The 57,671-nt window shown below is 62.1% G+C and carries 38 protein-coding genes and 1 pseudogene (1 of these 39 running past the window's edge); 20 read left to right on the forward strand and 19 right to left on the reverse strand.

Features of this window, described 5'->3' with window-relative positions:
* Positions 1–477 (reverse strand): contractile injection system protein, VgrG/Pvc8 family (locus BWR59_RS30650; protein ID WP_269140377.1); only part of this gene is annotated, 477 nt, incomplete at its 3' end.
* A 399-nt stretch (positions 478–876) separates the two neighbouring features.
* On the opposite strand from BWR59_RS30650, the gene BWR59_RS30655 reads away from it, so the two are divergent.
* Complete coding sequence (locus BWR59_RS30655; protein WP_081569418.1) at positions 877–2,700, forward strand: ABC transporter ATP-binding protein; 1,824 nt, start codon at positions 877–879, stop codon at positions 2,698–2,700.
* 48 nt (positions 2,701–2,748) lie between these two features.
* Here the strand turns inward: BWR59_RS30655 and BWR59_RS30660 are convergent, their stop codons facing one another.
* The 5 genes from BWR59_RS30660 to BWR59_RS30680 form a co-directional block, all read right to left on the reverse strand.
* The gene (locus tag BWR59_RS30660) at positions 2,749–3,849 is read right to left on the reverse strand and encodes a sigma-54 dependent transcriptional regulator (protein ID WP_081569419.1); all 1,101 of its coding nucleotides are present in this window, start codon (positions 3,847–3,849) and stop codon (positions 2,749–2,751) included.
* A gap of 8 nt (positions 3,850–3,857) precedes the next feature.
* A complete protein-coding gene (locus BWR59_RS30665) occupies positions 3,858–5,045 on the reverse strand; it encodes an acyl-CoA dehydrogenase family protein (RefSeq protein WP_081569420.1) in 1,188 nt (395 codons plus the stop codon).
* Between the two features lie 185 nt (positions 5,046–5,230).
* On the reverse strand, positions 5,231–5,632 hold the full coding sequence (locus BWR59_RS30670) for a biopolymer transporter ExbD (protein WP_081569421.1): 402 nt from the start codon (positions 5,630–5,632) through the stop codon (positions 5,231–5,233).
* A 1-nt stretch (position 5,633) separates the two neighbouring features.
* On the reverse strand, positions 5,634–6,362 hold the full coding sequence (locus BWR59_RS30675; RefSeq protein WP_081569422.1) for a MotA/TolQ/ExbB proton channel family protein: 729 nt from the start codon (positions 6,360–6,362) through the stop codon (positions 5,634–5,636).
* A gap of 86 nt (positions 6,363–6,448) precedes the next feature.
* Entirely contained in the window at positions 6,449–7,255 is an 807-nt protein-coding gene (locus BWR59_RS30680) for an energy transducer TonB (RefSeq protein WP_081569423.1), read from the reverse strand.
* Positions 7,256–7,719: 464 nt separating this feature from the next.
* Between BWR59_RS30680 and BWR59_RS30685 the strand changes: the two genes are divergently transcribed.
* On the forward strand, positions 7,720–9,855 hold the full coding sequence (locus tag BWR59_RS30685) for a TonB-dependent receptor (protein WP_081569424.1): 2,136 nt from the start codon (positions 7,720–7,722) through the stop codon (positions 9,853–9,855).
* Positions 9,856–10,170: 315 nt separating this feature from the next.
* Positions 10,171–10,767, forward strand: a complete 597-nt coding sequence (locus BWR59_RS30690) for a trypsin-like peptidase domain-containing protein (RefSeq protein WP_168184558.1) — start codon at positions 10,171–10,173, stop codon at positions 10,765–10,767.
* On the opposite strand, the gene BWR59_RS30695 is transcribed toward BWR59_RS30690, so the two are convergent.
* The 7 genes from BWR59_RS30695 to BWR59_RS30725 form a co-directional block, all read right to left on the reverse strand.
* Positions 10,768–11,976, reverse strand: coding sequence for an HlyD family efflux transporter periplasmic adaptor subunit (locus tag BWR59_RS30695; protein ID WP_081569426.1), 1,209 nt, complete (start codon positions 11,974–11,976; stop codon positions 10,768–10,770).
* Entirely contained in the window at positions 11,973–14,135 is a 2,163-nt protein-coding gene (locus BWR59_RS30700; protein WP_081569427.1) for a type I secretion system permease/ATPase, read from the reverse strand. Before BWR59_RS30700 ends, BWR59_RS30695 begins: the two co-directional genes overlap by 4 nt.
* Positions 14,132–15,553: a TolC family outer membrane protein gene (locus BWR59_RS30705; protein WP_081569455.1), complete on the reverse strand. Its 1,422-nt coding sequence runs from the start codon at positions 15,551–15,553 to the stop codon at positions 14,132–14,134. Before BWR59_RS30705 ends, BWR59_RS30700 begins: the two co-directional genes overlap by 4 nt.
* A 62-nt stretch (positions 15,554–15,615) precedes the next feature.
* Positions 15,616–28,647, reverse strand: coding sequence for a BapA/Bap/LapF family large adhesin (locus BWR59_RS30710; RefSeq protein WP_081569428.1), 13,032 nt, complete (start codon positions 28,645–28,647; stop codon positions 15,616–15,618).
* A 422-nt stretch (positions 28,648–29,069) separates the two neighbouring features.
* Positions 29,070–30,044: a GlxA family transcriptional regulator gene (locus tag BWR59_RS30715; protein ID WP_081569429.1), complete on the reverse strand. Its 975-nt coding sequence runs from the start codon at positions 30,042–30,044 to the stop codon at positions 29,070–29,072.
* Positions 30,045–30,193: 149 nt separating this feature from the next.
* Complete coding sequence (locus tag BWR59_RS30720) at positions 30,194–31,171, reverse strand: HAMP domain-containing sensor histidine kinase (protein ID WP_081569430.1); 978 nt, start codon at positions 31,169–31,171, stop codon at positions 30,194–30,196.
* A 164-nt stretch (positions 31,172–31,335) separates the two neighbouring features.
* Positions 31,336–32,709: an LLM class flavin-dependent oxidoreductase gene (locus tag BWR59_RS30725; RefSeq protein ID WP_081569431.1), complete on the reverse strand. Its 1,374-nt coding sequence runs from the start codon at positions 32,707–32,709 to the stop codon at positions 31,336–31,338.
* A gap of 544 nt (positions 32,710–33,253) precedes the next feature.
* Between BWR59_RS30725 and BWR59_RS30735 the strand changes: the two genes are divergently transcribed.
* From BWR59_RS30735 to BWR59_RS30750, 4 genes are all read left to right on the forward strand, one after another.
* Positions 33,254–34,288 carry an ABC transporter substrate-binding protein gene (locus BWR59_RS30735; RefSeq protein ID WP_081569433.1) on the forward strand — a complete coding sequence of 345 codons (1,035 nt, stop codon included), beginning with the start codon at positions 33,254–33,256 and terminating at the stop codon, positions 34,286–34,288.
* Between the two features lie 289 nt (positions 34,289–34,577).
* On the forward strand, positions 34,578–35,423 hold the full coding sequence (locus tag BWR59_RS30740; RefSeq protein ID WP_081569434.1) for an ABC transporter ATP-binding protein: 846 nt from the start codon (positions 34,578–34,580) through the stop codon (positions 35,421–35,423).
* A gap of 2 nt (positions 35,424–35,425) precedes the next feature.
* Positions 35,426–36,205 (forward strand): ABC transporter permease, encoded by a 780-nt coding sequence (locus tag BWR59_RS30745; RefSeq protein ID WP_143490993.1) that lies wholly within the window; start codon positions 35,426–35,428, stop codon positions 36,203–36,205.
* Positions 36,195–37,061 carry a transporter substrate-binding domain-containing protein gene (locus tag BWR59_RS30750; protein WP_081569436.1) on the forward strand — a complete coding sequence of 289 codons (867 nt, stop codon included), beginning with the start codon at positions 36,195–36,197 and terminating at the stop codon, positions 37,059–37,061. The genes BWR59_RS30745 and BWR59_RS30750 overlap by 11 nt, the downstream gene beginning before the upstream one ends.
* A 3-nt stretch (positions 37,062–37,064) precedes the next feature.
* On the opposite strand, the gene msrA is transcribed toward BWR59_RS30750, so the two are convergent.
* The gene (gene msrA, locus BWR59_RS30755; RefSeq protein ID WP_081569437.1) at positions 37,065–37,571 is read right to left on the reverse strand and encodes a peptide-methionine (S)-S-oxide reductase MsrA; all 507 of its coding nucleotides are present in this window, start codon (positions 37,569–37,571) and stop codon (positions 37,065–37,067) included.
* 136 nt (positions 37,572–37,707) lie between these two features.
* On the opposite strand from msrA, the gene BWR59_RS30760 reads away from it, so the two are divergent.
* From BWR59_RS30760 to uvsE, 7 genes and pseudogenes are all read left to right on the forward strand, one after another.
* On the forward strand, positions 37,708–38,595 hold the full coding sequence (locus BWR59_RS30760; RefSeq protein ID WP_168184559.1) for a LysR family transcriptional regulator: 888 nt from the start codon (positions 37,708–37,710) through the stop codon (positions 38,593–38,595).
* A gap of 279 nt (positions 38,596–38,874) precedes the next feature.
* Complete coding sequence (locus tag BWR59_RS30765) at positions 38,875–39,114, forward strand: hypothetical protein (protein ID WP_081569439.1); 240 nt, start codon at positions 38,875–38,877, stop codon at positions 39,112–39,114.
* Positions 39,115–39,180: 66 nt separating this feature from the next.
* Entirely contained in the window at positions 39,181–40,155 is a 975-nt protein-coding gene (locus BWR59_RS30770; RefSeq protein WP_081569440.1) for a hydroxyacid dehydrogenase, read from the forward strand.
* Positions 40,156–40,168: 13 nt separating this feature from the next.
* Positions 40,169–40,861: an RraA family protein gene (locus BWR59_RS30775; protein ID WP_081569441.1), complete on the forward strand. Its 693-nt coding sequence runs from the start codon at positions 40,169–40,171 to the stop codon at positions 40,859–40,861.
* A gap of 77 nt (positions 40,862–40,938) precedes the next feature.
* Positions 40,939–42,225, forward strand: a pseudogene (locus BWR59_RS30780) (citrate:proton symporter).
* 9 nt (positions 42,226–42,234) lie between these two features.
* Positions 42,235–42,936 (forward strand): TerC family protein, encoded by a 702-nt coding sequence (locus BWR59_RS30785; RefSeq protein ID WP_081569442.1) that lies wholly within the window; start codon positions 42,235–42,237, stop codon positions 42,934–42,936.
* 86 nt (positions 42,937–43,022) lie between these two features.
* Positions 43,023–44,048 carry a UV DNA damage repair endonuclease UvsE gene (uvsE, locus tag BWR59_RS30790; RefSeq protein WP_081569456.1) on the forward strand — a complete coding sequence of 342 codons (1,026 nt, stop codon included), beginning with the start codon at positions 43,023–43,025 and terminating at the stop codon, positions 44,046–44,048.
* 56 nt (positions 44,049–44,104) lie between these two features.
* Here the strand turns inward: uvsE and BWR59_RS30795 are convergent, their stop codons facing one another.
* From BWR59_RS30795 to BWR59_RS30810, 4 genes are all read right to left on the reverse strand, one after another.
* Positions 44,105–45,550 (reverse strand): hypothetical protein, encoded by a 1,446-nt coding sequence (locus BWR59_RS30795; protein ID WP_081569443.1) that lies wholly within the window; start codon positions 45,548–45,550, stop codon positions 44,105–44,107.
* 43 nt (positions 45,551–45,593) lie between these two features.
* On the reverse strand, positions 45,594–46,031 hold the full coding sequence (locus BWR59_RS30800; protein ID WP_230982124.1) for a curlin: 438 nt from the start codon (positions 46,029–46,031) through the stop codon (positions 45,594–45,596).
* A gap of 133 nt (positions 46,032–46,164) precedes the next feature.
* The gene (locus tag BWR59_RS30805) at positions 46,165–48,402 is read right to left on the reverse strand and encodes an Ig-like domain-containing protein (protein ID WP_081569445.1); all 2,238 of its coding nucleotides are present in this window, start codon (positions 48,400–48,402) and stop codon (positions 46,165–46,167) included.
* A gap of 36 nt (positions 48,403–48,438) precedes the next feature.
* Entirely contained in the window at positions 48,439–49,797 is a 1,359-nt protein-coding gene (locus tag BWR59_RS30810; protein ID WP_081569446.1) for a hypothetical protein, read from the reverse strand.
* Between the two features lie 580 nt (positions 49,798–50,377).
* Here BWR59_RS30810 and BWR59_RS30815 point away from each other — a divergent pair.
* The 3 genes from BWR59_RS30815 to BWR59_RS30825 all read left to right on the forward strand — a co-directional run bounded on the left by BWR59_RS30815 (position 50,378) and on the right by BWR59_RS30825 (position 53,770).
* Entirely contained in the window at positions 50,378–51,745 is a 1,368-nt protein-coding gene (locus tag BWR59_RS30815) for an ATP-binding protein (protein ID WP_343287016.1), read from the forward strand.
* Positions 51,720–53,192 carry a sigma-54 dependent transcriptional regulator gene (locus BWR59_RS30820; RefSeq protein WP_081569448.1) on the forward strand — a complete coding sequence of 491 codons (1,473 nt, stop codon included), beginning with the start codon at positions 51,720–51,722 and terminating at the stop codon, positions 53,190–53,192. The genes BWR59_RS30815 and BWR59_RS30820 overlap by 26 nt, the downstream gene beginning before the upstream one ends.
* 104 nt (positions 53,193–53,296) lie before the next feature.
* Positions 53,297–53,770 (forward strand): Dps family protein, encoded by a 474-nt coding sequence (locus BWR59_RS30825; RefSeq protein ID WP_081569449.1) that lies wholly within the window; start codon positions 53,297–53,299, stop codon positions 53,768–53,770.
* 84 nt (positions 53,771–53,854) lie between these two features.
* Here BWR59_RS30825 and BWR59_RS30830 read toward each other — a convergent pair whose 3' ends face one another.
* Positions 53,855–54,256 carry a hypothetical protein gene (locus BWR59_RS30830; protein WP_168184560.1) on the reverse strand — a complete coding sequence of 134 codons (402 nt, stop codon included), beginning with the start codon at positions 54,254–54,256 and terminating at the stop codon, positions 53,855–53,857.
* 248 nt (positions 54,257–54,504) lie between these two features.
* Between BWR59_RS30830 and BWR59_RS30835 the strand changes: the two genes are divergently transcribed.
* From BWR59_RS30835 to BWR59_RS30845, 3 genes are all read left to right on the forward strand, one after another.
* Positions 54,505–55,515: a zinc-binding alcohol dehydrogenase family protein gene (locus BWR59_RS30835; protein WP_081569450.1), complete on the forward strand. Its 1,011-nt coding sequence runs from the start codon at positions 54,505–54,507 to the stop codon at positions 55,513–55,515.
* 113 nt (positions 55,516–55,628) lie between these two features.
* On the forward strand, positions 55,629–56,759 hold the full coding sequence (locus BWR59_RS30840) for a D-mannonate oxidoreductase (RefSeq protein ID WP_081569451.1): 1,131 nt from the start codon (positions 55,629–55,631) through the stop codon (positions 56,757–56,759).
* A gap of 374 nt (positions 56,760–57,133) precedes the next feature.
* On the forward strand, positions 57,134–57,671 hold the 5' portion of the coding sequence (locus BWR59_RS30845) for a FadR/GntR family transcriptional regulator (RefSeq protein WP_081569452.1). It continues 170 nt past the right edge of the window; the window shows 538 of its 708 coding nt (coding positions 1–538); it begins with the start codon at positions 57,134–57,136; its stop codon lies off the right edge, out of view.

Here is a 57,671-nt window from a genome sequence, read left to right on the forward strand (position 1 = left end):
GCGCTTGAACAGGAAATCCTGGCCTTCGAAATCGTGGCGGCTGCGCAAAATGCTCTCGACGATCTGCGGCACCGACTGGTGCTGATAGAGGCGGTATTGCCGACCGCGCTCGAGCAACGCAAGCCGCGGCTGAAACACCACTTCATAACGCGCTTCGTCGCTGGAGCCGGACAGGCGCTTGAACGAGGTGATCACCCCGTGCAGCGTGCGCAGCGGTTTGACCTCGGGGGTCGGCAGGCTGCGGAACACCTTGGGCAACAAATGAGGCGCCGTGTGCAGGCTGAAATCGGCGGGTTTGCCGAGGATGTGATCGGCGGCGATGTCTTGCTCGCTGGAGGTGAATTCGAGGGTGTAGCGAAACGGCTGGCTGAGGGTTTCTTCGCCGGTGAAGGTCAGGACGTCGAGCTGAGCCTTGAGGTCGTGGACGATGAGTGTGTGGCGGCTGTGGTCGAAGAAAATCGGTGGTGTGTCGAACATGGCTGGCATCCGTGGCAAGGGTGTGAACCAGCGCGTCCATGCGCGGGCAGGGGGCAGAGCGTTTTCGTGGAACGAAGATGCGGGTTTTCAGAGGCCGATTCCATAGCGCAAAGGCGAAAGGGAACGCTCGTGCGGCACTTAGAGATTCTTCCTACGAGAGAGCTGATTGAGCGCTCTGCCTATCAACGACCGGGCGATCGAGATTCGGCACGCTGTTGAATTCACGACAGGCAATCCACACACACTGTCGCGGAACACACTTTTCCCCTGCCTTGAGTCGTTCAAAGCCCCGAAGACACGGGGCCGTGCAACTGGCACGAATTCTGATCAATAAGGTACGAAATCAACTTTGCCTGAAAGCTGCGCGGCCACAGGCGTCATTCAGGAATGTGATCTGCCATGAGTTCGTCCTTTTCATCCTTCGCGCCCCGCGATCGCCGGTTACGCAGCTGGAATGTCCAGCACCTGCCGTCGACGCCGGCGGCGTTCGTGCGGTTTTTCATCGGTAACTTCAAGGGCTGGTATGTCGCCATCCTGCTGCTGCAGATTGCCGCAGTGATCTGCACCATCCTCATTCCGTGGGGGCTGGGGCAGATCACTCGCACGGTCAGCAATGGTCTGGATGCCGAACATGCGTTCGGGGTCTTGCAAACGCCGTTGACGCTGTTCGCGACGTTGCTGGTGTGTGAGGTGCTGTTCACCCGGGCGGCGGCGGGTTGTCACATCCATGTTCTGCCATTGCAGAGGCGCACGGTCACTCACGTGGTGTATGCCTATCTGCAGCAGCATTCCCATCGTTTCATCAGCAATGAGTTCGCCGGGGCGCTGGCGCATCGGGTCTCCGAAGTGGCGTTGGGGGTGAACCAAACCCTGAGTATTCTGCTGTTCGACCTGATCCCGCTGCTGGTGACGCTGTCACTGGCCACTGTGCTGCTGTGGACCGCGTCGCCGTTGATGGCGGTGTTCATGGCCGGTTGGTCGGCGGTGTTCATCGCGGTCTGTTATCTGCTGGCGCGGCGTAGCCATCCGCTGGCCCAGCAGTATTCAGCGGCGCGCAGCACCAGCTCGGGGAAGGTGGTGGATGCGGTGTCTAACCTGGCCAACATCCGCCTGTTCGCCCGCCACGCATTCGAGCATTCCTACCTGGGCACATTCCTCGACAAGGAAGTCGCCGCTGCCTATCGCTCGCTGGGTTACATGGAAAAGATCCGCTGGTTTCAGACCGGTTGCGGGGTGGTGCTCAAGCTCGGTCTTTTGCTGCTGGCGTTGCAGTTGTGGCGCACCCAACAGATCGACATCGCCGCCTTTGTGATGTCCACCAGTCTGTCGCTGTTGATCATCAGCGACGTCGGCAACCTGTCGCGGCGTTTTCTGGAGTTCTTCGAGGCCACCGGCAACATCTCCAACGGCGTGCGCACCCTGATTCGGCCTCACGAGGTGATCGACCGGCCGGGCGCCAAGGCGTTGCAGATCAAGCGCGGAGACATTGAATTTCGCGATGTCGGCTTCAGTTATGGCGCCGATCAGGGGATTTTCCAACAGCTGAACATCGTGATTCCGGCCGGGCAGAAAGTCGGCTTGGTCGGATCCTCGGGGTCGGGTAAATCGACTTTGCTCAGCCTGCTGTTGCGGCTCTATGACGTGCACAAAGGCGAGGTGCTGATCGACGGCGTGGATGTGCGCAATGTCACTCAGCACTCGTTGCACCAGCAGATCGGCCTGATCCCCCAAGAGCCGGGGCTATTCCATCGCAGCATTCGCGAGAACATTCATTACGGCCGGCTCGATGCCTCGATGGATGAAGTGGCCGAGGCGATCCACCGCGCGGGCGCCAGTGAGTTCATCGACAGCATGGAGCACGGTTACGAGTCGCTGGTGGGTGAGCGCGGGGTCAAGCTTTCCGGTGGTCAGCGGCAACGTATCGCCATTGCCCGGGTGTTGCTCAAGAACGCGCCGATTCTGGTGATGGACGAAGCCACGTCGAGCCTGGATTCGATCACCGAGCGCTTCATTCAAGACAAACTCGACGAGATCATGGAAGACAAGACAGTGTTGGTCGTTGCGCACCGGTTGTCGACCGTGGCGCACCTTGACCGGATTCTGGTGTTCGACAAGGGGCGGGTGGTGGAAGACGGCAGTCACGATCATTTGCTGCGCCTGGGCGGGCAATACGCTCGTCTGTGGAATCGCCAGTTCAGTGATGAGCTGGGTGAAGCGGTCTGATTGAGGTTTCACGATACGCGGTGGGCGGGGCTCACCGCGTAGCGGGCTTCAGATCGAAAGGTGCAGAACGCGCTCGTCGGAGGAGGGGTTGCCGGGACGGCGCTTGTTGACCTTCAGTTCACCCAGGTTGATCAGCAGCGTTCGGGTGACGTTGCGGCTCAAACCCAGCAATTCTGCGGTGTGCACCTGATTGTGGTGGCAGAAACGGTAGGCGGCGCCGAGCAGAGTGCGTTCGACCTGCTCGTGGAGGTTGTCCACCTGCTCCTCGAACAAACGCTGCAGGGCGTGTTCCAGCAGCGCTTGAGCCGACTGATCGGGCTGCGTGGGATCGTCCTGACGCTCGATGCGCAGGTTCGACATGCGCAGGTCGTCGCTTTGAATCACGCCATCGCGGCAGATCAGCAGGGTGTGATGAATGACGTTCTCCAGCTCGCGAATGTTCCCCGGCCAGCTGTAATTCACCAATTTGCGTTCGGCGTCGACACTGAGCGCGATCTGCCCATAGCCCAGGCGTTTGCTGTAGCTGGCGATGAAGTAGTGCACCAGCGGGATGATGTCGCCGGGGCGCTCGCGCAGCGGGCTGAGTTCCAGATTGACCACGTTGAGCCGGTAGAACAGGTCCTCACGAAAGTGCCCGGCGTTGATGGCTCGCTCCAGTTGCACGTTGGTGGCGGCGAGCACCCGCACGTTGATCGGAATGCTTTTGCGTGACCCGAGCCGGACCACTTCACGCTCTTGCAGCACGCGCAGCAGTTTCACCTGGATGGTCATGGGCAAGTCGCCGATTTCGTCGAGAAACAGCGTGCCGCCGTTGGCTTCCTCGAACCAGCCGGCCTTGGCGCTCAGGGCGCCGGTAAAGGCGCCTTTCTCATGGCCGAACAGCTCGGCTTCCACCAGCGATTCTGAGAAGGCGCCGCAGTTGACGGCCACGAAGGGCTGGGTCTTGCGGGCGCTGAGGTTGTGGATATGGCGGGCGACCAGCTCCTTGCCGGTGCCGGTTTCGCCGATGATCAGCACGCTGGCCTCACTTGGGGCGACCTGTTGCAGGTGCTGGAGCAAGGCTCTGGATTTCGGGTCTTCGAAGACTTGCGCGGTGGCGCGGATCGAAGTCGCCAGGGCGGGCGAGGGTGGTAACGTCAGCAGTTGCATGATGATCCCTATGAGTAAAAAGTCGGGATGGGCGGGGTATGGTTCAAGGCCCAGTCACCCAGTTCATGAAGTTTGTAATCGAGCGGGTCATGCAGGCTCTGGGTGCGCAGATTTCGCCAGTGCCTGTCGAGCGCCACGGAGGCGTGGGTGGCCCGCGCGCCGGTGACCTCGAAGACCTTGCTACAGAGCTCCAGGCCGTTGCGGCTGGCCGCGACTTTAGCGGTGGCGATGGCGATGGCGACTTCGCCGCGCTCTTCGCTGGTCAGCGCCGAGCCTTTGGCCCAGGCGGCGTCCAGCACCCTGCCGGCGCGCTCGACCAGCAAGCGCGTGCTTTCCAGGGCGACCCAGAAGTCGCCGTAATGGCTGAGCACGTAGGGATCCTGCGCATTGTGTTCGGCGCTGGAGCGGAACCAGGGGCGAGTCTCTTCACGGGTGTATTTGCGCGCTTCCTCAAAGGCGCCTTCGGCGATGCCGAGGAAGATATTGGCAAAGTGCAATTGCGCGATGAGCGGGCGCAGGCAGGCAAAGGGCGTGCTCAGCGGGCCGGGTTCCAGCAGCAGATCGGACTCCTCGACCCGCACGCGCTTGAAGGTGACGCTGCCGCTGTCGGTCTGGCGCTGGCCCATGTTGTACCAGTCGTTGTGCAAGGTGATGCCGCTGCGGCCACTGGGGATCGCGGCGATCAGCAGCTTGCCGCCGGCGGCTTCGTCCACCGCCGAGGCGATGAGCATTTCCGAGTCGTTGGCGCCCGAGCAGAAGCTCTTCTGCCCGGAAAACTCGCGCCAGCCGTCATGCCCCTTGACCACGGTGCGGGTGTCCAGCGGATTGAGAGTGTTGCCCCAGAACCAGTTATTGCTGGCGGTCAGCTGAAACCAGGTCTGCCATTGCGAGGGTTTGGCGAACAGGCGGAGGGTGGCGAGCATCAGGTGATGGAACCCGAAGACGTGGGCGATGGAACTGTCGACTCTGGCGAATTCGCGCACCACTTCGAACGTCTGCGACCAGTTGGCGTTGAGCCCGCCGAACTGACCGGGAATGCTCAGCGACAGCAGACCGCTGCTGCGCAGCCTGTCCCGTTCAGTCTTGGGCGTGCCGCCACGGGCATCGCGGTCGACAGCGGTGCGAGCGAATTCGGTCGCCAGTTCACGAGCGATTTCAAGCGGCGCCTTCCGGGCGCTGAGAAACGTGACAGTCACGGATGATCACCTCTTCCTTGTGTCTGATGGGTGGCAACGACATGGGCATGACGCTCGACCGCGGATGCAATGGCCTACCTGATCCTGTAGCAGTCCGGCCGGGCGGCCTTCTGTTTGTCGGCGGTGGGGATTTTCAAGCCGCCACCGCCGGCAAGCCGGGCTGCTACAGATCGCTGTGTGGCGATCTATTTCGCGGTGATCACCGACAGTTTGGTGATCCCGGCTTTTTCGATGGAGGCCATCGCCCGGGCGACTTCGCCGTAGTTAACGCCGTTGTCTGCTTGCAATTGCACGCGCACATCGGCGTTTTTATCTTTCGCGGCCTTCAGGTTGGTCTCCAGCAAATCGGGCTGGATTTCATCCTTGTTGATGAACAGCTTGCCCTTGTCGTCGATGCTCACCACCAGCGGGTCTTTCTGTTCCACCGCAGCGACGGCTTCGGTCTTGGGCAGGTTGATCGGGATCGAGTTGGTCAACAGTGGCGCGGTGACGATGAACACCACCAGCAACACCAGCATCACGTCCACCAATGGCGTGACGTTGATTTCGCTCAGCACTTCATCGCTGTCTTGGGTGGAAAAGGCCATATCAGGACGCCTCCTTCACTTTTTGTCCGGCTGTTGTGGCGCCTGATTTGTTGAGCACCGGGTGCAGCAACACGCGGAACGCGTTCTTCTGCGCCAGGCTGTAGAAGTCGTGGGCGAAGTCATCGAGATCGGCGGCGGTCAGTTTCAGGCGGCGCAGGTAATAGTTGTAAACCAGCACCGCAGGCACCGCGACCGCGATCCCGACGCCGGTGGCGACCAGTGCCGCGCCGATCGGGCCTGCCACGGTTTCAAGGCTCGCCGAGCCTGCCGCGCTGATGCCCTTGAGCGCCGACATGATCCCCCAGACCGTACCGAACAGGCCGATGAAGGGCGAGGTGCTGCCGATACTGGCGAGGATCGCAAGGCCGGTTTCCAGCGAGCGACGCTCACGCACAATCTGCTGACGCAATGCGCGTTCCAGGCGGTCCTGATGATTGATGGCCTGGCTCAGATCGGCGGCTTGAGTGCCTTCTGGGGCTTGCTGAATCGCGGCATAACCGGCCAGCGCAACACGGGCTGCTGCACCGGGTCTGGTCTGGGCCAGTTCGGCGGCAGAGTCCAGGCTCGATGCGGCCCAGAATTGCTTGTGGAATTTCTTGTCCTGACCTTTCAGGCGTGCGAACTGCACCCCCTTGAGCAGGGCCAGGCCCCAGGTCGCGACGGAGAAGACGATCAGCAGCCAGATGACCGCGTGTTCAATGGATTCGAAAGGCGAAGCGATAAGGTTCATGTGAGGCTCTCCAGCAAGGCAAAAAGTCGGTGTAGCGATGCGCCTTTGGTGAGGTAGCCCGCGATGTAGCGAATCAAGAGATCGGGTTATTGCAGTTTGAAATCGATCGGCACGCTGACCCAGCCGTCGACTGGGTTGTTGCCCTGTTTGGCCGGGGCAAAACTCCAGCGTTTCACGGCTGCCAGGGCGGCATCGTCCAATTGGTCGCGGCCGCTGCTTTTCTGAATCTGGATTTCACCGGGCTTGCCGGTCGCCAGAACGTGCACGCGCAGCAACACGGTCCCTTCCCAGTTACGACGCATGGCCAGTGCCGGGTATTGCGGCGCAGGGTTGTGCAGATAACCGGCATTGGCCGAGGCCGGGGTCACCGGAGACGGTGCCGGAGGTGCTGGCGGGGCAGGCGCTGCAACCGGTTGTGGCGGTGCCGGTGGCGGCGGTTGCTCGACCGGTTTGGCGACGGGTTTAGGCACAGACTTGACCACCGGTTTGGGTTTGGGGACCGGCTTGGGGGGTGGCGGTTTGACCGCCAGTTCATCCTCGACAGGGGGCGGCGGCTCGACCACCGGCTGCGCAATCGGCTCGGGCGGTGGCGGTTCCACCACAGGCGGTGCCGGTTGCGAGAACTCGATGGTCATCGGCGGGATTTCCGGCGGCACCACGGGCAGCGCAGGCGTAGGCGAACTGTTGACCCAGTAGATCACCGCGCCGTGCAGCACCAAGGCGAAGACGCCCAATAACACCGCTTCGCGACGGCTGAGAATCCGCCGGGGTGTGGTCTGCAGCCTCGACAGCGCCAAGGGCCCTCGGTAGACCCGGCCCAGGTCGAGCAACTCGCCGCCCGGCGCCTGACGCCAGAGCACATCCAGTGCGCTCGCTGTTTGGGCATTGGCCATTGATTAACTCCTGGCTGTTGAAGGTGACGAAAACAAGTGGTGTGTCATGTCTCTCGATAAAACCCTGTGCATCCGTTCAATACTTGCGAGACGCATGAGGGAGGGAGCAAGAGCCGTACCAAGTTTCGATGGCCTGTGTTTCCAGTACTTTTAAATACGCCGACTGGACAATGAATTGCCGCAGGCAAACTTTTTGTCCGACGCCTGTTGCCGGGCGAACAGTTGCAGTTATGAACAGTTGCCTTCTGGCTATATGCGCCCATCGCGAGCGTCTGCAACGCGGGAGACAGGCCATTTACCTGCTCATGTGTTGGGTATCGGACAACGGCGAAACAAACTGTCGGGGAGACACGCTTATAGGTCCGTTAATTGCCCGTAAACAGGCGGATTTGACGTGGCACGAACCCTGCTAAGTTAGTCCGGAGCGCGACTATACGAATAGATGCTCCAACTAACTTATTACCATGGGAGTAGGGATTTTGAGGTTGCATACGTTTGATCTACGCGCTCGTCGTTTTGATTCGCTGACCACCGCTTCAAGTCTGGGTGTGTTGTTTATGCTGGTACATGGGGCGTCTTTTGCGGACGAGCCACCGGCGGTGCAGGACCCAAGACTGGCGACGGTGACCGTGACTGGCGCGCAAGCCAGCGAAGCGCAAAAAACCGAGAGGCAACTGGCCAAGGTGCCGGGCAAGACTGCAGTGATCGACAACCACGAGATCGAAAAGGGCCGCGCATCCAATGCCGAAGACGTCCTGGCCTTGCAGCCCGGCGTCTTCGCTCAGGCCACCAGCGGCTCGGGGGCCAACAAGATTTCGATCCGGGGGTCGGGGCTCAATACCTTTTATCAAGGCTATGTACTGGGCATTAAATTCCTGTTCGACGGCCTGCCACTGACCGGCCCCGGCGGTACCCAGGAAGACATGCTCGACATGGCCGGCGTTGACCACACCGAAGTGCTGTATGGCGCCAACGCCTTCAACTATTCGGCGTTGTCCCTGGGTGGGGCGATCAATTTCGTCAGCAAGACCGGCCGTACCGATCCGGGGAACTATGCGCGCTTCGAGACCGGCAGTTTCGGTTACCGCAAACAGGTATTGAGCACCGGCGGCGTGGTCGATGACAGCGATTACTACGTCAGCGTGCAGCACAACGAACGCGACGGTTATCAGGACAACACGCCGAACGAAGGGCAGGGCATCGTTGCCAACTTCGGCCATGTGTTCAACCCGAAACTGGAGACGCGCTTCTTCCTGCGTTATCGCGAAGAGACCCTGACCCAGGGCAACACCCTGACCAGGTACCAGCTCAAGCACGACCCCAAAAGCAACGACGTGCCGACCGGGCGCAAGAAGGATGGCTCGACGCTGCTGGGCAACAAAACCACCTACACCTTCGACGACAACGCAAAGCTCGAGGTGGGTCTGGGGTACAACGATTACCCGCTGTACAACGGCTGGCGATATTCGGCGACCCCTCAGGACTGGCGCTCCAAGGACATCAACCTGACCCTGCGTTACCTGCGCATCGGCGACACCTTTCTGGGCCTGAACAGCGACAGCACCGTGACGTTCAGCACGACGCGGGCCTATCTCGCCGACGTGAAATCCCACAGCAAGGCGACCAAGGCCAAATTGCAGGAAACCAACTACACGGGCTCCAGAGACACGGTATTTTCGCTGGGTAACGAGCTGCAGCTGACCGATGACTTGTGGCTGTCCTCGGGGCTGTCGTTCATCGACATCAAGCGCAAGGCGGAAATCGAATACACCACGGGCGTCAACACCTCGGAGTTTCCCAATGGCGTGGAATACGAAGAGCACGACATCGCACCGCGCATCGGCCTGCGTTATCAGCTGACGCCGGAGTTCGAGTTGTTCGGCAACGTCAGCCGCTCCATCGACCCGCCTGTCACCTGGCAGCTGGGCAGCACCGGTACGCCCTACCTTCGCGACGTTCGCCCGCAAAAGGCCAATACCGTAGAGTTCGGCATTCGCGGCGAACACGGCATCTTCGATGGCAGCCTGACGCTTTACCGGTCGTGGGTGCAGAAGGAGCTGCTGTCGGTGGTGGTGCGTCAGGCAACCGCGACCCAGGACCAACTGGTGGCGACGTCCAATGGCAGCGGCACGATTCACCAAGGGGTCGAAGCGGGTCTCAACGCCTTGCTCTGGGAAGGACAGGGCGGCGACACCGTGACCCTGCGTCAGGCCTACACCTACAACGACTTCCACTACCGTCACGACGACACCTTCGGCGACAACGAGCTGCCGGGTCTGCCGCGTTCGGTGTATCAGGCGGAGCTGGAATATCGCCAGGCCAGTGGGTTTTACGCGCAACTGAACGCCCGTTCCGCGTCCAGCTACTACGTGGATTTTGCCAACAGCTGGAGCGCGCCGTCTTACACGATCTGGGGCGCCAAATTCGGCTATGAGGCACCGAGCAAGAAGTGGGAAGTGTTCGTCGACGCGCGCAACCTGACCGACGAACGCTATGCCACGGCGTCCAATACGGCGTATGACGCCAAGGGACAGGATTCCGCGAATTTCTATCCCGGTGATGCCATCAACGTCACCACCGGCGTAGCGTTCCGTTTTTGATCCCGGACCGCATATCCAGTGGGCAATACACAGAGCACCGCCACTCACTGAGTGGCGGATATGTAGCGAAAAAAGGTGATAAAGCTGTCAAATGAGCTGAATTAGTCGATAAGAGCGTGAAGTATCAAGGATAAGTAGCTGCTTGGATCCAATACACTCACTGCATCGTAATCGGACGAGAGGTAGTCTTAGACTATTGATTAGGTGATGGCTCAATGACATATTTGCGCCGTCTTCAACTCACTCTCTGTGTGCAGAATGCGTCCCCTAAAGTCACTTGTTGCGGCCTCAGTGCTGCTCAGCGGGTGCAATGGAATGCCAGTCGCTTTTACCCAGGATCCAGTTTATGACCAAGCGTTCGTCGTCCATTCCGGCGGGCCGCTACCCTTCATGCTGATGGGTACGGCGGTGCAGTGGAACGAAGACTACGCCGTCACCGTCAAGCATATTCCCTATCTGCCGGGCTCTGTTTATCAAGGGCAGGGCGATGTCCAGTTTTTCCGGCACAAGGCCAATGGCGTACCGCTCTGGCGCGGTTACACCCCTGGCGAAGCCGTGACTGCGGTGGGCTACAACTCGCTGTACATGTCGGTGAAAGGCAGTGGCCACACCCTGCCCGCGATGGTGCGTCTGGATACCAAAGAGGGCAACGTCCTCTATGGCACCCATGATGGCCCGGTTGCCAAGGGGATGTCTGGCGGGCCGGTGTTCGCCGCGGACGGCAAGGTGGTCGGCATCACCGTGGCATTCCTGGGTTCTGGCGAACTGGCCGCACTTCATCGTCCGGACCTGGCCAACCAGAAGCGGGTGAGCATCTTCCTGCCATACGCCGAGATCAATCGCGAATGGGGTCGGTATCTGGCTCAGGCCCATCCGGCAGCACCCCCAGCGACGCATCTGGCCAGCCGCTGATCAACGTTCCCGCAATGCCTCGCGAGCCCGGTTCAGTGGTTTGATCAGGTAATCCAGCACCGTCTTCTGGCCGGTGCGGATATCCACCGTCGCGATCATGCCGGGCACGATGGCGAAGGCTTTCCCGGCCTTGTTGCGCAGCACGTCAGCGTTGGTGCGGATGTACACCCGGTAGTAGAAAATCTCCGGTTTTACTTCGTCCTGGATGGTATCGGGGGAGATGGTCACGACCTTGCCGTCCAGACTGCCGTAGATGGAGTAGTCGTAGGCGGTGATCTTGACCTTGGCTTCCTGATCCGGATGAATGAAGGCGATATCCCGGGGCGAAATCCGCGCTTCGATCAGCAGCTGTTCGTCCAGCGGCACGATCTGCATCAGTTTCCCGTTCGGCGGTACCACACCGCCAATGGTCGTGACCTCGATGTCCTTGACGATGCCGCGTACCGGCGAATGCAGGGTCAGGCGGGACAGCGAGTCATTGCGTCCACGAATCACCGCCACCAGCATCTGCGCTTCGGCGTTGGCCTTGGCGAGGTCTTCGCGTGCTCGCACCATGTAGTCGGAGCGGGCTTCGGTGGCCTTGAGTTCCAGCTCCGAGCGCTGCCGATTCAGGCGCAGCACTTCAACCCGGCTCGACGCGCCGATCTTTGCCAGATTTTCGGTGATCTCCAATTCGCTGCGCACCAGTTTCAGCGAACTCTGGATGCCGTCCAGCGTGGATTGCAGGCCCTTGCGCCGGGTGTTGTACAGCTCGGTTTCGGCACGCGTCAGCTCCGGGTAGTTGTTCAGGGAGGGGTCGAACACCAGAGGCTTTTCGCTGACCTCCGCCTGCAGCCGATTGACGCTGGCCAGCGCTGCCCGGTACTTGGCTTCGCTCTCGCCGACGTTGGATTCGGTCTTCACTGCGTCAAGCTGGGCCAGCACCTGGCCGCGCTCAACCAGCGAGCCTTCGGTGACGTTCATTTCCTTGATGATGCCGCCTTCCATGGACTGGATCACTTGCTCGCGGGAACTGGGCACCACCTTGCCGGTGCCGGTCGACACTTCGACCACTTCGAACCACGCAGCCCAGGCCAGAAAGCAGGCGATCATCAGCGCGCACCCCCAGATCACCCGGATTCCGCCCGTCACGCTGCGTTCGTCGCGGCCGTCCAGGTAGGTGATCTGGTCGGGCAGTCGCGGTGTGTGTTCGGCCGTCAATGCTTTCATGACTGTGCTCCTTTCGGCTGCCGCAACCGCGCCAACGCGGCGTCGCGATGGTCATCGATCAGGATCCTGCCGTTGTCCATCACGATGATCCGTTCGACCAGTTGCAGGACGCTGACCCGGTGCGTCGCCACCACCAGCGTGCGACCGGTGCACCAGGTGGCGAGTTTTTCCAGCAGCAGGCGTTCGGTGATGTCGTCCAGCGACGCCGTGGGCTCGTCGAGCAACAGCACTTGTGGCTGGCGGATCAGTAACCGCGACAGCAGCAGGCTCTGGCGCTGCCCCCCCGACAGACCCAGGCCACCTTCGAGGATCAGGTGATCCATGCCTTTGGGCATCTGCCGCACGAAATCCAGCGCGCCAGTGACGGCCAGCGCCGCGATGATTTCCTGATCGCTGGCCTGTCCGGCGCCCAGGGTGATGTTGTCGCGCAAGGTGCCGTGAAACAGCCGCGCCTGCTGCGACATCAGGCCGACGTCCCGGCGCAAGTCGGCGGGGTCGATGTGCGCGAGGGCGATGCCGTCCAGCGTGGTTTCACCGGTGCTCAAATCCATGGAACCGGCCAATGCCTGCAGCAGGGTCGACTTGCCGGCGCCGTTACGCCCGAGAATGGCGATGCGTTCGCCGGGACGTATCTTCAGGTCGATATTGCTCAAGGCCGGCGATGACTCCTCGCTGTAACGAAAGCCCGACTGGCGCAGCCGGTATTCGCCGCGAATGGCAGGCAGGTGCACACGCTGGCTGCCTTCGGGATGGTCGACCGGCATCTGCATCAATCGGTTCAGCCCCTGCAACGCCACCTTGGCCTGCTGCCAGCGGGTGAGTACATGGGTCAGTTGCGCCATCGGCCCCATCATTCGCGACGACAGGATCGACGCCGCCACCAGGCTACCGGTGGTGAGGTCACCGGCGATCACCATCGGCGCGCCGAATACGATGACCACTGCGAAAACCCCGCCCTGAACGTTCTGGGTCCAGGTCACCAGGCTGTTGGTCAGCGTGCGCAGGCGCAGGCTGCTGTCCGCCGACGCAGCGTTGTAGTGGTTCCACTGTTGTTGAAAACGCTGCTCGGCCTGCAATGCCTTGATGTCGTCCATGCCTTGCACGCTTTCGACCAGCATGGCGTTGCGCAGCGCGGCTTCGCGCATCGACTCGTTCGCCAGTTTCGCCAGCCGCTGTTGCGCCAGTATGCCGGGCAACACCATGGCGACCAACGCCAGCAACGGTATGAGCACCAGTTGCCCGCCGATGAGGTAGAACACCAGCAGAAACAGAAAGAAGAACGGCAGGTCGGCCAGTGCCGTGGCGGTGCTGGAGGTAATCAGGTCGCGGATCTGTTCCAGCTCGCGCAATTGCGAAATGAACGAGCCAGTGGATTTCGGGCGCGCCGAATTGCGCAGGCGCAAGGCATGGCCGAAGACCAGATCGGACACCCGCAGATCGGCACGTTTGCCGAGAATGTCGGTGATGCGCAGGCGCATGATGCGCATGACGAAATCGAACAGCAGCGCCAGCATCACACCGCCGAACAGCACGTAAAGGGTCGGCAGCGATTCGGCGGGAATCACCCGGTCGTAGACCTGCATCGAGAACAGCACGCCAGCCATGCCCAGCAGGTTGGCCACCAACGAGGCGACCATCACCTGGCTGTAGGGGCGCAAGTCGCTGAGCACGATACGTCTGAACCAGTGCTCGTCGTAGGGCTTGATGTAATCGTTGGTGCGCACGTCGCTGAGCGGCTGGGTAGGGCGCAGAATCGCCGTGCGAACGGCTTGAGCGGCGAGGATTTCGGGCTCGATGCGGCTCTGCAGTCCTTGATCGCCACTGTAGGCGATGCCGAGTTCGCCCTGCTCGCTGACGCTCTCGATGACCCCGACCTGTCCATCCTGCAATTGCACCACCAGCGGCGTGCGCCAGCGGCTCAGGCTCTTGCGGTCGTAGTCGGCGAACTTGACGCTGAGCCCGGCCTGGCGCGCCATGTGGCGGACCACTTCTTCGACGCGGCCCTCGCTGTGTACAGAGGCCAGGCGCACGCTTTCCGGAGACACGTCGAGGCGATAATGCCGCGCAACTTTCAGCACCGCTTCCAGCCACGGCGAATAGTCCTGCCGCGCCGCGTCGGCATTCGCAGGTTGATGAGCGATGACGATGGGATCGGTCATGGCAGGATCTCCACATGCTGGATGGTGCTGTGATCGATACCGAATGCCCGACGCAACGCGCCACTGTTGTACAGACAGTCGATTTGCAGGCGGTGCAGGTCGGCCTGAGTGTTGGCCAGGTCAAACCGTGACTGGTGAATTTCCTGCTCGGCGTTGAGCAGGTCCAGCAGCGGACGCGTGCCCAGTTCCAGGTATTGCTTGCCATACAGCTCGCGGGCTTCGGTGATGGTGGTTTCGCGAAATTCCAGTGAGTTGAGCCGACGCGTCAGCCCTGATGTTTGCGCCTGGGATTCGCTCAAACCCTGACGTGCCTGCAAGCGCGCGGCGTCTTCGGCGGAATCAGCGGCGGTCAGGGCATAACTGGCGGCGCGACTGCGGGCACTGATGGCGCCGCCCTGATAAATAGGCACCTCAAGGTTGAGGAAAATCCCCACCTGAGTGCGGTCGATGGCCGGGTTCTGACTGTCGTAATTGTTGTCCAGGTACTGGTTGAACGAGGGCTCCAGGGACAGCGTCGGATAGGCCTCGGCCTTGGCCTGAGCCAGTTCGGCTTGAGCCTGGGTTCGCTGCGCTGCCGCTTGCAGGACGGCGGGCAGGGCATCGGTGATCACCGGGGTATTGCAGGACTGGTTCAGTGAATCGGGAAATGCATCGCTGACCTGTGGCGAGCTCTGGCGCCCCAGAAGATTGCCCAGCGTCGCTTGCCAGCGCGCGTATTGCGCCTTGTATTCCTGCAACGTCGCCATGCCGCCTTCGGCTCGGGACTGAGCCTGAACCACATCGGACCGGGTACTGGCGCCCATGTCGCTGCGCTGTTTTGCCAGATCGACGATGCCGCCGATGCCCTGGATCTGCTGCCGGGCGATTTCAATCAGACGCTGGTAACGCTGAACCTCGACGTAGGCGAATGCGGTATCGCGACTGACCTGATCGATCGCCAACAGAATGCTTGCCTGGCTGCGCGCGGCCTTGGCTCTGGCCGCCTCGACGGAGTTGGACACCTTGCCGAAGTCGTACAGCATCTGCTTCAGGGAAATGCTCACTGACTGGCTGCTCGCATCGCTGCCATTGCCGCTGTTGTAACCCCCCTTGATGCCCCCCGCGATCTGCGGGTAGTAACCGGCTTCGGCGACATTGATGCCCTCGGCCTGCTGATACAGGGTGCCGATGGCTTCACTGATGCTTGGGTGCCAGTCCACTGCCAGCCTCACGGCCTGCTCGAGTCCCAGCGTCTGCGCCTCTTCTTTGCCGGGTACGGCTGCGGCAGCGGTTTTGCCGCTGCGAGGCTTCTGCTTCGCGTCCCCCGGCTGCTGCTGCAGCCGGGAAGGGCTGATGCTGCGCAGCCCCGGGTCGATGTATTCGTCTGCCCAGACGGGCAGGTTGATCATGTGCTGCAAGCCGATGGTCAGCAGGACCATCGGCCATGGGTGACGGCGCACTGACTTCACAGAGTTTCCTTACTGACCGAGGTCAGACTTCCCTAAACAACCTGAATGCCGTTTTGTACCCACAAATGGTGACTCGGATCCTCCTGAGGTGTGTATTGGGTATAGTCGATTCCGCCCGCCTGGTGGGTGCCATCTGCGGCCCAGGTGTCGGTCATGTGTACGCTGTCCTTGCTGTCGCCCTTGATCAGCAGCGTGTTGTTGTCGGACGAGGTGATTGCTACCAGATCCGCCAGGCTTACGGTCAGCGAGACCGCGCTGGTGTGGTTCAGGTCCAGCACCTCGATGTTGTGAATCCGGCTTTGCAAGTCCCCCAGATTGATCGTCGCATCGCCACCGGCCCAGACCAGGGTATCGGTGCCGGTACCGCCATCCACCGAGGCGAAATGCTGGTCGCTGATGATCAGGGTGTCGTTGCCCGCACCCCCTTGCAGAGTCACGGCACCGCCATGGGATCCGTCCAGGGTGTCGTTGCCATCGGTGCCCTGAATCAGCTCCGTGCTGGCAACCGCCGCGGTGGACGCGACGCTATGATCTTCGACGCTGGCGAGGGCAGCGAAGGAGGTGGTCGCGACCGCGCCCGCCTGGTCCAGATCCACCGTCAAGGTGGCGGTGTCGGTGGTGCCGTTGGGATGGGTCAACTGATAGGTGAACACATCCTGATGGCCGATGACTGCGTTGGTCTGCCCCGGATTCAGGGTGTAGGCGTAGCTGCCATCGGCATGCACCAGTAACGAGCCGTAGGTGCCCGCGATGGTCGTGCCGTTATAGCCCGGCGTGACGAAGGTCCCGGCTTGCTGCACGCTGAGCACGGTATAGGCCGAACCCAGCACATCGGCACCGGCGCCGGCTGTGTCGGTCAGCAGATTGCCCGCGACCGGCGTGTAGCTGCCGACCACGAACTGGTTGGTGAAGGTCGCGGCGTTGATCAGGCTGGTATTGACCGTGCTCAACAGGCCCAGTCCGCCGACAGCGACTTTCACCTGATAGGTGCCGGAAGTCTGGTCGTCGAACTGAATGCCGTAGTTGCCACCCCCCAGATTCAGCAACGAGCCGCCGCCGTAGCTTTTCACCAGCACGTACTGGCCGCTGGTGTTGAGCTTGTACAGGCTGACCGTCATCGAGCCCAGCAGGCTCAACAGGTTGCTGGCGTTGACCACCACGGTCATATCGCTGACGGTGTTGGCCGCGACACTGGTGGTGTAGGTGCCGCTGCCGCCACCGAGCAAGACACCAAAGCTGCCCAGCGTGGAAGTGCTGGTGACTTCGGGATTGACCAGGGTGATGCCGGTATGGGCGATGTCGTTGATGGCGTCGACCAGCAACGCCGGATTGGCGAGGTTGCTGTCGCTCCAGATTTCCGTGGCTTGCGGGCTGTCGATGCGCACATACAGCGTCGCGGTGTCGCTCAGCCCGTTGGCGTGGACCAGCTGATAGCTGAAGACGTCCACCTTGCCGACGCTGCTGACACTGCCATTGGCCTTGTAGCTGTAGTTACCGCTGGCGTCGATCGTCAGCGTGCCGTACAGGCCTTGCACGGTGGTGCCTGCGCCCGCCGCCACATAGCTGCCGTTTTTCTGGATCTGCAACAGCGCGCCCTGATCAGGGCCGGTCTGATCGGCCTGGCCATCGGTACCGACATCACTGATGACGTTGCCGGTGATCGCCGCACCTGCCGTCCCGGTGAACTGCGTCAGGCTGGTGATATCCAGCTGCAACTGGGTGGTCACCGTGGTCAGCAGACCGATGCCGGAGCTGGCAACGGTCAGGCGATAATCGCCACCGAGCAAGTCACCGATATTGACGCGCACCCCTTGACCGGCAATCGCCAGCAGATCGAGCAGGCCGCCGCTGCCGTTGACGTCGAGGGTGACCCAGGCGCCGCTGGCGCTCTTGACTTGCAGCGTATAGTTCACGCCGTCGAGCAGCGAAACCAGGCTGCTGGTGGTCAGGGTCAGCGTCGGATCGATACTGGTGCCGCTGGCGACAGTGAAGGTGAAGGTCTTGGAGAAGCCCGCCAGCAGCGTGGTGAACGAGTCGGAGAAGTTCTGCGTGACCTTCACTGGCGCAATGATTACCGTCGCCGTGGCCAGGTTATCGCTGGCAATGACCGGCGCGTTGGCGTCGATATCCGGCGCGGTAACGACGGTTGCCACCGACACATTGCCGTGGGTATCGGTGAGGCTGACCGACAGTTTTTCGCCGTTGATCTGCGCCGCGTTGAGCCCGACGCTGAACACCCCGGTTCCACCGACCAGCGCCGTGCCCAGCACCGTGCCGCTCGCCGATTTGATGGTCACCGTGGAGCCGGCTTCACCGGTACCGCTGACCGTCAGGCCGTCGCCGCTGACCAGCAGCGTTGTCGGCGCGACGGGCGCGGTCAGGTCCGGCGCGGTGGCCGTGGCCGATACCGAGACGTTCCCGGCAGGGTCCGCCTGAGTCACGCTCAACACCTGGTTGTCGATCTGCGCGGCGGCCAGCGCCACCGAGAAGCTGCCATTGGCCGCGACAGTGCCTGTGCCCAGCACCACGCCGCCAGCACTGCGCACGGTCACCGTCGAGCCCGCCACGCCTGTGCCGGTCAATACCGTGCCGCTGCCGTTCACGACAACGCCTGTCGGAGCGCCGGGCGCCGTGGTGTCCGGCGCAGTCAGGTTGCCACTGGCTGAGACGTTGCCGGCTGCATCGACCAGCTTCACGGTCAACGGCTGGCCGTCGAGTTGCGCGGCAGAAGTCAGGTTGAAACTGAACGTGCCGCCACCGCCCACCGTACCGGTTCCCAGCAATGCGCCCCCTGCGCTGTAGACATTGACCGTCGCGCCTGCTTCGCCACTGCCACTCACGGTCAGGCCGTTGGCAGCCAGTGCGAGAGCGGTCGGCGCTACAGGTGCCTGGATATCGGCGGCCACCAGGTTGGAGACAGGCGACAGATTGCCCGTAGGGTCTGCCTGTTGCACGTTGAGCGACTGTCCGTTGAGTTGCGCGCTGGACAATTGCACGGTGAAGCTGCCACCGGCGCCCACCAGTGCTGTCCCCAGCACCTGGCCGGCGGCATTGGTCACACTGACCGTCGCGCCAGGCTCGCCGACGCCGCTCAGTTGCAGGCCGCCGGCGTTGAGCGCCAGATTGCTCAGCCCGGCCGGCGGGGTAGTGTCCGCTGCCGTCAAACCGGTGGATGCCGAGACGTTGCCTGCGGCGTCCGCCTGACTCACGGTCAGCGGCTGGCCGTTGAGTTGCGCGGCATTCAACGTGACCGAGAAGGTGCCATCGCCCGCTACGGTTCCGGTGCCGAGCACCAAACCTGCAGCGCTGCGCACGGTGACCGTCGCCCCAGCCTCGCCGACCCCGTTCAACAGCAGGCCGGTGCCATTGAGCCCCAGCGCGGACGGCGCGTTTGGCGCGGTGATATCAGGCGCCGTGACGTTCAGCGGCGTCGACGGGTTCCCGGCAGCGTCCGTCTGGATCGCGTTGAGCAGTTGCCCATTGGCTTGCGCAGTGTTGAGTTGCGCGCTGAAGGTGCCGTTGGCGCCGACCACTGCGGTCCCCAGTGCAGTACCGGTCGCGGAACTGATGGTGACGGTCGCCCCGACTTCGCCACGGCCGGTGACCGTGGTCCCCGAGGCATTGATCGCCAGATCGCTGAGCGGTGCCGGCGGGGTGGTGTCTCCCGCCGTGATTTCGCTCGGTACAGAATTACCACCGAGCGCTGTATTGGCCGTGACGTCCAGAATCTGGCCGTTGGTTTGTGCCTGGATCAGCGTCACCGTGAAGTTGCCGTTAATGTCGGTGACTGCGGTGCCAAGCGGCGTGCCGTTGGGGCTGAACACCGTGACGGTAGAGCCGATCACAGCGGTACCGGTCAGCGTCACGCCGTCCGCTGTGAGCACGAGATTGTCAGGAGCACTGGGCGGCGGTGTCAGCGGCACTGTCAGGCCGGAAGGATCGGAGTCATTGCCGGCGGCATCTGTCTGAATCACGGACAGCACCTGATTGGCGGCGACGCCGGTCAGGGTGATGACGAAGCTGCCGTTGGCACCTACGGTTCCGCTGCCGACCTCTGTGGTGCCGACAGTGACTACCACGCTCGCGCCCACTTCGCCGCGCCCGGCGAGCTGGGTGTAATCGGGACTGATCGCCAGATTGGTGACCGGATCGGGGTCGGTGATGTCAGGCGCTGTGAACGGCAGCGTTGCCGAGGGGTTGCCTGCGATGTCGGTGGCGGTCACTAACAGGGTTTCACCGTTGGCCTGTTGTGCAGTGAGAATGACGGTATAGAAGCCGTCATCCCCTGTCGTGGCTGACCCCAGGGGAGCACCGCTGGCCGAGGTGACGGTGACGGTGCTGCCAGCTTCGGCAGTCCCTGTCAGAACAGTTCCGTCATCGAGGCCGGCGACGGTTGGCAGGGCCGGGGCGGTGATGTCCGGCGCGCTGACAGTGACCGGGGTCGAGTCGTTGGTTCCGGCATCTACTTGGACCACCGACAGCAGCTGCCCATTGAGCTGAGGCGTCGTCAGGGTGACGCTGAACGTGCCGTCCGCCGCGACAGTCGCGCTGCCCAATGGGGCGCCCTGGAAGGAGACATTGACCGTGGCGCCTGCTTCGCCGGTACCGGTCAGAATCAGACCGTTCAAGCTGACCGCCAGGTTGTCGACCGGCGCCGGATCGGTCACGTCAGGCACTTGGAAGGTAGCATTGCCGGAGACGTTGGTCGCGCCGTCGGTCTGGGTCAGCGTGAGGACCTGACCGTTGAGTTGTGCCGATCCCAGGGTAACGCTGAACGTGCCGTCAGGGTCAACAGTTGTGGTGCCCAGATCCGCACCGCTGGCGCTGGTGACGTGCACCGTGGCGCCGGCTTCCCCGGTACCGGACAAGGTCAGGCCATCGGGGCTGAGCGTTGTCGCCACAGGCAGGGCAGGCGCAGTGATATCCGGCGCGTCAACCGTCGCCGGTGTGGAAGGGTTGCCTGCCGTATCCCGTTGAATGACCGACAGTGCCTCGCCATTGAGTTGTGGCACCGAGAGCGTGACGGTAAACGCCCCGCCTGCACCGACCGTTGCCGTGCCCAGCACGTTACCCAAGGCATCGGTGACGGCAATGGTGGCGCCTGCTTCCCCGGTCCCACTGACGATTCTGCCCGCATCGTCGATCGCCAGATTGGCGACTGGGTTGGGCGCAGTGATGTCGGGAGCGAACAGGTTGCCCGCCGCAGACGCATTGCCTGGGGTGTCGGTCAGCACGACGAACACTTGCTGGCCGTTGCTTTGGCCCTGAGTGAGGGTGATCAGGAAAGTGCCGTCAGCGCCTACTGAGCCGGTGCCGATCGATGTGCCATCGGCCAGAGTAATGCTTACCGTAGCGTTGACTTCACCGCGACCGCTCAGCACATCACCGGCTGCGTTGAACTGCAGTTGCGTTGGAACCGCCGGCGGCGTCAGGTCCGGTGCGGTGACGGGCACCGACGTGCTGACGTTGCCCGGTGGGTCGGCCTGCTGCACGCTGAGGATCTGGTTGTTGATCTGCGGCGTGCTCAATGTGACGCTGAACGAGCCATCGGTCAGCACCACACTGGTGCCAAGGACATTGCCGGCAGGGTCTTTGACCGTCACGGTGGCACCGGGCTCGCCGGTCCCTGTCACGACCGCACCTGCGGGATTGATATCTACATTCGACAGTGGATCGGGCGCCGTGAAGTCCGGTGTCACCAGCGTGGCGTTCGGCGATACGTTGCCTGCGGTATCGGTCTGAACCAGCGTCAGCACTTCAGCGTTGGTCAGGGCAGGGGTGAGGACCAGGGTAAAGGTTCCGGTACTGCCCACCACCACAGTGCCCAGTGGGTTGCCGTCGCTGTCGCTCACGGTGACAGTCGCACCGGCTTCCCCATGCCCGGTGAGTGTTGCGCCATCACTGGAAATCGCCAGCTGGGTCAATACGGTTGGCGCGGTGGTGTCGATGGCCGTCAGGTTGGTGGTCGCCGAGGTGTTCCCGGCGGCGTCGGTCAATGTCACTGCCAGTTGTTGGCCGTTGGCTTGCGGCGTGGTCAGGGTGACCTGGAAACTGCCGTCGATGAGGACTGTGCCGCTCCCGATCAGTGCTCCACCGGCGTTGTAGACCTTGACGGTCGCGCCGGCTTCGCCAGTGCCCGAGAGCACCGCGCCATCGGTACTGAACGCCAACGCGGCCGGTGCATTGGGAGCCACCAGGTCTCTGGCGAGCAGACTGAGGCTGGTGGATTCATTGCCCGCTGCGTCGGTCTGGCTCACGCTGAGCGACTGCCCGGCGATCTGCGGTGTGCCAAGCGTGAGATTGAACGTGCCATTGGCCGCAACCAACGCACTGCCCAGAATCAGCCCGCCTGCACCCAACACCGTCACTGTCGCGCCCGCTTCGCCGTGGCCGGTGAGAGAGGCGCCATCGGTGGCCAGCACCAGATTGCTGAGCGGAGCAGGGGCGGTGACGTCTGCGGCGGTGTAGCCGGTGGGCAGGGAATTGATGCCGTCGCTGGAGGTAGCGGTCGCGCTGAGTTGTTCGCCATTCAATTGCGCAGCATTGAGGGTGGCGCTGAAGGTGCCGTCGCTTCCCACCAACGCCGTTCCCAGCAAGGTGCCGGAAGGGCTGCGGACACTGACCGTGCTACCCGCCGTGGCGGTCCCGGTGAGGGTCAGCCCGTCGGCACTCAGCGCCAGGTTGACCGGCGCAGGTTCGGCCAGATTACCCGGCGCCGTGACCGCGGCTTGCGGCGAGGCGTTTCCGGCAGCGTCGGTCTGAACCACGTTGAGCACAGTGCCTGCTGTCGCTCCCGGCGTCAGCGTGAGGCTGAAATTACCGTTGGCGTTGACTGTTGCGCTACCCAGCTGAGTACCACTGGCGTCGCGCACGACCACTGTCGCACCGGCTTCGCCGTGTCCGGCGAGTGACAGGCCGTCCGCCGTGACCGCCAGATTGCTCACCGCCAGCGGTGCAGTGGCGTCCGCGGCGTTGTAGCCCGCTGACGTCGAAACGTTGCCCGCAGCGTCAGTGGCGGTCACGGTCAACGGCTGGCCGTTGAGTTGCGGCGTATTGAGCGTGACCTGGAAGGTGCCGTTGGCGGCTGCGGTCGTGGTACCGAGGACCCCGCCCGCTGCATCGCGCACGATCACCGTACTGCCGGCTTCGGCGTTGCCGGTCAGTTGCAGACCGGCGCCATTGAGGGCAAGGGCAGCCGGGCTGTCAGGTGGCGTGAGGTCTACCGATACCACGTTTACGGCGGTGGAAACGTTGCCCGGTGGGTCTTCCTGAGTCACGGTCAACACTTGAGCGTTGATCTGTGGCGAGTTGAGCGAGAGGTTGAATGAACCGTTTGCGCCGACCAGCCCGGTGCCCAACAACGTGCCATCCACGCTGCGTACGGAAACCGTCGCTCCCGGCTCGCCGTGGCCGGTGACGGTCAGGCCGTCCGCATTGACCGCGACCTGAGTGAGCGCAGCCGGTGGGGTGATGTCGGGCGCGACAAGGGTGGCGGATGGCGACGCGTTTCCGCTCGGATCGGTCTGGCTGATGTCCAGTGTCTGGCCGTTGTTCGGTGCCGGAGCGAGGGTGACGCTGAACGTGCCGTTGGCGGCGACGACCCCGGTCCCCAGCAGAGTGCCGCTGGTGTCGGTGACCCGTACCGTCGCCCCCACTTCGCCGGTGCCGGTCAATGTATCGCCATTGCCGCTGATGTGCAGGTCCTGCACGGTAGCCGGTGGCGTGGTATCGACCGTGTTCAGGCTGGCCTGTGGTGAGGTGTGACCCGCGGCGTCGGTGAGCGTGACCTGCAAGGCGGCGCCACTGGTCTGGGCGCCGGGCAGGGTGACCTGGAACTGACCGCTCTGGTCGACGGTTCCGGTGGCCAGCACGTTGCCCGCTGCGTCGCGAACGGTCACGGTAGCGCCCGCTTCACCTTGACCGCTGACTACGGTTCCGACGTTGTTGATCGTCAGGCCGGTGGCAGCACTCGGCGCTTGCAGATCCGGAGCCACCACACTACCGGGCTGCGAGACATTGCCTACCGCATCGCTTTGCGTGGCGGTCAGGGGTTGTGAGTTGATCTGCGCGGGGTTGAGGACAACGTTGAAATTGCCGGTGCTGGCGACGACGCCCGTGCCCAGTACGGTTCCGGCGCTGTCGGTAATGGTGACCGTAGCGCCCACTTCGCCTTTGCCCGAGACAGTGCTGCCGTTGGCGTTGATGGTGAGATTGGAGGGTGCGTCGGGTGCGGTCGAGTCAGCCGCGACGACCGTACCGGACACCGAGTTGTGGCCGCTGGCATCGCTGGCAGTCACATGCAGTATTTGCGCGTTCAACTGGGCGAAGCGCATGAAAATGGTGAACCGGCCGAGGCTGTTCACGGTGCCGGAACCCAGGCTTGAGCCATCAGCGCCTACAACGTTGACGGTGCTGCCAGGGGTGCCAGCACCGGTCAGGGTGAAACCGTCACTGCTGACCGCCAGGTCCGTTGGTGTCGCCACTTGGGTGCCGTCGGGCCCCGGCAACGCGACGGGCGTCGAGGTATTGCCGCTGCTGTCGGTACTGATGACCGTGTTGGAACTGCCACTGGCGGCCGGTGGATTGAGGCCGATGACGAATACGCCGTCATTGCCGACCACGCCGGTCCCCAATACTGCGCCGCCAGGGGCGGTGACAGTGATCGTGCTACCCGCTTCGCCCGTACCGGAAATAGTGGTGCCGTCCGGACTGATCGCCAGATTGCCGACTGGAACCGGATCGGTGGTGTCGGGCGCACGGGTATCGACGGGCAGCGAATCGTTATTGCCGTCCGAAGCAATCACCTGCACCAGTTGACCGTTGTTGAGCGTGCCAGGGAGGGTAAAGGTGAAGCCGCCGTTCGGGCCGGCAGTGACAGTCCCCAACACGGTGCCGTTGGCATCCACCACATGCACGGTAGCGCCCGCTTCGGTGGTACCGGTCAACACACCGTTGACGTCCACCGACACATTGGTGGGTGCTGGCGGTGCCGTCACATCCAGCGCGGTTACACTCGTCGGGGCGGACGCAGTCTGACTGCCATCGATCTGCGTGACATTGACTGTCTCGCCATTCTGCTGAGCGCTGTTGAGCAACACGGTGAAGCTGCCGTTGGGCGCCACCACCGCCGTTCCCAGCAGGGTACCGTCAACACTGCGCACTTCGATGGTTTCACCAACGATGCCACTGCCGGATACGTGAAGACCATCGGCGCTGATACCCACGTTGGTCGGCGCATCGGCCGGTGTGGTGTCCAGTGCAGTCAACGAAGCGGCGGTCGACGGGTTGCCGTGAGTGTCGGTCTGGGTGACCTGCACGGTCTGGCCATTGTTCTGCAGCGTCGACAAGTTCACCTGGAAAACGCCCGTCGTGGCGTCTGCCGTGGCGGTGCCCAACAGATTGCCGTTCTGATCACGAACGGTGACCGTGGCTCCCGGTTCCGCCTGGCCGCTCAATAGGCCGCCAGTACTGTCGAGGGTGAGGTTGCTCGGGGCATCAGGGGCCTGGATATCCGGGGCCTCGACCGGCACCGGCGCTGATGGAGTAACGGAGCCGTCGGCCTGGCTGACGCTCAGGTTCTGGCCATTGATCTGCGGGCTGGAAAGCGTGACCTCAAAGCGCCCGTTGTCACCGACGACCGCGGTCCCCAACGGGTTGCCGGAGGCGTCGGTGACCGTGACTGTTGCACCCACCTGACCGTTGCCGGTGACCACCGCGCCGTTGGCGGAGATGGCGACATTGGTGACAGCGTCAGGCACGCTGAGATCCGGCGCAGTGACGGGCACAGGTGTGGAGGGGTTGCCCGCGCCGTCGGTCTGGGTCACTTGCAGGGCCTGGCCGTCGGTTTGCGGGGTGGAAAGATTGAGCGAGAAGCTGCCGCCAACCCCGACGCTTCCTGTGCCAATCAGGTTGCCGAGCGCATCGCGCACGGTCACCGAGGCGCCGGGTTCGCCGGTACCGGTCAGCACCGCACCCGAGGCATCGAGCGCGACGTTGGTCAAGGGAGCCGGCGCCTGGGTATCAGGCGTCGTGAAGGCGACAGGCGTCGCAGGGTTGCCCGCGCTGTCGCTGGCGTTGATCGACAGGGTTTGTCCGTTGTTTTGCGCACTGCTGAGCGTGACGCTGAACGAGCCATCGGCTGCCACGTTGGCCGTGCCGAGTATGTTGCCATTGGCGTCGGTGACGGTGATCCGCGATCCGGCTTCGCCATGACCGCTGAGCAGGATGCCGTCGCTGCTGATAGCAATCCCGCTAGGTTGCAAAGGACCGTCCAGATCACCTGCTACCACTGGCGTTGCGGGAGAGGGGTTTGCAGCCGCATCGGTCAGCACGACTTGCAAGGCCTGGCCGTTGGTCTGCCCGGCGTTGAGCACCACGGAGAACGCTCCGGTCGCGGAGACCGTGCCGGTGCCGAGCACATTGCCTTGAGCGTCGGTCACCGTGACCGTCGCCCCCGGTTCCCCGCGGCCGGTGACCGACAGCCCGTCGTTGGCCACCGCAAGATCGGTTGCCGCAAGTGGCCCCGTTATATCCGGCGCCGTCACAGGGACTGCCACCGAGCTTTCGCCGTTGGCGTCCACGGCGACCACGTCAATGACTTCACCGTTGGCTTGCGGCGGGTTGAGTACCACGGTGAAGTTGCCGTCGCTTCCGACGACAGCGCTCCCCAGCAGGGTGCCGCTGGCGTCCCGGACTTCGATAAGCGTACCGGCGCTCGCCGTGCCGGTCAGTTGAGTACCGTTGCCATCGACCACGATGTTGGCAGGGGTAGCCGGGCCATCGGTGTCGGGAACGGTGACGTCAAGCGCAGGAGAGGGGTTGCCCGCAGCGTCGGTCTGTGTGATCTGCAACTGCTCGCCTGGTGTTGGCGCGGTGGTCAGAGTGATCAGGAACGTGCCGTTGGCGTTAACGACACCGCTGCCGATCGCCATGCCGCCAGCGCCGTACACGGTGACAGTGGCGCCGATTTCACCTTTTCCGGACAACAGAGCGCCATCGGCACTGACGACCACATCGCTCACCTGACCTGGTGCCGTGGTGTCTGCGGCGGTCAGTGGCGCGGTCGATGTGTTGCCGGCAGCGTCGGTGGCGCTGACGTCCAGATGTTCGCCGTTGGTCTGTGGGCTGGTCAGGGTCACGCTGAAGCTGCCATCCAGCCCGGCGCGTGCGGAGCCAATCACTGCTCCGGTTGCATCGCGAATCAACACCCGCGCGCCTGCTTCGGTCACCCCGGTCAGGGTCAACCCGTCCGCCGACAGTAAAAGATCGGCAGGCTGTGCCGGTGCAGTTGTATCGGGTGCTTGCAGCGGCACATTCGATGAAGTGTTGCCCGCGCTGTCGGTCAAGGTCACCTGCAGCACCTGCCCGTTACTCTGCGCGGGGCTGATCGAAACGCTGAAAGCGCCGTCTGCACCCACGGTCCCGCTTCCCAGCAGAGTGCCGTTGGCGTCGATGATATTGACGGTGCTGCCCACCTCGCCATGGCCGCTGACCAGGGTTCCACTGCCGCTGATTGCGACATCCGCAGGCGCTGCGGGAGGCGTGATATCACCGTTGCCGGGCGGATTCACATCCACGTCCGGCGCCACCGCTTGGGCCGGAACAGAAACATTCCCCGCGGCATCGATTGCATTGACGGTCAACGACTGGCCATCGATCTGCGCCGGGCTGAGCGTCAGGCTGAACGTACCGTCTGCAGCAACCACTGCGCTGCCCAGCAGCGAGCCGTCGGCGCCGTGAACCTGAATGGTCGCGCCGGCCTCGCCAGTGCCGGTCAGCACTGTGCCTTCAGCGTTGACCGCCAGGCTGCCGGGCGCGTTGGGAGCGGTGGTATCGGCTGCCGTCAGCGAGCCGGGAGTCGAAACGTTGCCTGCGCCGTCGGTCAGCGTCACGCCGAGTGTCTGGCCGTTGGTCTGTGGCGCATTGAGGGCGACTTGAAAAGTCCCGTCGCTGCCAACCACGGCAGTGCCGAGCACGTTGCCTGCGGCATCACGAATGGTCACGTTGCTGCCAGCCTCGCCCGTGCCGCTCAGGGACTGGCCGTCAGCGGACAAAGCAAGGTTGTCAGGGGTGCCCGGGGCCGTAGTGTCACCGGCGGTCAACGAGCCGGGAGTCGAGACGTTGCCCGTCGGGTCGCTCAGGGTAACGCCGAGTGTCTGGCCGTTGGTCTGCGGTGTGCTGAGGACGACCTGAAAAGTGCCGTCGCTGCCAACCACCGCCGTGCCGAGTACATTGCCCGCGGCATCCCGAATGGTGACGTTGCTGCCGGCCTCGCCCGTACCGCTCAGCGATAGGCCGTCGGCGGACAATGCAAGGTTGCCAGGGGCTGCGGGCGCAGTGGTGTCACCCGCCGTCACCGAGCCGGGAGTCGACACGTTGCCCGCCGCGTCGGTCAGGGTGACACCGAGCGTCTGGCCGTTGGTCTGCGGTGCATTGAGGACTACCTGAAACGTTCCATCGCTGCCAACCACTGCCGTACCGAGCACGTTGCCGGCCGCGTCCAGTACGCTCACTCGGCTGCCGACTTCCCCCAGACCGTTCAGTGACAGACCGTCCGAAGACAATCCCAGGCCGGTAGGGGCGCTGGGTGCCGTTGTGTCCGCGGAGCCACCGCCATTGCCACCGCCGCCGCCACCACCACCGCCCGAGGCCGCTGCTGCACCTCCTGCGCCAAGCAACCCCAGCCCGGCGATTGCCCAAGTGGGTGTCGCGCTACCGACCACACCTGCGCCGGCAATCAGTTCGTCGATGGATGACACTTCTTCGAAGGTGAAACCGTTGAACGCCTGTGTGTCGTACTGTGCCTGCCAAAGCGCGCCATCTTCGCCTTGAAACACCATGTCGTTGGTGACGCCATCCGGCCCGGTATTGAAGAAATTGGCGACCTTGACGTGCTCGCCATTCTTGAGGTTGACCACCAGATCCTGGCCACTGCGGCTGACCGATGCGACCTGATTCGGGGCCACCGGCATCTGAACGACAGAGGGTTTATTGAGGGCCAGGTCGCCCCAGCGGTTGGCAGTAAGTTGAGAAGTAGCTTTGTCGGCGACAACGATGTTTTCCATCTGGCCAGTCCTTTTTTTGCTTTTGCAGACAAGCACCGCGCAACAATCACACGAGGTTTTGAAGGCTCGGCCATTGCGGCCTCGCCCCATTGAAAACACCTCGGTTATCCGTTTGCGGTAATCCGTTTGATTAGAAAGCTAGATTGGATCCCGCGGGTTTCAATGTGTGTTTTTTTGACAACCGCCATTTTTTCAAAGCATTGGCGGCGTCAACTCGTTGAAACATAGTCAGACTTGCTCTCGTTTTTAATTGAGCGCCGGTCGTCGGAGTAGGGGGGGTATTAGTCGTAAGGTAGGGGGTGTCAGAGCGGCATATTCGTCTGGATGGCGTTGTTGCGTGAGTACACGTGACCTTTCGAAGGTCTTTGACGACGCGCAGCGCTCGCCGTCGAGGCGCAACGCATCGTCCGGGAAGCAGTCCGTCAGTCGCCGCCGAACTGCTGGCGATACTGGTTGGGCGACAGGCCGATACGCTCGCTGAACAGCTTGCGCATGTGCCGGGCGCTGCCGAAGCCGCAGCGGGAGGCGACGACTTTCAAAGGCAGCTCGCAGCCTTCCAGCAACTTGCGGGCGTGATCGATGCGCGCGTTCTGCACATACTGCATCGGCGTGAGGTTGACCTCGCGCTGGAACGCGCGGGCAAAATTGCGCGAGCTCATGGATGCGATTTCAGCCATGCGCGCGATGGTGTACGGCTCTTCGATGTGATCGACCACATGGGCCTGAACCCGGGCGATGACGCTGCCGTCGCGTTGCACTGCAGCCAGCAGCGGGCTGTAGGGTGTCTGGCCCCCTTGGCGTTTCATCACCACCAGCAGCACCTTGGCAACTTCCAGCGCCAGCTCCTTGCCGTGGTCTTCGGCTACCACGGCCAAGGCCATGTCGATACCGGCGGTGATACCGCCGGAGGTGATCAGGTTGCGATCCATGACATAGATCTGTTCGGTTTCCACCCGTGCATCAGGGTGACGCTGCGCCAGACGGTCGAGGTAATTCCAGTGGGTGGTGCAGCGGTAGCCATCGATCAGACCGGCTTCGCCCAGCAGAAACACCCCGGTGCAGATCGCGCCAAAACGTCGTGCGCTTCTGGCGGCGCCGGGTAGCCAGGCATTCAGTTCAGGGTGACTGACGCCATAGGCGCCGGGGCCACCGGGCACCAACAGCAAGTCTACCTGCGCGGGGTAGTCCTCCAGATGCATGTCTGCCTGCACTTTCAGACCGCAGGAACTGCGTACCAGCGACTGTCGATCGGCGATGGTCAGCAACTGGTAGTGCTTTTCTTTGGGGAGCAGGCGGTTGGAAAGCGAGAAGACGTCCATGGGGCCGGTCACGTCGAGCATCAGCACGTCGTTGAACAACACCATCACCACTGTTTTGTGTGCGCACGCGCTCTGCATTCACTGTCGCCTTCATTCCGGCCCCAACCGTTGGGTGATGGGCGGGGCTCTGGTTTTCAAGGCGGCAGTTTAGGCCAATTCAGAGGGAAATCGGTACAGATGACTCTCCAGTCAGCGGATCAGATGAGAAAAGGCGCGTGAAGAGGGGATCAGTGATTCTTGCAACCTTTGGGCAGCTGAAAGCGGATCATCGCTCCACCCAGTTCCGAGGCTTCGGCGTAGAGGTTGCCCTTGTGCGCCTCGACCACCGATCTGCAGATGGTCAGGCCCATCCCCAGACCACTGGTTTTGGTGGTGTAGAACGCACCGAATATCTGCTGCCTTTCAGAGAGGGGAATGCCGGGACCATTGTCCTCCACCGACACCTGAATGCCGTCGGGCAGGGATCGCGATGACACGCGCAAGATGCGGTTCGAACCCTCGCAAACGGCCATTGCCTCGATGGCATTGGTCACCAGATTGAACACCAGTTGCTGAATCTGTATCGGGTCGGCAATCACCGCATGCTCAGCGTGAAACGCTGTTTCCAGTGTCACCCCATGCCTGGCCAGATGGCCGTCGTTGAGGCGGATGACCTCGCGGATCACAGCGTCAATGTCGACTGGTTGGGGCTTGCACGGCGACTGTTTGGCCAAGGCACGCAGGGCGGCGACGATACCGGCGGCGCGCTCACAGTCGGCACGGATGTCGCGCAGCCCGCATACCGCTTCATCGAGATTGGGCTTGTCTCGTTGCAGCCAGCGCATGCAAGCAGCGGCGTTGGAAGCTATGGCCAACAACGGCTGGCAGATCTCGTGAGCGATGGAAACGGTCAGTTCACCCATGACTTGCAGGTGAGCGCTGCGGGCGAACTCGGCTTGTGGGCAGGTTTGGGCGGAAGACTGGGTAATCACCCTTTGCGCAGACGGGGTGACGCTCGGTGCCCACATTTCCAGGGTGGCCAGCCGGTTGCCCGTGCCAGATGGCGCAAACGGGGTGATGGCGATGCCGCTGTTGGGGTCCGGCAGCAGGCGGTAGGCCGATGTCATGTCGTGGGGCAAAGGCGACATGTCGTAGTGATCGGACCACGGCGTTTCGGCTGCGGTGACGGCGGCCGCTGAGGTTTGAGAAAGACGTTCTTCTGGCATCTGGCCCCCGATTCAAAGTGCCCCATTTCGTCATCGGCCGAGTATACGCAGGGATTCTGGTGCGTAATCGGTGCAGCGCGGGTTTGGCTGAATCGGGCACCCTGATGGCCGTCACATTCCCCTTTCAGTGAAAGACTCTACTCGGCTTGAGCGTTGCGGGCCGTTCACACCGCCACTTGCCGCTCGCGCAGCAAGGTCGCCGGGTGCGCCGGATAGGGCAGGCCCAGACGTTCGCGCAGGGTGTTGCCACTCGGGCCGTCTTCAGGTACCAGACCCCGACGTTTCAGCTCGGGCAGGATCAGCGCGATGAAGTCGTCGAGGCCTTCCGGGTAGGTCGGCGGCAGGATGTTGAAACCGTCGGCGCCATACCCTTCGAACCAGGCTTGCAGCTGATCGACCACCTCGGTGGGCGAGCCCACCAGGGTCCAGTGCCCGCGCGCGCCCGCCAGTCGCAGGTACAGCTGCCGAATGCTCAGGCCTTCGGCGGCCAATTGCAGAATCAGTTGCTGACGGCTTTTCGAGGCGTTGGTCGCAGGCAGGTCCTGGGGCAGCGGCCCGTCCAGCGGCAGGTGGGAGAGGTCGACGCCACCGAGCAACCCGGACAGCAGGCTCAAGCCGACCTGCGGATGAACCAGATCCTGCAAGCGCTGATGCTTGGCGTGGGCCTCGGCGGAGGTCGGCGCGGTAAAGATGGTCACCCCCGGCAGGATCTTCATGTGCTCGGGTTTGCGCCCGAGCACAGCGGCACGGGACTTGATGTCGCTGTAAAACGCCTGGGCGTCGGCCAGGCTCTGGTGCGCCGCGAAGATCGCTTCAGCGGTGGCGGCCGCCAGCGCGCGTCCGTCGTCTGAAGCGCCAGCCTGCACCAGCACCGGCTTGCCCTGGGGAGAGCGCAGCACGTTGAGCGGCCCGCGCACATTGAAGTGCTCACCCTGGTGATCAGCCAGGTGCAACTTGTTGCGATCCAGGAACACGCCTTTGTCCTTGTCCAGCAGCAGCGTGTCGTCCTCCCAGCTGTCCCACAGCTTGTCGACCACCTGATGAAACTCCCGCGCCCGGCTGTAGCGATCGGCATGGGCGGCCTGATTGCCTTCGCTGGCCCCGCCGAAGTTCTTCGCCGCGTCCGGATCACTGCTGGTGACCAGATTCCAGCCGACCCGGCCGCCACTGATCTGATCCAGCGAAGCGAACTGTCGCGCGAGATTGTAAGGCTCGCTGTAGCTGGTACTGGCGGTCGCCACCAGCCCGATTTTTGAGGTCACTGCTGCCAGCGCCGAGAGCAGGGTCAGCGGCTCGAAGCTCAGGCTTGGCGCGATCACCCGGTCAAAAGTCGGTGCATCGATGCCACGCACCGACACGCTGTCGGCCAGAAACAGCGTGTCGAACCCGGCGGCTTCGGCCTTGCGTGCCAGATCGACGTAGTGATCCAGGCGAATGCCCGCGTCGGCCTGTGAGCCGGTGTCGCGCCATGCGGCGATGTGATGCCCGGTGGCGCGCAGGAACAGGCCCAGTTTGAGGGTTTCTTTGCGTTGGCTCATGGTGACGCTCCTCATAGGTAATCAACGAAGTTTGATGCGTGATGAAGGTGCGGCAGGAAATAGGGTGTTGGAGAAAGTTCTATTCATTCAGCGTGTCGCAGTGAATAACCAAGTGGGTGCCAAAGCGGCTTCAAGTGTTGTGAATTGCAAGGTGTGTGCCGCCTTTAAAGTTGCAATGCTTCTCTAAAGAAGTGTCGTTTTGGCAAATCTTTAGTGAGCCGCTTAATTAAAGGGGATGGGCACAAACAAGGCGTTGTGTTGGAGCGCTGTTGCTGGGGAAACACTTGATCTTAAGGGGTTACGGCTTTGGAATAACGCTAGTTAAAAACGTTATAGGGAGCCGTTTTAATCCTGTTGACGGTCCCTGGCGAGCCTCATTACTGTTGTTGCCAATCAGACACTTGCACTGTTGTTGCATTTCGCTTAATTCGCGGGCTGCGTCATTCACTTTGGCGGCAGCGGCTGCCGGCTGTTTTCTGCTTTATAAATTTCATTTATCCGTCGAGTGGCGTTCATTGCGCTGCCGTTTAAAGGAATGTTCAACATGCAAGAACCCAGGAGTCGAAGAGCGTTTATCAAACAGGTTGCGCTGCTCGGTACTGCCGCAGCGGCAGGGCTGATGTTGCCAGGGTGCGATAAACCCGAAAAAACCGCCAGTGCCGCACCTGCGGTGATCAAAAAGCGCTCCGATCAAGTGGTCAGTTTCAAGTACCCGGACAACCCTTCGTTCGACCTGGTTTACCTTGCCGACTCGCTGGGTTACTTCGAAGGCACGCGCACACGACCCAACTACATCGGCAAGATCGCCGCGCCGCAGATCATTCCGTTGGTCGGCACCGGCGAGATCGACTTCGGTTCGCGCATGGTGCCGCTGGTCATTTCCGCGATTGCCAGCGGATTAGACCTGAAGGTGGTCGCGGCGGGCGGCAAGACCCTTCAGGAAGCACCGCACATGAAGTATTTCGTGCGCGCCGATTCAGGGATCTTCACGCCCAAGGACATGGAAGGCAAAACAGTGGGCTTCAACAGCTTCGGTGCCTGCGCCGAGTTCGTCACCAAGAAGTACCTGCGCGAGCATCAGGTGGACGTCGACAAGATCAACTGGGTCGTCGTGCCGGACAACCAGGGTGAGCAGACCGTGCTCAGCCGCAACGTCGACATCGCGATCATCCACCCGCCGGCCTCTGGCGGCGCCGAGCACAACCCCGAGCTGCGCAAGTTGTGGAGCGACTACGACCTGGACAAGGGCCTGGGCGGCATGGCGCCGTACAGCGGCTATGGCAAGTTCATCCGGGAAAACCCCGAGGCGACCTCGGATTTCGTCGCGGCCATCGCCAAGGCGGCCAACTGGGTCAACGCCAACCCCGACGAGGCGCGCAAGATCGTCTCGCAACGCATCGGCACCAAGCTGGAACTGGTGGAGCGCTACGCCTACGTCGACGACCTGATCGTCACCGAACCACCGATTCAGTACTACATCGACATCCTGCAGAACGAGAAAAAGATCAAGCCAGGAGCGGTGAGCGTGAAAGACGTTTACACCAACGAGTTCAATGCGCTGGCCAAGGCACAGGCCTAGAGCGCCACCGCATGATCAGCCTTACATGAAACCTGGGCAATGGCGATCAGGTGAGTTTCAGGGAACACCGCGCCAGGGCGGTCTGGCACAAACCTTGTGGGAGGGAGCTCGCGCGCGAAACAGACTCATGAGCGAAAAATCCGTTGCGCGTCAGCCATCGCTTTCGCGAGCAAGCTCCCTCCCACGGTGAATGTGCATCGCTCAACGTCCGGGTGTTGCCTGTAAGCATGTTTTTATCGAATCGGGTTGAGAGGCGTCAGTGCACAAAATCTCCACATCAGGCTTGCACATGGAATACCAGGCTCAGGACGAGTCAGGCAAAAGCGAACGCGTAGAAGTGCTCAAAGACTTCGATCTGCAAGTGCGCGAAGGCGAATTTCTGTCGATTCTCGGGCCCTCCGGCTGTGGCAAGTCCACCTATCTGAACATCCTTGCCGGGCTTGCCAAGAAGACTGGCGGTACGCTGGAAATCGACGGCAAACCCTTGCAGGGCATCAACCGCAATCAAGGCGTGGTGTTCCAGGGCTACGCCTTGCTGCCGTGGCGCTCGGTGCTCGACAACATTGCCGTGGGCCTTGAGATACGCGGCGTCGGCAAGGCCGAGCGGCGCGAAAGGGCCCGCGAGTATCTGGACCTGGTGGGGCTCACCGGCTTTGCCTCGCGCTACCCCCACGAACTGTCGGGGGGCATGCGTCAGCGCGTGGCCATCGCCCGGGCGCTGGTCTACAAGCCCGATGTGCTGCTGATGGACGAGCCGTTCGCCGCCCTCGACGCACAAACCCGTGAAACCCTGCAGGACGAGCTGTTGCGCATCTGGGACCTGCACAAGAAAACAATCGTGTTCATCACCCACAGCCTCGACGAAGCGATCTTTCTCTCCGACCGCGTCGCAGTCATGACTCCACGCCCCGGGCGCATCAAGGAGATCATCGACATCGATCTGCCCAGGCCGCGACTGCCGCAACTGCGCAACAGCCACGCCTTCGTACATCTACGCCAACGGGCGTGGGCATCATTGCGCGAGGGCATGGGCGGTGCAGCTGCCGATGTCGCTGACGCTGACGCGCAAGAGGGCGCGCGCCATGAAAGCTGGCAGCAGATCGTTGGGCGCAGTGGCTATCGGGTTGGGGTATGACCATGAGTTGGAAGAAAACATCACGCAAGGCACTCGACAGTTCGCTCGGCATCCTGATCTTTCTCGCGCTGTGGGAAGCGCTGCCGCGAATGGGCGTCGTCAACCCTGGCTATTTGAGCCCCCCGTCGCAGGTCGTGTTGGCCATCGCCGACATGGCGGGTAACGGCACGCTGATCAAGCACCTGCAAGCCAGCCTGATTCGCTCTCTCGCCGGGCTGGCGCTGGCCATCGTCACAGGTGTCAGCCTCGGCCTGTTGATGGGCTGGTTCGCTCGGCTCGAGCGCGTGCTCGATCCTCTGTTGCAGTTCTTCCGCCAGACTTCAGCGCTGGCCCTGTTCCCGGTATTCATTCTGTTTCTGGGGATCGGTGAGCTGTCCAAAGTGGCGATCATTTTCTGGGCGTCGTTCTGGCCGATCCTCTTGAGCACCATCAGTGGCGTCAAGCAGGTCGACAGCCTGTTGATCAACTCGGCGCTGTCGATGGGCGCCAACCGGCGCTTTCTGTTTCTCAAGATCGTCCTGCCGTCTGCCTCACCTTCGATCTTCACCGGTGTGCGGCTCGCGGGGGCTTATTGCATCACGGCATTGGTGGCGGCTGAAATGATTGGCGCACACTCCGGGCTGGGTTTCCTGACCCTCAACTCGCAAGAGGTTTTTCAGATTCCCAGCATGTACGCCGGGATCCTGTTGCTGGCGGTGGTCGGCCTGCTGCTGAACTTCTTGCTGGCGTTGTTGGAGCGGCGTTTCACGCGCTGGCGCCGTGGTTTGAAACATGCGGGGTAGATCGGGACCGGCGTTCACCGGTGGCTGGATTCGCTACGGGCTGGCCGCGCTGATTGGCTCCACCGCAGTGTGCGCGATCTGGCTGTTGCCCAGACTCGATGGCGCCGAACAGAAACCAGGCCCGGTTCTGGCGCAGGCACGACAACAGCAGGTGTTACGGGTGGGTGTGCGCAGCTATCCGCGACCGACCTACAGCACCGAGGCGCTGGTGTCCGAACCGGATGAAATGGACGGCGAACTGGCGAGCGCGCTGGGGAGGTATCTGGGGGTGAAGGTGCAACTTAAGGCGATTCCTGCCCAGGACATCGCCGGCTTTTTGCGCAAGGGTGAAGTGGACGCAGTGATTGCTGGCAGCCTCGACATCCCCGGTTTCGAACGGCAACGGGTCAGCCTTGACAATGTGCCCGCAGCGTATGGCCGGGGCGCACTGCTGAGCTTGCGTAATCTGCAGGTTGCGACGGCAAAGGGGCGCAGCGTCTGCGTGGCGCTGGGCAGCCCCTGGAGCCGCGAGCTGCAGGACCAAGGCGCGCAACTGCAGACCTACGCCTCCAGCATCCGTGCGGCGTCGGCGTTTCTGGCCGGTGACTGCCAGTTGCTGGCGGACGAACGCACGGTGCTGACCAGCCTGTTGCAAACCCCGGACTGGCGCTTCTACCGCATGCTGCCGCAAACCCTGGACGCCAGCAGCGACGCGCGGGTCTACCTCTCGCAACCTGACCCCAAGAGCCTGCGCCTGCTTCAGGCCGGGTTGCGTGACTGGCAGTCCGAAGGCGGGCAGGTCAAGGCCTGGGATCTGCACAGCAATGCGTTTCTGGTCGACAGCATGAAGATCAGTGACGGCCTGGTCTGCCACTGAGCCTCATGGCCGCTTGGGCAATACCCAGTCCTTCCTGATGAAGTGACAGGTGTAGCCGTTCGGGATGCGTTCCAGATAATCCTGATGCTCCGGCTCAGCCTCCCAGAACGCGCCGGCCGGGCTGATTTCGGTGACCACCTTGCCGGGCCACAGGCCTGAAGCATCGACGTCTTTGACGGTGTCTTCGGCGACCCGTTTCTGTTCTTCGTCGAGGTAGAAAATCGCCGAACGATAGCTCAGGCCCAGGTCGTTGCCCTGGCGATTGGCGGTGGACGGGTCGTGGATCTGAAAGAAGAACTCGAGGATCTTGCGGTAGCTGATCACCTGAGGATCGAAGACGATTTCGATGGCTTCGGCGTGGGTGCCGTGGTTGCGGTAGGTGGCGTTTTCGACGTCGCCACCGGAGTAGCCGACGCGGGTCGACAGCACGCCGGGGTAGCGGCGCAGCAGGTCCTGCATGCCCCAGAAGCAGCCGCCGGCGAGCAGGGCGGTTTCGGTTTGAGTGGTCATGGTTGATCCTTCCTGTTGCTCAGTGAGCGCTGGGTTTTCGATTCGTCAGCCAGTGTGCTCGTCTGCCGTGGATGGGTGCAAGCAGCAAAGCCGGTTGCTACCCTGTGCGCGCCTTCAACCACGGAGCGCTCAGCCCATGAGCATCAACCAGCAGATTCGTGACCTTGCGTACTTCATGAAAATCGCCGAGCTGGGTCATCTGGGGCGCGCATCCGAAGTCCTGCATATTTCGCAGTCGGCGTTATCCAAATGCATCGACCGGCTGGAAGAAGCCTATGGCGCCGAGCTGTTCGAACGGGCAGGGCGCGGCATCCGTCTGACCAGTGCCGGGCAACTGCTCTGCGAGCGCTCACAGCAGGTGGCGAGCGTGCTGGATGAAACGCAACGGCAGACATCGTCCATGGGCAAGGGCCTGGCCGGGGTCATTCGTATCGGCGCTGCCGCCACGACTGCCGAGTTCATGCTGCCCAAGGCCTGCCGCGTGCTCCAGGAACAGGCGCCGGCGGTGTTGCTGGAAATGCAGATCGGCATGAACGATGTGCTGCATGATTCGTTGCGCAAGGGGGCGCTGGACATTGTCGTCGGCCCGCTCGGCACCCGGGATGAAGAGCTGACGGAACTGCCGATCATGGACGACGAAGTGGTGGTTGCGGCCAGCGCCGATCACCCTTTGGCCGGGCAGCAAGTGCCAATGCAGGCGCTGAGCGACTACCGCTGGATTCTTTCCCCGCCCTCTGTGGCCACGCGGCAATGGCTGGAGGCTGCGTTCATGAAACAAGGCCTGCCGCCACCGGATGTAGCGATCGTTTCCAGCTCCCAGGCGTCGATGCGCAACCTGATTGTCGAGACCGGGTTGTTGAGCTTCGTGTCGCGACGCAATCTGGCCAACAGCGCCGGGCTGGTGGAAGTGCCCAACCCGGCCACCACCATGCCCCGACGTTTCGGCATCGTGCGCCGTGCAGACGCGTACCTGTCGCCAGCGACCCGGCGTTTCATCGAGATTCTCCAGCAGCAGGAAAACTGACCGCCTGGCGATGGTTTGCAGCACACCTCGGTTCCATGATCGTTCCCACGCTCCGCGTGGGAATGCCGGAAAGGACGCTCCGCGCCCCCGTGACGCGGATCTTCACACGCTGCGTTACCACGCAGAGCGTGGGAACGATCAAAAAGCGGGAGGTAGATTCATTCCTCACAGGAATCATTCCTTGAATATTCGCCAATAGATTCAAACGATCAGCAACGTGATACTGGCGGCGCACCCCGACATCCAGGGGCAAAACAATAATAAGCCGGAGATCACTCCATGAAATTGTCTGCTGCGCCGTTGCTGTTCCTCGCCCTGCAAGCCCCGCTGTTTGCCCATGCCGCTGACGTACTGCCGCCACAATTGCCGACCGCTGAAGACAGCCGTCTGCTCCCCGTCGCCACCTCACCGCATATCTGGAATGGCGTCACCGTTGCCCCGGACGGCCGCACCTTCGTCTCCCTGACTCAATCCGAAGGCCCGGGCATGGCCAAACCGTCGCCTATCGACCATTCCTGAATCGGGGTGCAGGCCCCGGCGTTGCATGCCGGGGTCTGAGCACCTCCACAGCTGAAGGCTTGTCCCATGCCCCATACCATTCTCGTCACTGCGCCGAAACTTGCGAGCGCGGGTCTCGATCTGCTGAACGCCGAAGACTGCCGGGTGTTGTTCGTCGGCCCCGAACAAGGCGCTGAAGACATCGAACGGATCATGGCCAGTGAGCCGGTCGACGCGGTGATTTCCCGCACGCTGGATTTGACTGCCAAAGCGATCCAGTCCTGCCCGACCCTGAAAGTCATTTCCAAGCACGGCGTTGGCGTCAGCAATATCGACGTCCAAGCGGCCAGCGGGCGGGGCATCCCGTTGTATGTCACGCCGGGCGCCAATGCGCAGTCTGTGACCGAAATGACCCTGGCGCTGATGTTCGCCGCGGCTCGCCGCGTGAGCTGGATGGACCGCGAAATCCGCAGCGGGCGCTGGTCCCGCGCCCAGGACGGTCTGGAGTTGAGCGGCCGCACGCTGGGTCTGGTGGGTTTTGGTCAGGTGGCACGGCGAGTATCGGTCGCCTGCCAGGCCATCGGCATGCAGGTGCTGGTATTCGACCCGCTGTTGCCCGAAGGCAGCGACCTGCAGGGTGCCGAGCGCGTCGACTCGCTGGACGCGCTGCTGCCGCGCAGTCAGGTGCTCAGCCTGCATGTGCCGCTGACCGCGAAAACCCGTGGCTTCATCGGCGCCGAGCAACTGGCGCTGCTGCCCAAGGACGCACTGCTGATCAACACCGCACGGGGCGAAGTGGTCGATGAGCCCGCTTTGATTGCCGCGCTGCGGGAAGGTCGGCTGTATGCCGCGGGGCTCGACACCATGGCGGTCGAACCGCTGCCGGCCGACAGCCAACTGGCGCAGCTGGACAACGTCGTTCTGACCCCTCACGTCGGCGGCTCGACCCCGGCCGCACTGGCCGCCATGGCCGCCGGTGCGGCGCGCAATGTACTGGGCTTTCTCAACGGCAATCCGGTCGCCGTCAGCGCCTGCGTCAATCCCGTTGTTTTCGATAAATGATCAGGAGTTTTCCATGAGCAGCACACAGAACTGGCCTGCGGGCTATCGCATCAATCCTCGTGTCGAAAGCGTTTCTGCCGAACTGATCGAAGCCTTTCGCGCCATCCCCGTAGCTGTGGCCGGCGATTGCATGGGCCGCAGCATCGGCGCCCGTGGCCTGAAGATCTATCACGGTGATCTTTCACTGAAATTGTGCGGCCCGGCGTTTACCATCCGCGTCCGTCCGGGCGACAACCTGATGGTGCACAAGGCCCTGATGATGGTTGAGCCTGGCGATGTGCTGGTGATCGACGGCGGCGGCGACGTCAGCCAGGCGGTGATCGGTGGGCTGGTGAGAACCACGGCGCTGCGCGTGAAGCTGGGCGGCATCGTCATCGACGGCGCGGTTCGTGATCTGGAAGAACTGGCCGAAGGCATCGTACCGGTGTTCGCCGCAGGCCACACCCATCGCGGCCCAAGCAAGGACGGCCCGGGCGAGATCAACGTGCCGGTGGCCTGCGCAGGCCTGTGCGTGTTGCCTGGCGACCTGGTGCTGGGTGACGCCGACGGCGTGATCGCGATTCCCGCCGTCGACGTTGAGGCGTTGCTGCCCAAGACCCTCGCGCACCTGGAGCGAGAGGCCGGGATTCGCGAGACCAACGAGAAAGGCACTGCAGATCCGGAACGCTTCAACGCGTTGCTGCGGGCCAAGGGTTTGCCTGTCTGACCCCCGTGATGAAACGCGCCCGGTCGTTTCGGATCGGGCGCAGCAAGCCTGTACAACTATAAAAAACAGGATTCGCCATGCTGATGCTCCTTAGCTTCCTGATGTTGGCCTGCTTCATCTACTTTCTGATGAGCAAGCGTTTGTCAGCCCTGACCGCGCTGATACTGATTCCCACGGCGTTTGCCCTGATCGGCGGTTTTCAGGCCGACTTGGGCAAATACGTGATCGATGGCCTGAAGATGGTCGCGCCCAACGGCGTGCTGATGATTTTCGCCATGCTGTACTTCCTGACGATGACCGAAGCGGGGATGTTCGACCCGCTGGTGAGCAAGATCGTCAAAGCCGTGCGCGGCGACCCGGTGAAGATCTTCGTCGGCACCGTGCTGCTGGCGTTCATCGTCGCGCTGGACGGCGACGGCGCGACCATCTACATGATCGTGCTCTCGGCGTTCTTGCCAATCTACAAGCGCCTGGGCCTGTCGCTGCCGATGGTCTGCTGCCTGCTGCTGCAAGTGGCGGGGCTGGGCAACATGGTGCCGTAGGGCGGGCCGACGGCACGCGCCGCGACAGCCATGCATGTGGATGTCGGGCAGATGTTCGTGCCGATGCTGCCGGCGATGATCGCCTGCGTGATCTGGACCTTCGTGCTGGCCTGGCTGTTCGGTCGCCGTGAGCGCGCGCGCCTTGGCGGCACCATCGACCTCAACGGCGACTTCGCCGAGCACAAGGAGCATCGCGGCGATGGCTGGCGGTTCTACTTCAACTGCTTGCTCACCGGGCTGTTGATTCTCGGCCTGTGCCTGGAGCTGTTCCCGCTGAGCTATATGTTCATGGTCGCAGCCTGTCTGGCGCTGGTGGTGAACTTCCCGTCGCTCAAGGACCAACAGGAACAACTGGCCCTGCATGCGCCGCCGATTCTCGCGGTGTCGAGTCTGATTTTCGCTGCGGGGGTGTTCACCGGCGTGTTGTCCGGCACTGGCATGGCGAATGCGGTGGCAACCGGCCTGTTGCAGGGGATCCCTGCCAGCTTCGGCCCTTACATGGCGGTGATCACGGCGCTGTTGAGCATTCCGGTCACCTGGCTGGTGTCCAACGACGTCTTCTATTTCGGGATTCTGCCGATCCTCGCCGAGACCGCGCAGCATCACGGCATCACCGCTGTGGAAATGGCTCGCGCTTCGCTGATCGGGCAACCTGTGCATATTCTCAGCCCGTTGGTGGCCTCGACCTATCTGGTGGTGAGCATGCTCAAGCTTGATTACGCCGAGAACCAGCGCTTTACCATGAAGTGGTCGGTGATCAACTGCTTTATTCTGCTGGCGGTTTCGTTGCTGACCGGTATTTTCCCTTTGTTCGTTCGATAAGGTTCCCACATGGCCTGGCTGTCTGACCCTCTGCTGTGGAGCGCTCTGGCGCAAATCATCGTCATCGATTTGCTGCTGGGCGGCGACAATGCCGTGGTGATCGCCATGGCCTGTCGGCGGCTGCCCCGCGAGTTGCAGACCAAAGCCATCTATGGCGGCATGCTGGGCGCCATCGTGCTGCGGATCGTTCTGTTGTTCTGCGCGGTGCACCTGTTGGCGCTGCCGTTTCTGAAATTGGTGGGTGGGCTGCTGCTGGTGTGGATCGGCATCAAGCTGGTGGCCCATCAGGATGAAGATGATGCGCCCATCGATGGCGGCACGCGGTTATGGACGGCGATCCGCACGATTGTCGTGGCCGATGTGGTGATGTCGCTGGATAACGTTCTGGCCGTGGCGGCGGCGGGTGACGGCAATGTGTATCTGGTGGCGGCGGGGGTGCTGATCAGCATTCCCGTCATCGTGCTGGGCAGTCGCCTGGTGTTGGCGGCCCTGGAGCGCTTCGCGTGGCTGGTCACCGCCGGTGGCGCGCTGATTGGCTGGATCGCCGGGGGCATGGCCATAGGCGACCCGGTGCTGCAAGGGTACTTGCCGCACGTGAGCTCGGTGCACTGGGTCGCCAGCGCGGCAACGGCGGCACTGGTCCTGTTGTCGGGGCTGTGGCTGGCAAGAAGCGCACGACGCGAAAGCGGCGAGCGTCAATCTCAGGCTTGAGCGCAGGTCCGTTCAAACAGACCGAACTCCTGCCTGCGGCGCGCAGTCTTCTCTTGAGAATGATCAATCGCGCCCAAGGACCCTTCGTGACCACACCCCGCCTCGGCTTCGCCTGCATGTACCGCCATCCCGAGCGCGAATTGTCGCTCAAGGAACTCAAGGCACTGGAAGGCGCTTACAACCCCCGGACCACGACGTTGCGCTGGATGGACAGCGTCACGCTGCAGGTTGCGCGGGACAAACTGCTGGACATCGTCGAGCACAACCTGGCGGCGCAGATTCGGCTGCTGGGTTATGTCGCGCAATTGCCGACGGCCCGCAGGATGCTGCGTCTGAGCAGCGATCTCCTGCCGTTTTACAGCCATCCGAAAGTCGTCGAGTTCTATCGCGATCCGGCTGTTTTGTCACGGCTTGAACAAGGCTTCGCTGCCATCGGCGATACGGCGCGCAAGGCCGATATACGGCTGTCTTTTCATCCTGGCCAGTTCTGCGTGTTGGGCTCCGACCGCCCCGACGTGGTCGAAAACAGCGTCGCCGAATTCGAGTACCACGCCGACATGATCCGCATGATGGGTTACGGCAAGCGCTTTCAGGATTTCAAATGCAATGTGCACATCGCGGGCCGCCTGGGTGCCGAGGGCGTGCGCGTGGTATGGCCGCGTCTGTCCGAGGTGGCGCGCAACTGCATCACCTTCGAGAACGAAGAGAAGACCTACGGCGTGGACGATTGCCTGCAACTGGCCGACCTGGCGCCGGTGGTGCTCGACATCCATCACTGCTGGATCAATGAAAACCGCTACATCGAGCCGGACGATCCCAGGGTCGCGCGGATCATCGACAGCTGGCGCGGTGTCCGGCCGGTCATGCACTACTCGCAGCCACCGGAAACCCTGCAGGCACTGGGATTCGAAGCTTCACGAAAGCTGGTCATGGACGAGTTGCTGAAAGTGGTGAGCAAACGTGACTTGTACGGCCACAGCAACCGCATGTGGAATGAATGGACCAACACCTACGCGCTGCAGTTTCTTGATCAGTTCGACATCATGTTCGAAGCCAAGGACAAGAATCTGGCGGTCGAGGCGTTTTACCAGCGCTATGTTTTGGCAACGTAGCCGGCGGCTGAATAAAAAGAGCCGCCTTGCGGCGGCTCTGAATGTCACGCCACAGGTTATTGCTGACGCACAGTCGCCTGGTTGGCACTGCCCACCTGAGTCACGCTCGCCGCCTGGTTGGTCGCGCTCTGGTTGACGTTTGCCATGTTGGCACTGCCGGTCTGGCTCACGTACGCCACGTTGTAACTGTCAGCCTGCTTCACAGTCGCAATGTTGGCGTCGCCATCCTGATAGGTGTACGAACGGTTCTCGCTGCCCGACTGAGTCAGATCGGTGGTATTGCCGGTGCCGAAGCTGTTGCCGGTGGCATAGTTGTTGTCGCCGCGCTGATCGGCGATCAGGATGTTGTCGCTGCCGTTCTGCTCGAAATACAGCTCGTTGAAGTTGTCGACCTGGGTGACCGTGGCGTCGTTACGCGCGCCATCCTGTTTCAGATTGCTCAGGTTGGCGTTGCCTTTCTGAGTGAGGTTGATGCTGTTCTGCTGGCCGTTCTGGTTGAGGAACGCAGTCTGCCCTGTCCCGAACTGCCCACCAAGTTTCGCCCCCTCGAACTCATTGGCCAACACCTTGTTGCCCGAGCCGGTCGCTGTAGCGGTCATGCTATGGCCGCTGCCTGCCTGCGAGCTGAGGTGGAAGTTGTCCTGACCGTTCTGATAGACGTTGGTGCTGCTGCTGTTGACGAAGTACTGGGCGACGCTGGCGGCGTTGCGATCACCCCACTGGATGATGGCGCCCATGTTGTTGAATCCTTCGACCTGATCGACCACTCCTTCATTGAGGTTGCCGGTCTGGGAAATGGTCGAGTGGCTGTCGGTCTGGGTGTCCTGGAACATCTGCGCGGTGTTGAACTGCCCGAACTGTTCTACCCCGATGGAACCGCCCAACCCAAGGCGCTGGTCGGTGTAGGCATAGTTGCCCTGGCCGTCCTGGGTGATCTGGATTTGTCCGCCGACATGCTCGACCTGTTCGCTGTAACCCTGGTTGGCATCGCCGCGCTGGGTGATCTGCGCACTGTTGCCCGTGCCACCGAACAGTTGCTCGGACATGATCTCGTTATTGTTGCCGGCCTGATCGGTGACGACAGTGCTGCCCAGTTGCGCGTCCTGATAGGCAAAAACAAAGTTGCCGGTTCCCGACTGCTGTGTAGTGATCTGGTTGCCGCTGCCCAGAGACTGACTGGCGTGGGTGTTGTTGCGTTGCTCGGTCTGACGCTGCGTGATCTTGCTGTTGGTTTCCACCAGTTGCTCGCCATAGGCGCCGTTCTGGTTGCCGTTCTGCAACTGGTCGATCTGCGAGTTGGTGTCCTGCTGGAACGCGGCGGCGTCGTTTTCGTCACCAATCTGCACCTGCTGCACACTGGCCTGTGCAGAGGTCATCTGCTGGACATCGGCGATGTTGGCACTGCCGTTCTGGAACTGAGTGGACAGGCTGTTGGCCGCCATTGCATGCCCGGTAAACATGACCAGAACAGCAGCAGCGACAGGGGTGAGTTTAAAAAGCATGATGTAGACCTCCTGATGGTTGGTTGCCGAGGTGTCGAGCGCGTCAATGCAGCTGACGAACCTCTACGCTCTGGCCATTTCCAGACTGGTTGATGCTGCTCTGCAGCCCTGTGCCGGTCTGTGTGATGCTGGCGCTGTTATTGGCGCCGTTTTGCGTAATCGATGCCTGGTTGTTCGAACCGCTTTGACTGATATCCGCCTGGTTGCCATAGCCCTGCTGGTTGATGGACGCCATGAGGTTGGAGCCCTGTTGCAGGATGTAGGCTTCCTGCGCACTGCCGACCTGAACGATGTTGCCGAGCAACGAACTGCCGTTCTGCGAAAGGTTGGCGATGTTGCCCGAGCCCTGCTGCCGGATCGTCGCCTGTTGGCCGATGATCGAACTGCCGGGAAAGTTGATCGGTGCATCGCCCAGTTCGGAGCCGCCACTCAGTTCGTCACCACCCATGAGCTCATCGGCCTGGGCCGACAGGCAAAGCATGCCCAGCGCCACGATCAGGGCAGTGCGGTACAGCGAACGACGACTGGCTGACATGCTGTTCTCCTGTCCACTGCCGCGTGTGCGGCGAAGGACGTTGGCCCGCCTGCGTTTGCACACAGGCGGGCCGGTTTCATCAACGAACGGTGATGGGCAGTGTCCGCACCGTGCCCACCGAGGAGCGCGCGGTGGCGGTCGGGTTGGTGCCTGCTGGCGCGACGGCGTTGACCACCGAGATTCTCCAGCGACCGGTCACCGGTACCGCCACGCTGTCCAGAACCACTGGGCCGGTTGGCGTGTTGACCGAAACGGTGATGGTGTTGCCGGTAATCACCGAGGACGTACCCGAAACATCCCAACTGAACCTGCCGGCGCGAACCTGAACCGTGGCCGTGGTAATCGTCAGGGCTTCCTGATTGGCCGGTGGCGCGGTGACCTGCACGTTGACCGTGGCCGGTGTCGACAGCGCACCGAACGAATCAGCTGCCTGATAGGTGAAGGTCGCGGTAAACGCTGCGGTGACAGTCGCAGGCGGCGTGTACACAAGGCTTGTGCCATTACTGGTCACCGTGCCGCGGTTGACGGCGGGCTGGGTCAGGTTGGTCACGGTCAGCGGTACATTGCCTTCAGGGTCGGTGTCGTTGGCCAGCACGTTGAGTGTCAACGGTGCGCCCGCCAGGGTTGCGCCCGTGTCGTTGCCCGCCACCGGTGGACGGTTAGGCGTGACGCCGACGGTAACGGTGCCCGCGCTGGTCGATTTCAGGCCTTTGCTGTCCACGGCCTTGTAGGTGAAGATCGCCTGGATGGGCGCGTTCACCACTGCTGGCGGGGTGTAGACGATCGAGGTCGTGCCGTTGAGGGCGACGCTGCCAAGACCGTTGGCCGGTTGGGTCAGGTCGCTGAGGGTCAGCGGCACATCGCCGTCCGGGTCGCTGTCATTGGTCAGCACGCTGAGGGTCACAGGGACGCCGAAGCCGGTGCTGCCCGTGTCGTTGACCACCACAGGAGGCTGGTTGGCGCCAGTGTTGGGGGCCGTACCTACCACCGAAACAGGCTCGGTGTCCGAACCACCTGCGGCGGACTTGATCGTCACGTATGCCGGAGGCTGGGTCAGATCGGAGACGCTCAACTGCTGAACGAGACCGGATTTGGCCAGACGTCCATAACCCTGGGCAACCAGATCCGGTGGCAAGGTTTCGTCACTGGAGGTCGCTTCCAGCACCAGCGTGTGGTTATCCCACGAGTAGCGGGCGGTGCGGATTTTCACCACGTCCACGAGCTTGCTCGACACCGGGGTTGGCTTGGTGGTGTTGGTCTGGCTGCTGGCGGTCAACACCACGAAAGGTGGCAGTGCAGCCGTGGCCGGACGCTGGCTGAAGAAGTGGCCGTTGTTGTCGCTCAACAGATTGAACTGGCAGGCAGACGGCGGCGTACCGGGCACCAGTGCCAGGGTTTCGCGATAGCACAGGGTCGAGCTGTTTGGCGACGAGGCGAACAGCTCGATGCGGGTACCTGAGCCATTGCGGCTGTAGGTGCTGCGATTGACTGAAACCGGGGTCTGCACGCGCGCATCCAGCACCTTGCCGGAAACGCTGAACAGATTGGTTTCAATGGTGCCCGCAGGGCCCTGGATGCGCACGAAGTTGTTGCCGTTCGGGCTGCCGGTCACCGGCTCCGAGACATTGGGATCGCCGACGAAGGTCTCGGTGATACCGGTGTCAGGGTTGATCGCGGTGTAAGGGCCGTTGAGGCTGCGCAAGAACGGTCCGATGTTGCCGTTGAGCGCGCCATTGAAATTGCCCGGCGAGCCGATGCCGATATCGCGGGTCATGTTGATCGCCCGGCGGCCTGTACCGCCGGCAGGGACGACGAACGTATCCACGCCGTAGGGGTGAGTGACGGTGTAGGTACCCGGGGTGGGCACTGCCGCGCGAATACGAATCCGCGCGAAGCTCTGCTGGTCGCCCGGGTTGGGGTTCTCGGCGGCAAATGCAGCTTCCAGAGCGGCTACATAGACTTCCAGTTCATAGCCACTGCCACCGACGGCGGGGATATCTGTTTCGGCGGTGAACCAGAACGCTTCGGGCGGGAAATTATCGGGGAACACCATCGGCAACGCATCGTCGTACACGCCGGGTTCGGCGTTGAGCAGACACATATAGGAAGGTGGCACCGTGGGTGCGATCCGGGTGCTGACGGCTCTGGACTGACACAGCTCCAGCGACAATTCATTCTGGTCCTTGTACCACAGCGGAAAATTCCCGGTGGCGGCGGTGTACGGTCCCGGGTCCACCGCTGTGAGGCCAGCATAAGCTGCCTCACTGGCTGCGATCAGACCCACGGCGCTGAAAATCAGACTTGGCCAACTGTTCATGTTGCCTCCAGATTCGAGAGCAAAAAGTGGGTGCGATCAGGGAACGATCACCACTTCTTCGGTATCGCTGCCGCCATTGGCTGAAATCACCAGCACTCTGGCCGGTGGAATCGGCGAAATGCCGGTCGTCAAGGTCTTGGTCGGACCGTCACCATTGAGGGTGCCAATGGTCCCGCCGCTGCTGCCGATCGCGGTCAGGGTTCCGGGTGAGGCGGCATCGCTGGTGCTGGCGGCGAGGCTGATCTGGCCGGAGGACATGCTGTAGGTGGCGTTTTCGATGGTCACCACATCCACCAGTGCCCGAGGCAGGGTGGTCGGGGTGCTCTGGGGGATAGCCGCGCTGTTGTCTGCCGTCAGGCTGAGGTTCGCCGGCAGGGTCGGGTTGGCGGTGGACTGGCCGTACCAACTGCCGGTGCCGTTGGCTTCGGTCATCGCCACATCGCTGTTCCCAGTGTCGACGAATTTCGCCGTTCCCGGTTGTGGCGGCGCGAGGGCAAACACGTCCTGTTGTGCCTGCACACCGGTATTGCCAGGGCCACCGGTCCGGCGCGAGTAGGTCGCGCGCTGAACGATCATTGGCGTAGGGCGGTTGACGGTGGAAAGTTTTCCGGAGATCGCGAACACGGTCGTGCGTACGTCGATTCCGTTGGGGCCTTCGACGCGTACGAAGTTGGTGTTGTACGGGCTGCCGGTAACCGCTTCATCCAGATTGGGGTCGCCGATGAAGCGTTCCTGTCCACCGGTGACGGGGTTGGTCTCGGTGTACGGCCCGTTGACGCTGCGCAGGAACGGGCCGATGTCGCCGCCCAGCGCGCCGGTGTAGGTTTTCGGCTCGCCGATGCCGATGTCGCGGGTCATGTTGATGGCGCGACGCCCGGGGGTATCGATATTGAACACATCCACGCCGTAAGGGTGGGTGATGGTGTAGGTGCCGGCGACGGGCACGTCCACCCTGATGCGGATCCGGGCGAAACTGACCTGATCGCCTTCGACGGGGTCTTCGGCCGAGAACGCCGCCTCGACGGCTGCAACGTAGCCCAGGTCAATACCGGTCGGGACGTCAGTGATGGCAGCGTCTGCCGTGAACCAGAACGCTTCGTCGGGGAAGTTGCTGGGGAATACCACCGGCTGGGTGTCGTCGAATATGCCGGGGTTGGGGTTGAGCACGCACATGTAGGAAGGGGTGCCAGGTACGGAGGGAACGCGGGAGCTGAGTGCCTTGCTCAGGCACAGATCCATCGTTCTTCCGTGTGTGTCCTGGTACCACTGGGCGAAGTTACCATTTTGCGGACTGTAGGGCCCCTGGTCGACCGCGTACAACGCGGCCTGGGCAGAACCGTGAACCGCTGCGATCAGCGACAGCAGGGTGACGGTGTGGGTCAATTTGCTGGGCATTTGTTTTCCCTCTCGCAATGAACCTGCCTCTGGCGTGAGTCGGACGAAGGCGTCGGTTCCAGTAGGCTGAGACGGGCAGCGCAACATCTGTACCAGATCCGGAAAACATCGCTGCAGGGCACGGAATAGAAGGGTTTCAGCGCTTTATCTCTTGAGCGGGGCGGGGCGTTGCACAGTTGAAACAGCGGGGGCATTGGGGCGCTCTCCCCACAGTTGGGGAAGAGCTGGGGATGGCGCTTGGGAGGCGGGACGGCGCTGTCGGACGGACGGCGATCATGCAAAAAAGTTCAATGTCCTTCAGGGAACTTCCTTGCCAATCATGGACTAAGCGCTGAACGGTCAATCATCGTGATGTCGTAATGATGTCAATTAAGCGAGCACTGCATGAAATATGGCTATCGCAACGCAGCGCCTTACGCTATACCGACTTTAAAAAGTGACCAGGACGGCTGTCATGGGATCTATAGGGCGCAGTGAAGTGCTGACGCAGGCCAGCATCAAAGAAATAGAAAAAAAACCAAGGCCCCGGTTCAACTTGTTGCGATGGTTCTCGATCGTTAGCTTGCTGGTGATTGCTTCAGTGGCAATCGGTCTGGGACTGATTTCCACCCGCTTCGTGGTCAGCGAGGCGGTGCAGCGAGACTCGTTACTCACCTCTCAATTTGTCCACGCACTGGCGTCCGCCGAAATTCGGCATGCCGACATTCCTACCCGCTACACCATGGGTCAGCTCCTGGATACGCGCCCGGATATTCCGTTTGCCGACATAAACCCTGACGTTCGGCGCAAGTCGAGGGATGAGTTTCTCGACCACATTTCCTCCTTGCCCGATGCCTTGCTGGTCAACGTCTATGCGCCTGATCGGGTGATCATCTGGTCGACCAATCCAGCCCTGATCGGCAAGGCGATTCTTGGCAATGACGATCTGGAGGGCGCCTTTCATTCCCGCCAGCGTACCGGCAGCGCGCACCATGAAACCCAGCGGCATCAGAACGAGCAGAAGTTCCTCAATCCGCCGGATTACCTGTTCATCGAGAACTACATCCCGTTGTTCGACGCCGAAGAAAAGGACGTGCTGGCCATCGTCGAAATCTACAAGGAACCCAAGGACCTGATCGCCAGCATCGAGCGTGGCTACGTGGTGATCTGGGTGTCCACCGGCATCGGCGGCATGCTGATTTATCTGGGCCTGTTCTGGATCGTGCGCCGGGCGTCCAGGCTGCTGGAGTACCAGCAACGGCAACTGATCAACAGCGAAAAATTTGCTGCGCTGGGCGAGATGTCATCGGCAGTGGCCCACAGCTTGCGCAACCCGCTGGCGACCATTCGCTCCAGCGCCGAACTGGCGCTGGAGGTGGTCGACCCGGCGGCGCAGAAGAACATCAACGACATCATCAACCAGGTTGACCGCATGTCGAAATGGGTCCGTGAACTGCTGCTTTCACTTCGCCCCATCAGTGGGGAATCGGAGGCGGTGGACGTGGTGTCGTGCATGCAGGATGTCCTCCAGTCCTACGAGCAACAAATCCGCCGGGCCAATATAGACGTGGAGTTCCAGCCGATTGACGCTCCACTGGTGATCAGTCAGCGCATCCTGTTGGCACAGATCCTGAATAGCCTCATGGCTAACGCACTGGAGGCGATGACCAAGGACGGCAAGCTGAAAATCGACATCGTTTCCGAACCTGCCAGCGGGCGGGTGTATCTGACCGTGGCCGACAACGGCAAGGGCATGTCCCGACAGCAGGAAGCGATGGTGTTCAAACCGTTTTTCACCACCAAACAGGGCGGTTTGGGGGTGGGGCTGGTACTGGTCAAACGCATCATGGAGCGGTTCGCCGGCAAGGTCTCGTTGACCAGTCGCGAGCAGGAAGGCACCCGGGTGAAACTGACGTTCAAAATTGCGGCGGGAGGGGGTCTTGATGGAACACAGCATACTGGTGGTTGAGGACGACGAGCTCCTGGCCAGCAACATCCAGACCTATCTGGAACGACGCGACTTTGAAGCGCGGGTCTGTCACTCGGCCGAAGACGCCCTGAAACTGCTGCAGAACTGGCGGCCCGACGTGGTGCTCACCGACAACTCGCTGCCGGGCATGAGCGGCCACGAGTTGATCAATTCGCTCAAGGAGAGCGCGCCGGACCTCAAGCTGATCATGATGACCGGCTACGGCAATATCGAGGACGCGGTCACGGCGATGAAAGAGGGTGCGTTTCACTACCTGACCAAGCCGGTGGCACTGCCCGAACTCAAGCTGTTGCTGGACAAGGCCCTGGCCGCCGAACGTCTGGAGCGCACGCTGTCGTTCTATCAGGACCGCGACGCCAAGCATTCCGGTTTGCAGGCGCTGATCGGCGATTCTCAAGCGATGATGCAGGTCAAGGGTGTGGTCACCCAGTTGCTCGACGCCGAACGGCGCATGACCAGCAGCGATCTTCCTCCGGTGCTGGTCGAAGGCGACACCGGGACCGGCAAGGAGCTGATTGCCCGGGCGCTGCATTTCGACGGTCCTCGCGCCAAAGGGCCGTTCGTTGAATTCAACTGCGCGTCGATTCCGGCGCACCTGATCGAGGCCGAACTGTTCGGCCACGAGAAGGGCGCATTCACCGACGCCAAGGACCGCCGCACGGGCCTTGTGGAAGCGGCCGACGGTGGCACGCTGTTTCTGGATGAAGTGGGCGAGATGGATCTGCTGCTGCAGGCCAAACTGCTCAAATTGCTGGAAGACCGCACTGTGCGCCGCATCGGCTCGGTCAAGGAACGCAAGGTCGATCTGCGGATCATCAGCGCCACCAACTGCAACCTTGAGCAGATGGTCCAGCAGGGCAAGTTCCGCCGCGACCTGTTCTTCCGTCTGCGGATCATCTCGATCAAGGTGCCGCGCTTGCAGGCGCGGGGCGAGGACGTGATTCGCCTGGCCCGGCATTTCCTGCAATTGCATGGCAAACGCTATGGCAAGACCGATCTGTATTTCAGTGCCGAGGCCGAACATCTGCTGCGCAGTTACAGCTGGCCGGGCAACGTGCGCGAGCTGCGCAACATGCTCGAACAGACCGTGCTGCTGACCCAGACCAGTTGCATTGCGCCGCACCAACTGGGCTTGTGCATGAGCCTGATGGACGAGCCGATGGCGCCCCAGAACTACATGGCGCAGTTCATCCCGCAATCGCAATCGCAAGCGCAAGCGCAGTACCAGGCCCCGCCGCCGGCAATGGACGACGGCATGGGCAACATGAACCTGCCGGAGGTGGAAAACGAGATGGTGCGCAAGGTCCTCGACAAGACCGACTGGAACGTCACCAAGTCCGCGCGCTTGCTGGGGCTGACCCGCGACATGCTGCGTTATCGCATCGACAAGCTCGGCCTGACCCGTCCCGACCGGACTCAGTCATAGCCAGCGTCGATGGTCGCGATTGCCACGCCTGATTTCCGCCCCTGTTACTGGCTCCCTACAATGGTCGCAACACGAGAACTCAGACAGACCATAGGGAGCTTCACATGGCTATTGAAATCGGCATCACCGAACAGGATCGCGCTGACATCGTCGAGGGGCTGTCGCGACTGATCTCCGACACCTACGTGCTGTACCTCAAGACCCACAATTTCCACTGGAACGTCACCGGCCCGATGTTCCGCACGCTGCACCTGTTGTTCGAGGAGCAATACACCGAGCTTGCCACCGCCGTTGACTCCATTGCCGAACGAATCCGCGCGTTGGGCTTCCCGGCCCCTGGTACTTACGCAACCTACGCACGTTTGTCGTCGATCAAGGAGGAGCCTGGCGTTCCCGCGGCCACCGACATCATCAAGCAACTGGTCGAAGGCCAGGAAGCCGTGGTACGCACGGCGCGCGGCATGTTCCCGCTGCTGGAAAAGGTCAGCGACGAACCCACTGCGGACCTCTTGACTCAACGCATGCAGGTTCACGAAAAAGCGGCGTGGATGCTGCGCTCACTGCTGGAAACCGACTGACCCGCGCCATGTTTCAACAAGCCCCTGATGCCGTTTGGATCAGGGGCTTTTTTTCGGCTCAAGATAGGTTGCTCCAGTGACGACTCAGGCATCGCGCAGCAAGTCGTGGGCATTGAGCAGGGCGTAGGCGATCTCGGGATTCTTCTCAAGGCCGCGCCGGATCGCTGCGGGGATCGCCGAACGGGTCTTGCGGCACATGCCGGGCAGCTCGGCGATGTCGATGGCGATGCCGCGCATGCTGCGCACTTCATTGAAGCCGGGAGCAACGGCAAGGCGAATGCCCAACTGCTCGAACATGCGCCGCTGCAGGTGTTCGAGATCGCTGAGGCTGGCGATATTTTCCAGACGCTCCAGCAGGCGTTTTTCTTCCTGGCGGGTCAGGCACAGGATGCGCATGTCCGTGCCGGGGGTTTCCAGCAAACGGTCGCGGTCGCAAATACAGGCGCCGGGCGGGCAGGGCGAGCGAATCGGCAGGGTTGGCATCATGGGGTCCGATCATAGCGGTGCCAATCGCGGATTTACAGCCGCCTGTCGGCCGTCGGCATGCTTTGGTCGGCGCCGCATGTGGTAAGGCCAATAGCAATTAAAAATAATTGGTCTTGCCAATATCCATCTCGCTGTGTAGCTTTTTTCCAGTGGCGTCGAACCTGCCCAGGTCGACTCTTGCCGCCTCACAACAACAATGGATCTCGCCCGGCAGGCCATCGCCGGAGTGCCTGGTCTGGAGAGAAAACATGCTTACAGTCGTCTGCGAAAAACCCGGTTCTCTGCTGGCACAGGATCGCTCGAAGCCTGAACGCGCCCCGGGTGAAACCCTTGTACGGATCAAGCGCGTCGGGGTCTGCGGCACCGATCTGCATATCTTCAACGGCAACCAGCCGTTCCTCGAATACCCCCGGGTCATGGGCCATGAGTTCTCCGGGATCGTCGAGCAAAGCGAGGCGGGCAGCGGGCTTGAACCGGGCGACGTGGTGTACGTGATGCCGTATCTGTCCTGCGGCGACTGCATCGCCTGTCGTCAGGGCAAGACCAATTGTTGCGTGCGGATTCAGGTGCTGGGCGTGCACCGCGACGGCGCCTTTACCGAATACTTGAGCCTGCCTCACGCTTTCGTACTCAAGGCCAATGGCGTGACGCTGGATCAGGCGGCGATGATCGAATTCCTGTCGATCGGTGCCCATGCGGTACGCCGATCCGACATTCAGAAGGGCCAGCGCGCGCTGGTGGTCGGCACCGGCCCCATCGGCATGGCGGTGGCGATCTTCTCCCGCCTGCGCGGCGCTCAGGTCACAGTGCTGGATACGCGTGAGGATCGCCTGGCGTTCTGTCGAGAGCATCTGAAGGTCGATTCGGCAGTGCTGATCGGCGAGAGCGACAAACAGCAACTGGAGCAGATCACCCACGGTGAATTCTTTGATGTGGTGTTCGACGCCACGGGCAACGCCAAAGCCATGGAGCGCGGGTTCGAGTTCATCGCCCACGGTGGCAAATATGTGCTGGTGTCCATCGTGCGCGACACCATCAGCTTCTCTGACCCCGAATTCCACAAGCGCGAAGCCACCTTGATGGGCAGCCGCAATGCCACGGTCGAAGACTTTCGTTATGTCGAGCAATGCCTGCGCGACGGCCTGATTCCCGATGCGGCGCTCAATACCCATCGCATGAAACTCGATGAAGTGACCGAACGCTTTCAGACACTGCTCGACCCGGCGCAGGGCGTGGTCAAGGCGATTGTCGAGTGCTGAGCCCGTAGCAGCGCGGCCTGCCGGCGGTGGCGTCCTTGAGATCATCGCCGACATACCGGTTGGCGACAGAGCGGTGCGCGGCTAACCCGATTTTTGATGAGAAGGATCTTCGTGTGAGCGATTCAATTTTCACCCCGATTTTGCAATTCGGCACCAGCCGCTTCCTTCAGGCCCATGCCGATCTGTTCATCTCCCAGGCTCTGGCCAAAGGCGAGGCGCTGGGCAAGGTGACCGTGGTGCAGACCACTGGCAGTGCGGACAGCGCGCGACGGGTAGAGGCGCTGGCGAGCGGGGCAGGCTACCCGGTGCGGGTTCAGGGCATGGAAAACGGTCAGGTGATCGACGAAGAACACTGGTCGTCTTCGATCCACACCGCGTTGCATGCTGCCCAGGACTGGCAGCGGATTCGTCAGGGCTTCGTGAACGATGTCGAGGTGGTGATTTCCAATACCGGTGACAAAGGCTACCTGCTGGACGCTGCGGACGATGCCGCGCTATTGGCCGCGAATGCTCCGGCGCCGGTCAGTTTCCCGGCCAAGCTGCTGGTCCTGTTGCATGATCGCTGGCTGTTGGATCCCCATGCGGGTTTGTCGTTGTTCCCCTGCGAACTGGTGTCACACAACGGCGATGTGCTGCGGGATCTGATCATCACACTGGCGAGCGATTGGTCCATTGAACCCGGGTTCACGCGGTACCTGCGTGATACCTGCCGCTGGGCCAACTCGCTGGTCGACCGTATCGTCTCCCAGCCGATTGAGCCCGTGGGCGCGGTGGCCGAGCCGTATGCGATCTGGGCCATCGAGCGACAGGAAGGGCTGACGCTACCATGCACCCATCCCTGCATCGTCGTCACAGATCAGCTTGAGCAATACGAGCAGTTCAAGCTGTTCATGCTCAACCTTGGTCACAGTTGGCTGGCCGAGCGCTGGTGGGTCGATGAGCGTGGGAAAGATGAAACGGTGTATCAGGCGATGAACGATCCGGCGTTGCGTCAGAGCCTGGAGGACCTATGGGAGCAGGAGGTGCTCCCGGTGTTTGCTGCCCGAGGGCAACAGGCCCAGGCGCGGGATTATCTGGCCAGTGTGCGCGATCGGTTCCTCAATCCGTTTCTTGAGCACCGCATCGCGGACATCGCGCAGAACCACGAGGAGAAAAAGCGCAGGCGGTTTTTGCCGGTGGTCGAGATGGGGCGTGAAGTTGCAGGATTGCAGCAGTCGAAGCTCAAGTCCGCGTTGCAGCGCTGACTGACACACCGCGAATACCTTGTGGGAGGAAGCTTGCTCGCGAATACGGACCGAATGTCGCTGACCCAGCACTTTCGCGGGACTGAAACAGACCCGTTCCAAGGCAGCATGCGGCGCTGACTGACACACCGCGAATACCTTGTGGGAGGGAGCTTGCTCGCGAATACGGATTGTCTGCAATATCGATGCAGGCTGACCCAACGCTTTCGCGAGCAAGCTCCCTCCCACAGGCCTTGCTGCGTCCAAAGATCTTGCTGCATTCACAGATATTGCTAGCATCCATTGGGCATGCTGAATTCAGAGATTCTGCTGTGCCCGCAGGCCCGCGCGTACGCCTGTGATATGCTCCGGCGCAGACTGACGGGACCCGATTCATGACCGCGCCAAGCCTTCCAACCGAACGCCGCCTCTATCAAATTACCGCTGATCGCCTGCGTGAGCACATTCGCAAGAATGGCATCCAGGCCGGTTCCCGCTTGCCTCCCGAACGCGATCTGGCGCAGTTGCTCGGGGTTTCGCGGCCGTCACTGCGTGAAGCGCTGATTGCCCTGGAGATCGAAGGCAGTGTCGAGATTCGCATGGGCTCGGGGATCTACGTCTGCGAGCACCTGCTGGGGGTCAAAGGCAAAACCCGCCCCCTCGGCGAAAGCCCTTCGGAACTGATGCAGGCTCGCGCGCTGATCGAGGGCGAGAGCGTGATGCTCGCCTGCCTGCACGGAACCAAGGCTGATTACCGCTACCTGCAGGGCTGTATCGACAAGATGCGCGAAGGCGCGATCAAAGGCGTTCCCGCATTGGATGACGACCGCAAGTTCCACCAGAGACTGGCGAAAATGAGCGGCAATTCGACCCTGGTGCGGATCATCACTTCGTTGTTCGAAGAGCGCTACAGCCCGCTGACCGCTCACGTCA

It is taken from the genome of Pseudomonas sp. Bc-h, from assembly GCF_002080045.1.
Taxonomy (GTDB): Bacteria; Pseudomonadota; Gammaproteobacteria; order Pseudomonadales; family Pseudomonadaceae; genus Aquipseudomonas.

Coding starts and splice junctions, on each gene's coding strand:
- BWR59_RS30655 (WP_081569418.1), top strand. CDS start 877: ATGAGTTCGTCCTTTTCATCCTTCGCGCCCCGCGATCGCCGGTTACGC.
- BWR59_RS30660 (WP_081569419.1), bottom strand. CDS start 3,849: ATGCAACTGCTGACGTTACCACCCTCGCCCGCCCTGGCGACTTCGATC.
- BWR59_RS30670 (WP_081569421.1), bottom strand. CDS start 5,632: ATGGCCTTTTCCACCCAAGACAGCGATGAAGTGCTGAGCGAAATCAAC.
- BWR59_RS30675 (WP_081569422.1), bottom strand. CDS start 6,362: ATGAACCTTATCGCTTCGCCTTTCGAATCCATTGAACACGCGGTCATC.
- BWR59_RS30680 (WP_081569423.1), bottom strand. CDS start 7,255: ATGGCCAATGCCCAAACAGCGAGCGCACTGGATGTGCTCTGGCGTCAG.
- BWR59_RS30685 (WP_081569424.1), top strand. CDS start 7,720: ATGGGAGTAGGGATTTTGAGGTTGCATACGTTTGATCTACGCGCTCGT.
- BWR59_RS30690 (WP_168184558.1), top strand. CDS start 10,171: ATGCCAGTCGCTTTTACCCAGGATCCAGTTTATGACCAAGCGTTCGTC.
- BWR59_RS30695 (WP_081569426.1), bottom strand. CDS start 11,976: ATGAAAGCATTGACGGCCGAACACACACCGCGACTGCCCGACCAGATC.
- BWR59_RS30700 (WP_081569427.1), bottom strand. CDS start 14,135: ATGACCGATCCCATCGTCATCGCTCATCAACCTGCGAATGCCGACGCG.
- BWR59_RS30705 (WP_081569455.1), bottom strand. CDS start 15,553: ATGGTCCTGCTGACCATCGGCTTGCAGCACATGATCAACCTGCCCGTC.
- BWR59_RS30710 (WP_081569428.1), bottom strand. CDS start 28,647: ATGGAAAACATCGTTGTCGCCGACAAAGCTACTTCTCAACTTACTGCC.
- BWR59_RS30715 (WP_081569429.1), bottom strand. CDS start 30,044: ATGCAGAGCGCGTGCGCACACAAAACAGTGGTGATGGTGTTGTTCAAC.
- BWR59_RS30720 (WP_081569430.1), bottom strand. CDS start 31,171: ATGCCAGAAGAACGTCTTTCTCAAACCTCAGCGGCCGCCGTCACCGCA.
- BWR59_RS30725 (WP_081569431.1), bottom strand. CDS start 32,709: ATGAGCCAACGCAAAGAAACCCTCAAACTGGGCCTGTTCCTGCGCGCC.
- BWR59_RS30735 (WP_081569433.1), top strand. CDS start 33,254: ATGCAAGAACCCAGGAGTCGAAGAGCGTTTATCAAACAGGTTGCGCTG.
- BWR59_RS30740 (WP_081569434.1), top strand. CDS start 34,578: ATGGAATACCAGGCTCAGGACGAGTCAGGCAAAAGCGAACGCGTAGAA.
- BWR59_RS30745 (WP_143490993.1), top strand. CDS start 35,426: ATGAGTTGGAAGAAAACATCACGCAAGGCACTCGACAGTTCGCTCGGC.
- BWR59_RS30750 (WP_081569436.1), top strand. CDS start 36,195: ATGCGGGGTAGATCGGGACCGGCGTTCACCGGTGGCTGGATTCGCTAC.
- msrA (WP_081569437.1), bottom strand. CDS start 37,571: ATGACCACTCAAACCGAAACCGCCCTGCTCGCCGGCGGCTGCTTCTGG.
- BWR59_RS30760 (WP_168184559.1), top strand. CDS start 37,708: ATGAGCATCAACCAGCAGATTCGTGACCTTGCGTACTTCATGAAAATC.
- BWR59_RS30765 (WP_081569439.1), top strand. CDS start 38,875: ATGAAATTGTCTGCTGCGCCGTTGCTGTTCCTCGCCCTGCAAGCCCCG.
- BWR59_RS30770 (WP_081569440.1), top strand. CDS start 39,181: ATGCCCCATACCATTCTCGTCACTGCGCCGAAACTTGCGAGCGCGGGT.
- BWR59_RS30775 (WP_081569441.1), top strand. CDS start 40,169: ATGAGCAGCACACAGAACTGGCCTGCGGGCTATCGCATCAATCCTCGT.
- BWR59_RS30785 (WP_081569442.1), top strand. CDS start 42,235: ATGGCCTGGCTGTCTGACCCTCTGCTGTGGAGCGCTCTGGCGCAAATC.
- BWR59_RS30795 (WP_081569443.1), bottom strand. CDS start 45,550: ATGCTTTTTAAACTCACCCCTGTCGCTGCTGCTGTTCTGGTCATGTTT.
- BWR59_RS30800 (WP_230982124.1), bottom strand. CDS start 46,031: ATGCTTTGCCTGTCGGCCCAGGCCGATGAGCTCATGGGTGGTGACGAA.
- BWR59_RS30805 (WP_081569445.1), bottom strand. CDS start 48,402: ATGAACAGTTGGCCAAGTCTGATTTTCAGCGCCGTGGGTCTGATCGCA.
- BWR59_RS30810 (WP_081569446.1), bottom strand. CDS start 49,797: ATGCCCAGCAAATTGACCCACACCGTCACCCTGCTGTCGCTGATCGCA.
- BWR59_RS30820 (WP_081569448.1), top strand. CDS start 51,720: ATGGAACACAGCATACTGGTGGTTGAGGACGACGAGCTCCTGGCCAGC.
- BWR59_RS30825 (WP_081569449.1), top strand. CDS start 53,297: ATGGCTATTGAAATCGGCATCACCGAACAGGATCGCGCTGACATCGTC.
- BWR59_RS30830 (WP_168184560.1), bottom strand. CDS start 54,256: ATGATGCCAACCCTGCCGATTCGCTCGCCCTGCCCGCCCGGCGCCTGT.
- BWR59_RS30835 (WP_081569450.1), top strand. CDS start 54,505: ATGCTTACAGTCGTCTGCGAAAAACCCGGTTCTCTGCTGGCACAGGAT.